Source organism: Salinarimonas sp. NSM (assembly GCF_052380005.1).
In the GTDB taxonomy this organism is placed as follows: Bacteria; Pseudomonadota; Alphaproteobacteria; order Rhizobiales; family Beijerinckiaceae; genus Salinarimonas.
Map to the genome: position 1 here is coordinate 1 of NZ_JBQTCJ010000030.1, position 54,849 is coordinate 54,849.

Below are 54,849 nucleotides of genomic sequence, written 5' to 3' on the forward strand. Positions count from 1 at the left end.
GTCGAGGCGATCCGCACCGGCCGCGAACCGAAGGTCACCGGCGAGGAGGCGCTCGACGCCGGCACGCTGGCGCGGCGGGTCGCCGTGGCGCGGGCGCGCCGCGACGGCAAGCGCGCGGGCGGCGCGGTGGGCCTGGAGCGGCGCATGCTCCCGCCGGCGCTCGCCGATTGCGTCTTCCCCACCGAGATGGACGCCGCCGAGGCGCCCCGCGGCGCCGTCGTGTTCCCCTTCTCCGGCGAGGACCGGACGGTTGGCCTCGTCCACGCCGACGGCAACCGGCTCGGCGAGACGCTGATCGCCGTGCAGTCCGCGCTCGCCGCCGTCGCGGACGCCGACGCCGGCGCCGGCTTCCTCCTCGCCCTGTCGAACGCCATCGGCACCGCCACGGCGCTGGCGGCGCAGGATGCGATAGGCGCGATGTGGGAGACCCCCGCGCCCGAGGCGCGCGTCCTGCCCGCGCGCCCGCTGGTGCTCGGCGGCGACGACCTCACCATCCTGGTGCGCGGCGACTGCGCCGTCGACTTCGCCGCCGCCTACCTGCGCGCGTTCGAGACGCGCACCCGCGATGCGCTGGCTCCGGTGCGCGAGACGGCCCGCGCGCTCGGCGGCGCGGCGCTGGAGGCGGCGGTGCCCCCGGCGCTTTCCGCCGGGGCGGGAATCGTCCTCGTCAACGCCAACCACCCGCTCGACCAAGCGGGAGACCTGTCCGAGAGCCTTACGAAGTTCGCCAAGGGGGCGGCCAAGAAGGCCGCGGCGGGGGCGCAGGCCGGCCGCCCCGGCGCCCCGCCGGCGACCCTCGCCTTCCACCGGGTGACGACGGCGCTCGCCGATGCCTACGGCGAGGCGCTGGAGGGCGAGCTGACGCTGGGCCGGGGTGCCGACGCGCGCCGGCTCACCTGCAACCCCTACGTCGTCTCGGGGGAGGCGCGGGACATGGCGTCTTTCGACGCGCTGGCCGAGCTCGCCGACGTGATCGCGACCGAGGGCTTCCCCCGCGGCCCGCTGCGCCGCTACCTCGGCGCGCTCGCCGCGACGCCGTTCCAGGCGCGGCTCGACTATCGCCGCTGGCGGGAGATCATGGAGGCGCGGGCCGGCCGCTGGCTCGACGATTTCGATCGTGCGCTCGCCGCCTTCGGCGTGCCGAAAGGCGCCGAGGAGCCCTTCGCGCCGGGGCGCGACGGCGGCCCACCCGCGACGCCGCTGCTCGACGCCTTCGCCCTCGTCCAGATCGGCCGGCGCAGCCGCCGAGGCGCATCCGGGGAGAAGGCTGCATGAGCGCCCCCGCCGCTGCGCGCGTGTCCGTCGCGCTCCATTCCTACTGGCATTGCGGCACGGGCCGCGGCGCCTCGGCGATGCTCGATGCGGTGATCGCCCGCGACGCGCTCGGCCTGCCCGTCCTGCCGGGGCGCAGCCTGCGCGGCCTGCTGCGCGAGGCGGTGGCGAGCCTCGCCGATCTCGGGGCCGAGGTCGGGGGGCACCCGCTGCCCGCGGACGCGGCGTCGATCCTGTTCGGCACGAGCGGCTTCGAGGCCGTGCCCGGCGCGGCGCGGCCGCGGGCGAACCGGGGCACGGTGCCCGGCCGGCTCGCGGTCTCCGACGCGCGGCTCGAACCCGCCGCGCTCGCGCATCTCGCCCATCTCGACGCCGAGGAGCGGGCCGTGCTCGTGCGAACGCTGGTGACCACGCTCGCCGCGACCGCGATCGACGACCACGGCTCGGCCAAGGCCGCGACGCTCCGCACCGTCGAGGCGGCGGTGCCGGTGGGGCTCGAGGCGCGCATCGACCTGCTGCCGCCGCCCCCCGGCGCCTCCGCCGCCGCGCTCGCCCTCGCCGAGCGCTGGCTCGACGTGCTCGTCGCCGCGGCGCCCTTCGTGCGGGCCGTGGGCGGCGGGCGCACCCGCGGGCTCGGCCGCTGCACGCTCGCGCTGTCGGAGGCGGCATGACGACGATCCGCCGCGCGCGCCTGCGCATCGACCTCGACGACGCCTGCGTGTTCAGCGCGAGCAGCGCGACGACCGGCGGGCATCGCTCGCTCTCGATCGTGCCGGGCGCGGCGCTCCTCGGCCTCGCCGCCTCGCGCCTTTCCGACGCGCAGGCCGATCTCGACCGCTGGACGGTGCTGCACGGCGGCGCCGTGCGCTTCGGCGTCGGCCTGCCGCTCTCGGCCGAGGGCCGGATCGGCCGCCCGACGCCGCGGGTGCTGCACGTCGCCAAGGCGGATCTCGACGCGAGCGCGCATCTCGCGGACGGCAGGCTGGTCGCGGGCAAGGTCGAGAACCTCGCCCGGGCGGCGCGGCGCGCGGGCGTCCAGCTCGAGCCGCTGAAGGACGGCTTCCTCGACGCCGCGCTCGGCGAGGTGCGCGTGCGCAAGACCTACCGGCTCAAGACCGCGATCGACCGCACCCGCGGCGTGGCCGCGGACGGCCTGCTGTTCGGGGCGGAGGCGGTGGAGGCGGGCCAGTCCTTCCTCGCCGAGATCGAGGCGGATGTCGGCGCCTTCGCCGCCGACCCGGCGGCGGACGCGGCCGCCTTCGAGGCGCTGGTCGCGCTCCTCGCGTCGCCGGACGGCCGCGCCGCCCGGCTCGGCCGCTCGCGCTCGGCCGAGTTCGGCGGCGTGACGATCACCCGGTTGCCGGCCGCCGATTCGGCCGCGCCCGGGGGAACCGCCTCGGGTCGGGTCGTCGTCTGGGTCCTTTCCGATCTCGCGTTGCCTGCGCGTCCGGACGCGGACGACACCGCCCTCGACCCTGCCGACTTCGGGCTCGACGGCGGGCGCTTCGCGCCGGAGCGGTCCACCCTCGCTACGCGCAGCTATGCGCCCTTCAACGGCCGCTGGGGCGTCACCGACGTCGAGCGCACGGTGATCGCTCCCGGCAGCGTGCTGGTCTTCGAGGACGTCCGCGGCGGCGTCCGCGGCGTGCGGCGTGTGGGCCTCCACCGCGCCGCAGGGCTCGGCCACGTCTGGATCGACCCGCCGCTGCTCGCGGGCGATCGCCCAGCCGCCTGGGACGAGCCGCGCGTTCCCGTGCGCGACGCGTCGGCCGCGCCGACCGGCGAGCCGCCGGCCCTCGTCGCCTGGATGCGCGCCCGCACCGGCGCCCGCGACCGAACCGCGGCGAGCGAGGCGGCGGTGGCCGAGACGGTCCGCGTCTTCATGCGCGCCTACCACGACGCCGAGAACTATCTCGGCGCCGGCGCGGACGGGCTCGCCGGCCCCTCGCGCGCGCAGTGGAACGCGGTGGCGGAAGCGGCCCGCGCTGCGCGCGGCCGGTCGGCCGGGGACCTTCACGGCGCCGTCTTCAGCGAGCCGACGATGAAGATGAAGAACGGGACGGTGGACGACACGATCTGGACGAAGCCCGTCGGCCCGGGCCGCACGCACGCTGACGTCCTCGCCGACGAGATCGCGCGGCTCGCGGGGCGCTCGGATCTCGACGCCCCCGACGTGCTCGCCATGGCGGCGGACCGGATGGCGCGGGAGACGGATCGCCTGCGCGTCGCCGACCCGCTCGCGGGAGGACGCAGATGACCCGGCATCGCTGGCTCGGTCGCGTGGTGCTGGAGGCCGCCTCGCCGCTCTCCATCGGCGGCGGCGAGGCGAGCGTCCACACCGACGTCTCGCTCGTGCGCGACGCCTTCGGCCTGCCGACGCTGCCCGGCTCGGCGCTCGCCGGCGTGCTGCGGCGGATCGTGCTGCGCGCGCAGAACGAGGAGACGGCCGAGCGCCTGTTCGGCCGCTCCCGCGGCGCCGCCGGGAAAGGCCCGGAGGTCTCCACCGTGACGCTGAGCTGGGGCGCGATCCACGATTGCCGAGGCGTCCCCGTCGACGGGCCGGTGGAGCGCGTCGACGCAGCGGCGATCGCCGCCGATCCGATCCTCGGCCCGGCGCTCGAGACCGCGCCGATGCGCCGCGACCACGTGCGCCTCGATCATCGCGGCGTCGCCGCCGACCGCGCCAAGTTCGACCGCGCCGCCCTGCCGCGCGGCCATCGCTTCACGGTCGACGTCTCGATCCTGCTCGACGGGCCGGACGACGACGCCGACACCATCGTCCGCGCCGCCCTGCGCGATCCATGGCTCGCCATCGGCGGCGGGGCGCGGCGCGGCTACGGGCGGCTGTGGTGTGTGCGCATCTCCGAGATCCGCCTCGACCTCGCGCGCGCCGACGACCGCGCGACCTTCGCGGCGTGGCCGGGACGGCTCGACGCGCCGCTGCCCGAGGGGGTGATCACGACCGACGCGGGTGAGCCGGAGGAGGGCGGCGTCGCGATCGCGCTGAAGCCGTTCGACTTCTGGCGGATCGGCGGCGGCAAGGAACCCGCGCGGGCCACGAGCGAGGACAAGCCGCCACACCTCTTCCCGCTCACCGAGCGGGCGGTGGTCTGGGACCAGGCCGGGCGTTCCGGCCGCATCGAGGAGACGCCGCGCTTCGTCGTGCCCGCCACGGCGATCAAGGGCGCGCTGCGCCACCGCACGGTGTTCCACTACCACCTGATCAAGCACCGCGAGGCGCTGGCCGGCGGCGCGAAGACGTCGGATCACGTCGTGACGACGCAGGCGCCCACCCTGGAGCAGATGCGCCCTCAGGATGTCGACGCGCTGTTCGGCTACGTGCACGAGACCGACGAGCGCGCGGCGAAGGGGCGGCGCGACGGAGACCCCGTCGCCGCCATCGGGCGTGTGCTGATCGACGACGTGGTGATCGAGGACGACGACATCGCGACCGGCGTGCTCTGGCACAACGGCATCGACCGCTTCACCGGCGGGGTGCTGCCGGGCATCCTCTATGGCGAGGAGCTCGCCTGGCGCGGGAAGATCCCGATCCGGCTGCACCTGGACCACGCGGGGGACGTCGACGCCGCCGCGCGCCGCGCCTTCGTCGAGGCGCTGCGGGATCTCGTCGAGGGCCGCCTCGCGCTCGGCGCCGGCGCCAACAAGGGACACGGCTTCATGACCGGCGACGCGTCCGATCTGGAGCCGCTCGCCGGCTGGGCCGAGAGCGGGGAGGCCGTGGGATGACGACGCTCGCGACGCTCGCCGCCGATCTCGACGCGCTCTTCGACACGTGCGGTCATTTCAGCCCCGTGCGCCTCGTGGTGGAGGCGTCGCACGTTCCCGCCGCCGACGGTGTGGAGGCCCTGGCGGCCGCGATCGGCGCCCACGGTCCCCGCGAAGGCTGGCTGTGGGGCGACGGCGGCCCCCGGCGGCTCTCCACCGGCGCCGCCCTCGCGCTCCCCGGCCGCCTCTTCGCCGCCGAGCTCGCGCTCGCCGACGGTGCGAGCCTCCATGTCGACCACGAGGACGAGGGCCCGGGCGCGCCCGCGGGCTGGCGCCTCGTCCGGTACGCCGAGGCCGCGGGCGAGCCGACCCATCTGGCCGAGCGCGTGGTGCACGTGTCGACGCTGAAGGACGGGACCGGCCGCTTCGCGACGGGGCTCGTCTACCGGCGCTATTGGCGGGCGGATGCGGGCGGGCCGGCCAGTGCGGTGGCGGCGCGGTTCCTGGGGTTCGAGGGGTTGGAGGGGGTGTGATGAAGCGGCGGGACCCGATCCATGCGCCCTACAATTTCGTGCCGCTGCCCGATAGGGTCTGCCTGCCGGACTGGCACGACGCCGTCTCGCAGGACGTGCCGCTCGCGGACGGCTTCAGCGGTGTCGTGAACTTCACCTTGCTCGCGTTGACACCGCTGATCGTCGGCGGCGAGCGGACGAAGCAGGACGATGGCATTACGGTGGTCGATTTCGTTCGTGCGCCGGAAGGTGAGCGGGAATACCTCCCGGGATCCACCTTGAAAGGCATGGTTCGCGCTGTCGTCGAGATCGCGTCCTTCGGCCGCTTCCATCCGGTCGCGAACCGCCGCTTCGCCATTCGCGATCTGACCCCTGCGGGTGGGAAGGAGTACCGAGATTTCGTTCGGCGCGTGAACGCCGGTTGGCTGCGGTACGATGCTGCAGACGGGTGGACGATCGAGCGCTGCAAATACGCGCGGATCGCGACGAGTAGTCTCGGCATCACGAATCTCGGTGACGAGAAATGGAAGCAAGCCCCGTCCAAACACCGTGACGTCGCGAAGCGCTGGAAACAGGATGAGCACGCCTTGACGGCCTGGGTCCGCGACAAGACCGCCAGCACGGATCCTGATCGGCATGTCGTCGAGCTTTGTGACGAAGACGATCCGAACGCCCGTGAAGTGACGATCGTCCTCACGGGTCAGCCGAGCGGCAGCAAGAAGCTCGATTTCGTCTTCTACGACGACAGCGGCAAGCGCGTTCCGGTCCGAACCGAAATCATGGAGAAGTTCCGGGACGTCCATGAAGATCGCGACAAGGCGTCCGATCCGGTCGGCAGGGGCGTTTTCCAAGACAACGAGTCGAGCTGGGAGTTCTGGCGCGGCGCGCATCGTATCCCCGTCTTCTACGTTACCGACGGGAGCGGGGTCGCTGCACTCGGCCTTGCGCGCATGTTCCGCTATCCGGGCCGTGCGACGGTCCACGAGTTGCGCCGCAACAGCGGGCAGCGCGCGCACGAGAGACGCGCGAGGCCGGACCTCGCCGAGCTGATCTTCGGCCGGATCGACGAGGAAGCACCCGCGGCTGGAGACCGCTCGGGTGCGCTGCGCGGGCGTGTCGCTTTCGGGCATGCGATGAAGATCGGAAACGCGGAAGCCGAAAGGCAGCCGCCCGGCATCCTCTCCCAGCCGAAGGCGAGCTTCTACCCGGCATACCTCGAGCAGGCCGATGCCGGTGATGGCCGCCTCGGCTCCGTCGCGTATGCGACGTACATGAACAGCGATGCTCGCTTGCGCGGCTGGAAGCGCTATCCGGTGCGACAGCCCGACACCGCGAAGGTGCAGATGCTGGAGGGCCTTGAGGACAAGGTCTCGCAGCAATCGATCCTGCGCACCTTGCCTGCCGGCACGCGATTCAGGGGACGCCTGCGCGTCCACAATCTGCACCGTATCGAGCTCGGTGCTCTCCTCTGGGCGATGACGTTCGGCGGACGCGAGAGCTGCGCCCACGCGGTAGGGATGGGAAAGCCGTTCGGCTTCGGCCAGATCCGGTTCGAGCTCGACGACAGAGCGCTCGCATCGGGGCTGCGCGCGAACGACGGACGCGCGGTTCCGAGCAGCGCCGAGCTGCGAGCCGCGTTCGAGGCGTACATGGTGCGCGAAGCCGGGCCGCGTTGGCAGGGCGGCGAAACCATCGCGATGCTCCTGAGGATGGCGACCCCTGGAGCAACGAAGGCGCATCCCGATGGGGCGCACGGACTTGCCGGCCCGCTGACCTACATGCCCCTGGATGCATTTCGGGCTCGCAGGGGGGGCGACGAAAACGAAGCCATGATCTTGCGGGCCTACAAGAAGCCGCCCGAGAACATGCCGGCGCCCGGAACACGGTTTCGGAACGGGACCGCGGTCACCGTCAGCGGTGACGAAGCGGTATTGCAGCAGGACCTGACCGACGAGCACATCGCGCAGGATCGTCCCGTCGAGGTCACGTTCTTTGGCAAGCCCGCCAAGGTGGTCCCTTCCGCGATCGCGGAGGTGCAGAAGCTCCGCCGCAAGCCGCAGCCGCCCGCGCCAAACCGGCCCCGCCCATGACCGCCCCCCGCATCCTCCTCACCTTTCTCGGCAGCGGCCTCTACGACCCCGTCACCTACCTCTTTCCCTCCGGGCGCACGCGGGCCACAGCGTTCTTCGCGACGGCTCTGGTCGAGGAGCTGCGGGCGGAGGGGATGGCGCCGGATCGGGTCGTGCTGGCGGGAACGTCGGGGAGCGGGTGGGGCGTGGCGCTGCGGGCGCTCGACGGCGAGAGCGATCTCCAGGCGCGTCTCCAGGCGGAGGCCGAGGCGAACGCGAAGTCGTACGGGAACACGTTCGACGAGGCGCTGCTCGAGGAAGCCCGGGAGCGGTTCACGGCTGCCTACGGCACCACGGTCGAGCCGGTCGTGCTGCCCTACGGGCGTACGGAGGCGGAGGCCCTGAGCCTCCTGCCGTTGCTGCACGACCGCGTCCCCCCGTACGCGCGACTCGTTCTCGACGTCACCAACGGCCTGCGCCACCTGCCGATGACCGCGCTCGCCGCCGCGCTCGCACTCGAGACGCTGGCGCCCGCGCCGATCGACGGCGTGTACTACGGCGCCATGTCCCTGAAGACGGAGGCCGGGGTTGCCCCCGTGCTGCGGCTCGATGGGCTCGTCTCGCTGATGCGCTGGGTGCGCGCGCTCGCGGTTTACGACGCGACCGGGCGGATCGGGCCGCTGGCGCGCGCGGTCGAGGGCGGCGCGGACGCCGACCTCGCCGCGAGCCTCGACCATGCGGACTTCCTGGAGCAGGCGGGCCGGCTGGACGAGGCCGTGCCGGCGCTCGACGCCCTCGTTTCGGCGCTCGCGTCGGCGCAGGGCCCCGTTGCGCCGCTCGTCGCGCCGGCCCTGTCCGCGCGTCTCGCCTGGCGCGCCAACGCGACGCACTCCGCCCGCCAGGCGGCGCTCGCCCGAACAGCGCTCGCCGCCGGCGACTACCTCCGCGCGGCGCTGCACGGCTTCGAGGCGGAAGTGTCGCGGCGGATGGAGGCGGAGGGGAAGGACCCGCGCGTCAGGAGCGCGCGAAGACAGGCACAAGACCGCTACCGCAAAGACGCTGACGCGATCGTCGAGAAGAGGGTGGCAGGTGCTCGGCACACGGAGCGCCATCAGGCGCTCGACTTCCTGACGCTCAAGGACCTTCGCAACACGCTCGCGCACGCCAGCGTTCCGAAGAAGGGCTCGGTGGTCGAGGCCGCCCTGGCGGACGAGCGTGCACTGGTGGCCCTGCTGGAACGGCTGTTGCCTGCTTGACCGCCGCATCCGCGGGCGGGGCTCATCCTGAGCCGAGCGCACGAAACGCAGCGAGGCGCGCCTGGGCGCTTCTCCATGCGCAGCCACGCGGATGATGACCGAGACGACTGCTCTGGCGATCGCTTCCAACTGCTACGGCGGATTTCAGTCCGCGTCCACGCGGAAGCGGCCTCAGAACGCACCGTGTACATGCGGCTCACGAACGGGGGGAGGTTTCAGTCCGCGTCCACGCGGAAGCGGCCTCAGAACCAGAAGCTCTATCATCACCAGCGAGCGAGGCTATCTGGTTTCAGTCCGCGTCCACGCGGAAGCGGCCTCAGAACACATCCCGTTCGTGAACGGCGGCCCGGCCGCGTTTCAGTCCGCGTCCACGCGGAAGCGGCCTCAGAACCCGCTATCCCGTTGGCGAGCCCCGCGAGATGCTCGTTTCAGTCCGCGTCCACGCGGAAGCGGCCTCAGAACCGTGCCGACAGCCGGCTGGAAGCGTTCGGGGGTTTCAGTCCGCGTCCACGCGGAAGCGGCCTCAGAACTCGAGCGTATCTCCGCTGATGTGCAGATCGCGTTTCAGTCCGCGTCCACGCGGAAGCGGCCTCAGAACGACACGCTCGGCGGCGACTACGAGCTGATCAGGTTTCAGTCCGCGTCCACGCGGAAGCGGCCTCAGAACCACCACAAGGGTTACGGCTTCGTCGACCACGGTTTCAGTCCGCGTCCACGCGGAAGCGGCCTCAGAACCTCTTCGTCGACACCGCCACCGGTGCGGTCTCGGTTTCAGTCCGCGTCCACGCGGAAGCGGCCTCAGAACGGCGAGTGCCCAACACCCGGCGTCGGACTTCTTCCGGTCGTTTCAGTCCGCGTCCACGCGGAAGCGGCCTCAGAACACCCCCTCCCGCAGGTCCTGTCAAGACTTTCCTGTCCGAGGCCCGAATCCACGATGGGTGCCACATTTTCGCATCGAAAGCCCCCGATCTTCACCCCATCGTGGAAACAGCCGTCATTTTCGCATCCCCACCGCATCCCGGGCTCCCCTATTCCCAACCCCCTCCGCCCCCGCTACGCTCCCTCCATGCACGCCCCCGCGCAACCCCCGAACACCGCCCCCAGCGTCGACCCAGACGCCCTCCTCGCGCTCTGGCAGCACGAGGAGATCCGGGTCGTCGCGGCGCGGCCGCGGGGGCTGGAGGATCATCCGGATCTGCCGGTGCGCATCCGCGGCGCCTTCGGGCGGGCGTTGGCGGATCGGCCTCCGCCCCGGCGGGCGGACCCGTTCGGGCGACCGCGCGCCTTCGACACGCTGTTCGGCGAGGGGCAGGCGCCGCGGCCCTTCGTGATCGACGTCGACGTGCGCGGCGACGTCTTGATCGTCGACCTGCGGCTGTTCGGGGCGGCGCGCATCCACGCCGACGACGCCCGCGAGGCGCTTGTCGAGGCGCTCGCCGGCGGCGTGGCGTTGAAGCCGCGGGGCATGCGCGTGCCGTTCGCCCCGCTCGACTGCCTGATGCGCCGGGCGAGCCCGCCCTGGCCGGCGCCCGCGGCGCGGGAGGCGCACGTGCGCTTCCTCACGCCCCTCGTCATCCGCTCCGGCGGGCGGCTCTCGGCCGCGCCGGACGCGCTGCTCGTCGCCTGCGTCGAGCGCGTCAACGGGCTGGCCGCCTGGTCCGGCCTCGCGCCCACCTTCGACCGCGCCGCCGCCCGCATCGCCGCCGCGCGGCTCTCCGTCGAGGCGCTGGAGACCATTCCCGTGCGCATGACACGCTGGTCCCAACGCGGCGGCGATACGCCCATCCCCGTCAGCGGCTTCCTGGGGGCGGTCCGCATCCACGGCCCGCTCGGCCCCTTCGCCCCGTACCTGCTCCTCGCCCGTGATACCCACATCGGCAGCCATGCGGCCATCGGGTTCGGGCGGGTGGAAGTCGCGTTGGGGTGAGCACTGCGAGCGCGGCTTCCGCCGTGCGACTCATGTCGACCGGCCGGTCTCCGATGTCGAACCTTCGGCTTGCCCAGGGACTGACCTCGTTCGCACTCGGTGGTTTCACGTCCCCGCGACCGAGTCGACACGACCCCGAAGCCCCGCGAGCCTCACGCCCGCGGGGCTTCGCGCGTTGAAAGCCGAACGCGAACACGAACCGCACCCGAGCCGACCAGCCGAAAGCTCCTCCCACCGATACGGCACCCCGCGACCGGAACGCGCGCGGACACCCCACCGATCTCGGCGCCTCACGAGGGCGGGCGGCGCGCCCCCGCGCCCTGGCGGCCCATCTCCACGAAGGCGTGCAGCACCGGGGTGCGTGCGTCGCGCCGCCAGGCGAGACCGACGGCGACGGGATCGAACGCCTCCTCGAAGGCGAGGAAGCGGACGTCGGGCATGTGCAGGTTCCGCGCGACCGAGGGCACGATGGCGACGCCCATGTTCGCGCTCACCAGCCCCATCACCGTGTGGATCTGCGTCGCGTTCTGCACGAGACGGGGCACGAAGCCCCCGCGCTCGCACATGGCCACGATGCGCCCGTGGAAGAGCGGGCTGTTACGCTGCGAGAACAGGATGAAGCTCTCCTGCGACAGCTCCGAGATCGACACGCGATCGCGCTCGCCGAGCGGATGCGAGCCGGGCACGGCGAGGAGGAAGTCCTGCTCCTCGAGCACCGCGTGGTCGAGGAGCGGATCGGCGATCGGCGGGCGCAGGAGGCCGACGTCGATGCGCCCCTCGGCGAGCGCCTCCAGCTGCTCCTGGATCGTCATCTCGTAGAGGTCGAGCCGCACCGAGGGGTACGCGTCACGGAAGCGCCGCAGCAGCTGGGGCGCGATGCCGTAGGTGGAGGAATGGATGAAGCCCACCACGAGCCGTCCCACCTCGCCGGCGACGACGCGCTTCACCTCGTCCGCCGCCTTCTCGATGTCGGCGAGGATGCGATAGGCGCGCTCCAGGAAGGCCGCGCCCGCGGCCGTCAGCGTCACCGCGCGCTGGGTGCGCTCGAGCAGGACGACGCCCAGGCGCTCCTCGAGCTGCGCGATCTGCCGGCTCAGCGCCGGCTGGGCGATGTGGAGGCGCTGCGCCGCGCGCCCGAAATGGAGCTCCTCCGCCACGTGGACGAAGGAGCGGATCAGCCGCGTCTCGAGCATGCCGCCCTCCTGATGATGCCGTACAGGCATCAATACGGTACCGACAATATATTGGACACAACGTAACGCCAGTTCCTACCCTCCCGCCAACGATAACCAAAGACAGGGAGGTCTTCCGTGAGCCTCGGATTCCGCGTCCTCGCAGGCCATGTCCGCGCCGATACGGCAGACGTGCGCGCGCTCGCCGATATCCCGTGCGCGGTCCTCAGCGACAATCTCGGCCGGATGGTCGCGGGCGGGGCGCGGCTGCGCCCGATGCATCGCGGCGGGCGCCTCGCCGGCACGGCGCTTACCGTGAAGACGCGCCCCGGCGACAACCTGATGATCCACAAGGCCGCGGACATGGCCGAGCCCGGCGACGTCATCGTCGTCGACGCCGGCGGGGACCTCACGAACGCGCTCATCGGCGAGCTCATCATCGCGCATGCCCGCTCGCGCGGCGTCGTCGGCTTCGTGGTCGACGGCGCGGTGCGCGACATGGACGCGATCGGCCAAGACGACTTCCCCGTCTATGCCGCTGGCGTGAGCCATCGCGGCCCCTACAAGGACGGACCCGGCGAGGTGAACGTGCCGATCGCGCTCGACGGCATGGTGATCGAGCCGGGCGACGTGATCGTCGGGGACCTCGACGGGGTGCTCGCCGTGCCGCGGGCCCTGGCGGCGGAGATCGCCGCCGCCGGGCGCGCGCAGATGGAGCGCGAGGCGAAGACGCTCGCGGCCATCGCCGGCGCGGGCTGGGACCGCGCCTGGGTCGACCAGATCCTCCGGGAGAAGGGCTGCGCGGGCGTCTGACGCACGCTCCCCACGCCGCGAGACCGGTGAACGAACGAGACGCCCGCCAAGGGCGCGCAGCGACACTGCAAACGAAAGGGAGAAAACGCATGACGCCGTCCAGGAGAACCCTGCTCTCGACCGCCGTCGGCCTCGGCCTCGCCGCAGCCTTCGGCCTGAGCGCCGCCCCCGCCTCCGCGCAGGGCTGGGAGCCCACCCGCCCGATCCAGATCGTCGTCGGCTTCGCGCCCGGCGGCGGCACGGACCAGACCGCGCGCCTCATCGCGTCGGCGGCGCAGGAGCTCTTCCCCGTACCCCTCGTCGTGGTGAACCGCCCCGGCGCCTCGGGCACGCTCGCCGCCGAGATCGTCGCCAACGCCGATCCCGACGGGCACACGCTCCTCGTGGGCGGCGGCAGCGAGAGCACCTCGGTGCCCAACCACATGGAGACGAACTACAGCCTCGACCAGTTCCGCGGCGTCGCCCGCGTGAACCGCGAGCACATGGTCATCGTCACCAAGGCGGGCAGCGGGCTCGATTCCGTCGAGGCCGTGGTCGAGCACGCCGAGGCGAACCCGGGCGATCTCGCCTACGCCTCCTCCGGTCCCGCCGGCATCCTGCACTCGGCCTTCCTCGTCTTCGAGAAGGAAGCCGGCATCGAGATGCAGCACGTGCCCTATCAGGGCGGGGCGCCCGCGCTCGCGGCGCTGCTCGGCGGCCACGTCGACCTCGCCATCATCACGCCCGGCGACGCCAGGGCACAGATGGAGGCCGGCAACGTCGTCGCCATCGCCACGACCTCCGACCGCGCGCCGCAGATCCCGGACGTGCCCGCGCTCTCCGAGCTCGGCTACGACGTGAACCTCGAGAACATGAAGGGCCTCGTCGCCCCCGCCGGGACGCCCGACGAGGCGATCGCCTACCTCCAGGAGCGCTTCGAGCGCGCCATGCAGTCGGAGACCTTCGCGACCCTGGCCGAGCGCGCGAACATCGAGCCCGGCTACCTCTCGGGCCAGGAGTTCGAGCAGGCGATGAGCGACATGTCCGCCGCCATCCGCAACGCCATCGGCGAGCGTCCGGAGGCGAACTGATGAACGCCCCCCGTCTCCTCGGGATCGTCTTCGCCGCGGCTGCGCTCGCCTTCCTGCTCGTGCTGGTGCCCGCTCTCGGCGACGACCCCTTCCTGGGAGGCGGGGGGTTCTACACGGTGGGGCCGACCGCCCTGCCCTATCTCGCGGGCGGCCTCGTCCTCCTCTTCTCGGTGGCGGTGGCGCTCGAAGCGAAGCCCGCGGGCGGCTCGGACGCGGCGACCGGCGGCGATCGGCTCGGGCTCGGCCTCCTCTTCGTCGGGCTGACGCTCGCCTACGCGCTCGGCATGCTCGTCGTCGGCTTCCTCGCGGCCTCGATCCTCTTCCTCGCCGCGGTCTTCGCGCTCTACCGGCCGCGTTCGTGGATCATCGCGGCGATCCTCGCGATCGTCGTGCCGATCGCGGTCGACGCCATCCTGCGCGAGCTCTTCCTCATCCCCCTGCCGTCGGGCCTCCTCTTCTGAGCCGGCCGGAGCCTCACGATGGATCCGCTCCTCCTCGCCCTGTGGGGCTTCACGACGCCCGCCGTCTTCCTGACGCTGCTCGGCTCCGTGGTGATCGGCCTCGTCATCGGCGCGATCCCCGGCCTGTCGGTGAACATCGCGGTGGCGCTCGCCGTGCCGCTGACGATCTTCATGCCCACCGAGCAGGCGCTCGTGATGCTCATCGGCCTCTACGGCTCGGGCATCTTCGGCGGCTCGATCTCGGCGATCCTGCTCAACGCGCCGGGAACGCCGGCGTCCGCCGCGACGATCTTCGACGGCTTTCCCATGGCCCGCGCCGGCCTCGCGACGAAGGCGCTTCGGATCTCGCTCCTCGCCTCCGTCTTCGGCTCGGTCTTCTCCATCGCGCTCCTCGTGATGCTCGCCCCGCAGCTCGCCCAGTTCGCGCTGCGCTTCGGGCCGGTGGAGATCGCCTCGCTCCTGTTCTTCACCTTCCTCATCATCGGCGTCCTCTCCGGCGGCTCGCTGATGAAGGGGCTCCTGTCCGCCTCCATCGGCATGGCGCTCGCCACCATCGGCTCGGACCCGATGCTCGGCATCCCGCGCTTCACCTTCGGCTCGACCTCGCTGATGGACGGGCTGACCTACGTGCCGCTGCTGGTGGGGCTCTTCGCGCTCGCCGAGATCATCGAGGAGGCGACGAAGGGCTTCTCGAAGACCACCCAGAAGGTCGATCTCGGGGTCGAGGACCGCTCGGCGAACCGGATCTCGAGCCGAGAGCTGCGGTCCATGGGCATGCCCATGCTGCGCGCCTCCGCCATCGGCTCGGCCATCGGCATCCTGCCGGGCATCGGCGCGACCATCGCCTCCTTCCTCGCCTATGCCGACGCCAAGCGCTCGGCCAAGGACGCCTCGCGCTTCGGCAAGGGTGACATCCGCGGCGTCGCCGTCTCGGAGAGCTCGAACAACGCCGTCGTCGGCGCGACCTTCATCCCGACGCTGGCGCTCGGCATCCCCGGCGACGCCGTCACCGCGATCCTGCTCGGCGCCCTCGTGCTCCAGGGCGTGACGCCCGGCCCGCTGATCTTCATGACGGCGCCGGGGATCGTCTACACGATCTACGTCGCGCTCCTTCTCTCGACGATCCTGATGGGCGTGATCGGCTATTTCGCCGTGCGCCCGCTGGCGATGACCCTGCGCATCCCCAAGATCTACCTGATGCCCTGCGTGGCCCTCGTCTGCGTCGCCGGCAGCTACGTGGCGCGCAACAACATCGTCGACCTCTTCGTGATGATCGGCGCGGGCGTGCTCGGCTTCGTCTTCAACCGCACCGGCGTTCCGGTGGCGCCGCTGCTCATCACCTTCATCATCACCCCGCCCTTCGAGGAGGCGCTGCGCCAGGCGCTGACGCGCTCGCAGGGCTCCTTCGCGCCGTTCCTGACGAACCCCGTCACGATCGGCCTCGCGCTCGTCGCGATCCTCCTCGTCCTCCTCTCGGCTCGGCGCGAGCGTGCGCTCGCCGCGCGGGCTCGCGAGGAGGCGGACGCCCAAGCATCGAAAGGCAGAGCATGATCGACACGGTCGGCTTCATCGGCCTCGGCGTGATGGGTGCGGGCATGGCCCGCAACATCCTCGCCGCCGGCCATCCCCTCGTCGTCACCACCTCCTCGCGGGAGAAGGCCGACGCCTTCGCCACCCTCGGCGCACGGGTGGTCGAGAACCCCGCCGCAGTGGCGCGCGCGGCGAGGATCGTCGTCACCTGCGTGCCGGAGGCGAGCGCGCTCGAGGCGGTCGTCGGGGGCGGCAGCGGCCTCGCGTCGGAGTCCTGGGAGGGCGGCCTCCTGGTCGACTGCAGCACGATCGCGCCCTTCGAGGCGCAGGCCGTGGAGAAGACGCTGGCCGGTGTCGGCGCGCGCATGATCGACGCGCCGGTCAGCGGGGGCAGGAAGGGGGCCGACGAGGGAACGCTGACCATCATGGTCGGCGGCGAGGCGGGCGACGTCGCCCGCGCCCGGCCGGTGCTCGACGCCATGGGCAAGGCGATCCACCACGTGGGCCCGCTCGGCGCGGGGCAGACGCTGAAGGCCTGCAACCAGCTCATGGTCGCGGTCAACATGATGGGCGCCTTCGAGGCGATCGCCCTCGCCCGCGCCGCCGGCATCGACCCGCACGTCATGCGCGAGGTGCTCTCGACCGGCGCGGCGCGCAGCGGCGTCCTCGAGATGCACGCCAAGCGCTACGTCGACGACGCGCTGGACGGCGGCTTCCGGGCCGAATTGATGCGCAAGGATCTCGGCATCGCCGCCGCCGTCGGCACGCATCATCGCCGCGCCCAGCCCGCCACCGCGCTCGCGCAGGAGATGATGCAGGCGACCTGCAACGCCGGCTTCGCGAAGCTCGACAGCGCGGCGATGGGGCGGCTGTACGACCTCCTCAACGGTCGCGGAGGGGGAGACGCGTGATGGCCCGCGCCTTCTCCGTCGCGCGGCTGCGCGCCTTCGCGATCTCGGTCTTCTCCGCGGCCGGCCTCGGCGAGGCCGACGCGCAGACCGTCGCCGACGTCCTCGTCCACGCGGACCTGCGCGGTCACGGCTCGCACGGGCTCACCCGCATCCCGATCTACGCCAAGCGCATCGTCGCGGGCGCCGTGAAGGCGCGCCCGCAGATCCGGATCGAGCGGCCCTCGCCGGGCTTCCTCCACGTCGACGGCGACAACGGTCCCGGTCCGGTGGTGACCCTGCATGCCCTCGAGGCCGCGATCGCGGCGGCGCGCGAGCAGGGCGTCGTCGCGACCTCGATCGCGCATTCCAACCACAACGGCGCCGGCTCCTTCTACGTCGAGAAGGCGATCGAGGCCGGCTGCCTCGCCTTCGCCATGACGAACGCGCCGCCGTCCATGGCGGTGTTCGGCGGGCGCGAGGCGGTGATCGGCACGAACCCGATCACCTTCGGCGCGCCGACGACGAGCGAGGCCCCGCTCCTCCTCGACATGGCGACCTCCGTCGTCGCGCGCGGCAAGATCGTCGAGGGCGCCAAGCGCGGCGAGACGATCCCGGCCGGCTGGGCGCTCGATCGCGACGGGCGCCCGACGACGGACGCCGCCGCCGCCGAGAAGGGCGTCGTCCTGCCCTTCGGCGGCGCCAAGGGCTCGGCGCTCGCGATCATGGTGGAGGTGCTCACCGGCGTGCTCGCCGGCGGGCGCTTCGCCGGCTCCATGGGCAACCTCTATTCCGACTACGAGCTGACGCAGGACGTCGGGCATTTCCTCCTCGTCGTCGATCTCTCGCGCACCCATCTCGGCCCCGCTTTCGCGCAGCGCACCGGCGCGCTCGTGGCCGAGCTCGAGGGCAGCGCCCCGGCCGAGGGGTTCGAGCGCATCCGCATGCCGGGCGAGGTCGAGGCGGAACGCGCCCGCGACGTCGCGGCGCGCGGCATCGCGCTGCCGAACAACGTCGTCGCCGACCTGGACGCCGTCGCCCGCGAGGTCGGCGTCGACGGCCTGAGCGCTGGGGCGGGCTCGGCATGAGCACGGATGCGGGCGCCACGCCCACCATCGTCTTCCTCGACCGCGACACGCTCCCCCCGAGCGTGCGCCTGAAGGATCTCGCCCGCCCGGCGAACCTCGTCGTCCACGCCCGTACGCGGCCCGACGAGGTCGCAGCGCGCATCGCCGAGGCGGACGTCGTCGTCACCAACAAGGTGGGCATCGACGCCGCCGCGATCGCGGGCGCGCCGCGCCTGAAGCTCGTCGCCCTCGCGGCCACGGGCTACGACCCCGTAGACATCGCGGCCTGCGCGGCGGCGGGCGTCCGCGTCTCGAACATCCGCGCCTATGCGACGCGTACGCTGCCCGAGCACACCTTCGCGCTGATCCTGGCGCTGCGCCGCTCGCTCGTACCCTATGCGCGATCGGTAACGGAAGGACGCTGGGAGGAGGCCGGGCAGTTCTGCTATTTCGACTACCCCATCGCCGATCTCGCAGGCTCGACCCTGGGCGTCGTCGGGGACGGCGCGCTCGGCAAGGCGGTGGCGCGCATCGCGGAGGCCTTCGGGATGGTGGTCCTGTTCTCGTCCTACAAGGGCGTCGACGGGATGGGGCCGCTCTACACGCCCTTCGACGAGGTGATGGCGCGCTCCGACGTGATCACGCTGCATTGCCCGCTGACGCCGCAGACGCGAAACCTGATCTCGGAGCGCGAGTTCGGGCTGATGCGCCGCGCGCCGCTGCTGATCAACACCGCCCGCGGCGGGCTGGTGGACGAGGGGGCGCTCGCGCGGGCGCTGGACGCGGGGCTCGTCTCCGGCGCCGGCCTCGACGTGACGACCCCCGAGCCGCCGGGCGCCGATCACCCGATCCACGCGCTCGCCCGGCGCGAGAACGTCATCGTCACGCCCCACGTCGCCTGGGCGAGCCGGGAGGCGACGCAGGGGCTCGCCGATCAGCTGATCGACACCATCGACGCCTTCCTCGCCGGCACGCCGCGCAACCTCGTCGTCTAGAGCATCATCCCAGCGAGTGGATGCCGGTCGCGGGAAGAATGATGCGAAAAAACAAGAAGCTAGAGTGCCCGACCTGATCCTGTCAGGTCGGATAGCGCTCTAGGCCGCGGCGGCGCGGCGTCCTGCCGCTTCAGAGGAACAGGGTCGCCGTGATCGGGAACAGGGCGACGAGGATCAGCACGAGCAGCATCACCCCGATGAAGGGCATCGTCGCCGAGAACACCTGCTCGATCGACACGTCCGGATCGTCGAGCGTGCTGTGCACCGTGAAGACGGAGAGCCCGAAGGGCGGCGTCAGGAGCCCGATCTCCACGGCGAGCACGGTGACGATGCCGAAATGGCTCAGGTCGAAGCCCATGCCGAGCGCGATCGGGGCGGCGATCGGCACCATGATCAAGAGGATCGAGGTGCTGTCGAGGATCATCCCCATGAGCAGGATGATGATCGTGTACAGAAGCAGGAAGCCGTACGGGCCGAAGCCGGACTGCGCCACGAGGTCGGCGATGGCGTTGGGCAGGCCCGCGATCGAGAGCATGCGCGAGTAGAAGCTCGCGGCGATGAGGAGAAGCAGGATCGAGACGGAGATGACGCCCGTCTGCTTCATCACCTGCCAGAGCTTGCGGCGATCGAGCGAACGCCGCGCCAGCGCGACGACGAGGGCACCGAAGGCGCCGACGCCGCCGGCCTCGGTCGGCGTGAAGTAGCCGGTATAGAGCCCGCCCAGGACCAGCACGACGAGCACGACGATCGGCACGAGCTTGGCGACCATCGTGCCGAGCGGCATGCGCTTCGTCGTCCGGTCGGCGCGCCGCTCGCGGCTCGCCTTCGGGTCGGTAAGGACGAAGCGCGGGAACAGCACCGTGACCGTCATCAGCATGGCGACGAAGCCGCCGGCCAGCATCAGGCCCGGCACGATGCCGGCGATGAACATGCCGCCGATCGAGACCTCGGCGAGGACGCCGTAGATGATGAGCAGAAGGCTCGGCGGGATCAGCATGCCGAGCACGGAGGAGCCCGCGACCGTCCCCGCCGCGAACGCCGCGCGATAGCCGTGGCGCTTCATCTCCGGGACGGCGACACGGGTGAAGACCGCGGCCGAGGCGATGGACACGCCCGTCACCGCGGCGAAGACCGTGTTCGCCGCCACCGTCGCGACGCCGAGGCCGCAGATCAGCCGGCGCAAGAGCTCCTCGGCCACCTCGAACGTGTCGCGCCCCACGTTCGACACGCTCACGAGCAGGCCCATCAGCACGAAGAGCGGGATCGTCGCGAACAGGTAGTCCGCGATGCCGCTGTAGGCGGTGAGCTCGAGCATGCGGAACGCGAGCCCGAGATTGTCGCGGATGACCCAGATGCCGACGAAGGCGACGCCGAGGAGCGCGTAGGCGATCTGCATCCCCGCGAGGACGAGGAGCACGAGGAGCCCGATGAAGGCGAAGCCGAGGGTGAGCGTCGTCATGGGGCACGCCTCGCCTTGCGGATCTCGTCGTTCGCCACGTAGAGCGCCGCGAGCGCGGCGAGGGCGGAGCCGACGACCGTGATCAGCCGGAACGGCCAGGTGGGGATCGTGAAGACGCCCTGCACGCCGAAGAACTCGGCCGTGCGCCAGGCGTCCACGAGCTTGGGATACGACGCCCACAGGACGAGCGCGAAGATCACTGCGCCGCAGAGCGCGAAGACCGTCTCGAAGATCGCGAGCGCGCGCGGCGAGGCGCCCTCGAGCCGCCGCAGCACGAAGTCGGCGCGGGTGAGCCGCCGCTGCAGGATCGCGGCCGCGACCTGGAGGAAGACGATGGCGACGACCGAGCGCGCCGCGATCTCCGAGACGCCGGTGATCGGCGCGTCGAGGAAGTTGCGGCCCACCACGTCGGCGATGATCAGCAGCATCAGCGCGCCGATCCAGGCGGTCCCGATCGACGAGAGGATCGCCGCGAGCCCGCCGAGGATCGCGCCGAAGGGCGCCTCCGAGAAGGCAGGGACGTAGGCGTCCTCGGCGTCCGTGCCGGCGCCCTCGCCCGTGGTGTTCGCGCTCATGCTCCTCCCCCGCCCTCGGCCGCTTCGTCGTCGCCGCGCTGTCCCGCGCGGGACCCGCCCGGGGAATCCCCGGGCGGGCATCGCTCGTTCGCCTTGTGCGCCGTGCGCGACGAAGCCCCTCAGAGACCCTCGTCCCAGGCCCGGCGCGGCTCGATCCCGCGCTCGCGCAGCGCGTCGAAGTAGGCCTTCAGAACCACGCGGCCGTCGTCCCCCGTCTGCTCGAGCCAGGGCTCGACGATGTTGGGCAGGCCGTTCACCCACGCCGCCTTCTCCTCCTCGGGAAGCTCGTGGACGGTGAGCCCGGCCGCCTGCATCTCGTCGAGGGCGCGCGCGGCGAGGTCCGCCACGTAGTCGCCGTGGGCGATCGAGGTCGCCTGCGCCGCCTGGCGGAAGGCCTCCTGGACGGGAGCCGGCAGGCCGTCGAAGAAGTCCTTGTTGGCGGCGATCCCGCCGAAGTACATCGAGCCGATGCCGACCCGGGTGAGCTCCGGGGCGACCTCGTAGACACGGGTGGGCAGGATGCCGGAGGCGAAGGAGAGCGTCCCCTCCGTCACGCCCGTCTGGATGTTGGTGTAGTAGGTGGTCAGCGCCCCGTCGACCGGCGTCGCGCCCGTCTCCTGGAGCCAGTTCGCCGAGGTACCCGGCGCATTGAGCTTGCGGTTCTGCAGGTCGGCGAGCGAGGTGACGGGGAACGTGGCGTAGATGTCGTAGCTGTCGGTGATCAGCGAGGACAGGTGCACCATGCCGTTCTCGGCCCAGCTCTCCTTGAGCTCCGGCAGGTTCTCCGACAGATCGTCGAAGATCTCGATGATGATGCGGTGATCCTCGGTGGCGAAGGGCGTGAAGTAGGTGACGTTCTGGAGCGGCATGTTGGCGCCCTCCCAGACGGTGCCCACCATGCCGACGTCCACGATCCCGTCCATCACCGCCTCGCGGGTGTCGGTGAACTTGTAGAGCGTGCCGCCGTAGCTCTCCATCCAGTCGATCTCGTACTCGCCCGCCTCGGCGAGGATGCGGTCCACCTCGGGCTGGAAGGTGTTCTTCATCGCGTAGACCCAGATGTTGCTCTCCGGGTGCGACGAGCCGATGTTGACGGTGATCGACTCCTGGGCGAAGGCGCCGCCGGCGCCCGCCAGAAACAGCGTGGTGGCGAGCGCTCCGGCGCCCGCGATGTGCCTGGTCCTCATGTCGGTCCTCCCTGGGTCGGGCCTCGTTCGAGGGGCCCCGTTCGGCGTCAGCCCTCGATCGTCCCGAGCGCGCGCAGGATGCGCTCGGGCGTGAAGGGCATCTCGGTGACCCGCGCGCCGAGCGGGCGCAGCGCGTCGTTGATGGCGTTCATGACGGCGGCGGGCGCGCCCGCCGTGCCGGCCTCGCCCGCGCCCTTGGCGCCGAGCAGGCTCTCCTTGGTGGGCGTCTCCACGTGGCCGACGATCATGTCGGGCATCTCGGCGGCCATGGGCACGAGGTAGTCGGCCATGGACCCGTTGATGAGCTGGCCGTCCGCGTCGTAGTGGATCTCCTCGTAGAGCGCCCCGCCGAGGCCCTGGACGATACCGCCGCGGATCTGCTCGTCGACGAGCTGCGGGTTGATGATCCGCCCGCAATCCTCGACGCACCAGTGCTTCAGGAGCGTCACGACCCCCGTCTCGACGTCGACCTCCAGGTAGGAGGCCTGCACGCCGTTGGTGAAGGCGAAGGGGTAGTCGGAGGTGATGAAGTGGCGCGTCTGCACGAGTTCGCGCGGCAGCCCCTTGGGCAGCGTGTCGCCGCGGAAGTAGACGATGCGGCCGAGCTCCTCGAGCGACAGCCGCTCCTCGCCGCTCTCGAGGTCGACGACGGCGCCCGCGCGGATGTCGAGCTTGCCCGGCTCGCTCTGGAGCATGGCGCCGGCGACCTCCAGGATCGACTCCCGCAGCGCGCGCGAGGCCTGGAGCGCCGCCTCGCCGCCGATGCCGGCGCCCCGCGACGCCCAGGTGCCGCCCCCATAGGGCGTCACCTGCGTGTCGCCGGTGACGACGCGCACCTTGTCCGGGGTGACGCCGACGCCCTCGGCGACGATCTGCGAGAGCATCGCCTCCGTGCCCTGGCCCTGCTCGGTGACGCCCGAGAGCGCCACGACCGAGCCGTCGGGGTCCATGCGCACGGTGCAGCCGTCCTGCGCGGAGATCCGCGCGCCGCCGATGCCGTACATGAAGGGCGAGGGGTTGGTCAGCTCGATGAAGCTCGCGATGCCGATGCCGCGATGCACGCCCCGCGCCCGCGCCTGCGCCTGGTCCTCGCGCAGCGCCTCGTAGTCCATCAGCGCCACGAGCTTGTCGAGCGACGCCTGGTGCGAGAGCCCCTCGAAGCGCATCTTCGCCGGCGAGGTCACGGGATAGGCGTCGTCCGGATAGACGTTGCGCCGGCGCATCTCGACGGGATCGAGGCCGAGCTCCGCCGCCGCCATGTCGACGAGGCCCTCGGTGATCGCCACGGCGATCGGATGGCCCACGGCCCGGTACTGGCAGGTGGGCGTCTTGTTCTGGAAGACGACGCTGGTGCGGGCACGGTAGTTCGCGAAGTCGTAGGGCCCGCCGCAGAGGTTGACGACCTGGTTGCCCTCGATGGCGGAGGTGCGCGGATAGACCGAGTAGGGCCCGATCCCCGTCCAGTCGTCCACATCGAGGGCGAGGATCTTCCCCGCCTCGTCGACGGCGATCCGCGCGTCGATGATATGATCGCGGGCGTGGATGTCGGTGGTGAAGCTCTCGAGCCTGTCGGCGACGAACTTGACCGGGCGCCCCATCACCTTGGCGATGGCTGCGGTCGCCACCTCGTCGGGATAGACGTGAACCTTGATGCCGTAGGACCCGCCGACGTCGCCGCAGATCACCCGCACCCGGCTCTCGGGAATGTCGAGGTGCTTGGCGAAGACCGTCTGCATCATGTGCGGGGCCTGCGTCGCGTGCCAGGCGACCATCTGGCCCTCGGCCGGGTTCCAGTCGACGAGGATGGAGCGCGGCTCGAGCGTCACGCCGGTGTGGCGCGCGGTCCGGAAGCGGGCGGAGACGACCTTGTGCGCTCCCGCGAAGGCGCCCTCGACGTCGCCCTCCTCGTGCAGGCGCCGGAAGGCGAGGTTGTCGCCGAGCTCGGGATGGATGACGGGCGTCGTCTCGTCGAGCGCGCTCATCATGTCGCCGACGACGGGGAGCGCCTCGTAGTCCACCTCGACGAGAGAAGCCCCCTCCTCCGCCGCGGCCCGCGTCGTGGCGACGACCGCCGCCACGGGCTCGCCGACCCAGCAGGCGCGCTCGATCGCGATCGCGTGCTGCGGCGGCGATTTCAGCCCCTTGAGATGGGCGAGAACCGCGACCCACGGCGTGCAGACCTCCGCGAGATCGGCGCCGGTGAAGACGCGCAGCACGCCCTTCACCGCCTTCGCGGCCCCGGCGTCGATCGTGCCGATGCGGGCGTGCGCGTAGGGCGAGCGCACGAAGGCGACATGCGCCATGCGCGGCAGGGCGACGTCGTCGACGAAGCGCCCGCGCCCCTGCACGAGCCGCGGCGCGTTGGGGCGCGGGACCGTCTTGCCGATGTAGGAATTGGGCCGGTCGGGATTGCCGAACTGGATGGTCATGCTCCCCCCTCGCCGTCTCGCGCGCCGCGGCCGGCGCGGGCCGCCGCCACCGCCGCGACGGCGTCGACGATGGCCTCGTAGCCCGTGCAGCGGCAGTAGTTTCCGGACAGATGCTCGCGGATCTCGCCGCGGGAGGGCACGCCGCCGCGGGCGAGGAGCTCGTCGGCCGCGACCAGCATGCCCGGCGTGCAGAAGCCGCATTGGAGCGCGTTGCGCGCCACGAACTCGGCCTGCAGGTCGGCGATGGCGCCCGTGTCGGTCAGGCCCTCGACGGTCCAGACCTCGGCACCGTCGGCCTGCGCGGCGAGGGTGAGGCAGCCGCGCACGGCCTCGCCGTTCAGGCGGATCGTGCAGGCGCCGCACACGCCGTGCTCGCAGCTCGCATGCGCGCCGGTGAGCCCGAGCTCGAGGCGCAGGAAGTCGATCAGGTGCTGGCCCACGGGAACGCGCGCCTCGACGGGCTCGCCGTTGACGACGAGCGCGACGTCGATCCGATCGCGGATGATCTCGGTCATCTCGTTCCTCCCTCGAGGCGGGCGATCGCGCGGCGCAGGAGCACGCCGGCGAGGTGGCGGCGATAGGCGGCGCTCGCCTGCGTGTCCGACGGCGGGTCGATCTCCCCCTTCAGCGCGGCGACGGCGCCCTCGACGTCGCCGGCGTCGAGGGCGGCCATGGCCCTCGTCGCGAGCATGGGCTTGGGCCCGGTCGAGAACAGCGCTATGCGGTGCCCGGCGGCACGGCGCACGAGGCACAGGCCCGCGAGCGCGTAGTCTCCGGAGCGGCGCGCGACCTCCTCGATCACCTGGGCCTCGCCGGCCTCGGCCTTCGGCACGGTGATCGCGGTCAGGATCTCGCCTTCGGCGAGAGCGGTCTCGAACGTGTCGCGGAAGAAGTCCGCGGCCGCGATCTCGCGGGCGCCGTCGAGGCCCTCCACATGAATGACGGCGTCGAGCGCCAGCGCGCAGGCGGGGAACTCGGCGGCGGGATCCGCGTGGGCGATCGCCCCGCCGATCGTCCCGCGGTTGCGGATCGCGGCATGGGCGATATGCGTCGTCGCCTCCGCCAGCAGCGGCGCGTGCGCGGCGATCAGGGGATCGCGGCCGATCTCGGCATGGCGCGTGAGCGCACCGATGCGCAGCGTGCCGCCCTCGTCCGCGACGCCGCGGCATTCGGGGAGCGCCGAGATGTCGACGAGGACGTCCCCCGTCGTCAGGCGCATGTTGAGCGCGGCGACCAGGCTCTGCCCGCCGGCGAGCACCCGGCCCGCCCCGTCCGTCTGCGCCAGGAGCTCGAGCGCGTGGCGCAGATCGCGTGCGCGGGCGTAGCCGCCCACAGCAGCCTTCATCCGTCTCCTCCCTCGCGGTCCCGTCTTCGCGGGCAGCTAATTGAGCGTTTGCTCAATCCCGTGATCCGGATCATGTATGGATTTCGGCGCTTTGCAAGTAGAATGTTTCCAGGGGAGGCGACCGCGTATGACGTCGAGTGAGAGTGCCGAGGCCGCCGGCGAGGGGCGGTCGCGCGCGGCAGCGCGGCGGCGGCTGCCGCCACAGGAGCGTCGTCAGCAGATCGTCGACGGAGCGGTCGCGTTCTTCGCGGAGGTGGGCCTCGACGGGAACACGCGCGACCTCGCCAAGCGGCTGGGCATCACGCAGCCTTTGCTGTTCAACTATTTCGCGACGAAGGACGATCTCGTCGAGGCGGTGTACGAGCAGGTCTATCTCGACCGTCTCTCGCCGGACTGGCCCGAGCGCCTGAGGGATCGCAGCATGCCGATCCGTGCACGGCTGCTCGCCTTCTACACCGAGTACTCCACGCTGATCTTCCAGCACGAGTGGATGCGGATCTTCATGTTCTCCGGCCTGGCGGGAGCGGAGCTCAACCGGCGCTACCTGCGCCATCTCGCCGACGTCATCCTGCGCCCGCTCCTGGCGGAGATCGCCGCGGAGGCGCGCGCGGAGGCGTCGCCGACGATGGAGGATCTCTGGAACCTCCATGGCGGCATCGTCTACATCGGCATCCGCCAGCACATCTACCGCATGCCGTGCCCCGCCGATCCGGCGGAGGCGATCACGCGCGCGGTGGACCGCTTCCTGCTCGCTTTCGGAATCGGGACGACGGCCTGAGCGCGAGCCGCCGGAACGGCCCGCCGCGAGCCCACGTCACCGCGCTCGGTCACTGCCGCGCGTCATTGCCGCGCGTCACTGCCGGACGAGGCGCGCGATCTGCTCGGCGAGCTCCACGGGTCGAAACGGCTTCGTGAGCCGCGGCAGATCGGGTGCGATCGAGTCGACCTCCGCATACCCCGAGACGATCAGGACCGGGAGCGCCGGTCGCGAGCGCCCGGCGGCGCGGGCGAGGTCGACGCCGCTCATGCCCGGCATCAGGTGATCCGTCACGAGGAGCTCGTAGCGCCCGCCCTCGTCGATGAGGCGCAACGCCTCCTCTCCAGAGGTCGCCTCGCCGACGTCGAAGCCGAGATCGACGAGCATGTCGGCGACGCTCGCGCGCACCAGATCCTCGTCGTCGACGACGAGGACGGTGCCGCGGGAGGACCTCGGCCGGGAATCGGCGCTGTGGGTCCGGTCCGCGGCCCGAGCTTCGGCGCCGCCGACGGGAAGCCAGAGATGGATGCGCGTCCCGCGCCCCGGCTCGCTCTCGATCGCGAGCGCGCCGCCGAGCTGAGCCGCCAAGCCGTGCACCATCGAGAGACCGAGGCCGGTGCCCTTGCCGATGCCCTTCGTCGAGAAGAACGGCTCGATGGCACGCGCCCGCGTCGCCTCGTCCATGCCCGTCCCCGTGTCGGCGACCGTGAGGCGGACGTAGTCTCCCGGCGCGAGGTCCGACGACGAGCCCGCCTCCCCCGCGCGCGTGGGCATCGCCGAGATGGTGAGGATCCCGCCGTCCGGCATCGCGTCGCGGGCGTTAACGCTCAGGTTGAGGAGCGCCATCTCGATCTGGTTCGCGTCCGCATGGGCGTGCGGCAGATCCGCAGCGAGCTCGACCCGCAGCTCGATGCCGGGTGTCAGGCTGGAGCCGATCAGATCCGTCATGCCGCGCACGAGACTGCGGACGTCGATGACCACGGGGCGCAGCGGCTGCCGACGTGCGAAGGCGAGGAGGCGCTGCACCAGCACCTTCGCCCGCTCGGCCGACTGCAGCGCCCCGGAGAGGATGCGCTGCTCGCGCTCGCTGCCGATCCCACGCCGCACCAGGATGTCGAGCGGGCCGATGATCGGCATGAGCAGATTGTTGAAGTCGTGCGCGACGCCGCCGGTGAGCTGGCCCATGGCCTCGAGCTTCCGGCTCTGACGCAGCGCCTCCTCGGCGCGCGAGAGCGCTTCCGCCTGGCTCTTCTCCGCCGTGACGTCGCGGCCGACCGCATGGATGCAGCCCTCTTCCGGAACCGCGGTCCAGGACAGCCAGCGCCAGGACCCGTCGCGCGCGCGGTACCGGTTCTCGAAGCGCAGGGTGGTTTCGCCCACGCCGAGGCGCTCCATCTCGGCGAGCGTCGTCGCCGTGTCGTCGGGGTGGACCAGCGCCATGAACGTCGTGCCGACGAGCTCGTCCTCGGTCCAGCCGAGCAGCGCCTCCCACGCCGGGTTCACCGCGCCCACGGTGCCGTCGTAGCGGGCGACGAGCATGACGTCGGTCGAGAGCCGCCACATCCGGTCGCGCTCCGCCGTACGCTCGGCGACCCGCGAGGCGAGCGTCTCGTTGAACTCGCGCAGCGCATCCTCCGTGCGCCGGCGCGCGGTCACGTCGCGGATCATGCCCTTCACGCAGCCCTTCGCACCACCGGCGCCGACATCCACCTTGCCTTGAGCGGAGATCCAGCGCTCGGTCCCGTCGACGCGGCGGATGCGGCATTCGAAATCCCACAGGCCGCCGTTGTCGATCGCCACCCGGAAGGCCGTGTCCACCCGCTCGCGATCCTCCGGCACGACGTGGCCGAGGAACGTGGCGTAGGTCCATTCGGGCAGCATCTCGTCGTAGCCGAAGATGCGGTCGTGCTGCGGCGACCGCCAGGCCACGAGCGTCTGGAGATCGAGCTCCCACGCGCCGAGCCCGCCGGCCTCGAGCGCCCGCTCGAGCCGCGCCTCGCTCTCCTGGAGGCGCAGCTCGGTCGCCTTGCGATCCGAGATGTCGACGGACACCGCGAGGATGGAGGGCGCGGTCCCGTTCTCCCGCACCACCGAGACGCTGTTGCGGATCCACACGATCGAGCCGTCCGGGCGCAGATAGCGCTTCTCGATGTCGAAGGCCGGGCCGCCCGTGGTCGCGGCGGCGAAGAGCGGCAGGTTCGCGGGCAGGTCGTCCGGGTGGGTGATCTCCTGCATCGTGAGGCGCGTGAGCGCCTCGCGGGAGCGCCCGACGATGGCGCAATAGCGATCGTTCACCTCGGTGAAGCGACCGGTCAGATCCGTCCGCGCCAACCCGGCGGCGGCCTGGTCGAAGACGGCGCGCAGCTGCGCTTCCCGCGCGCGCAGCTCGGCGGCCGCCGCGACGCGCTCGACATGCGCCCAGGACCGCGCGGTGACCGCGCGCAGGAGACCGATCTCCGACTCGGTCCAGGCACGAGGCTCGCGGTCGTGGATCGCCATGAGCGCCGCGAGGCGTCCGTCCTTGACGAGCGGCATGCACACGGTGGCGGCGATGCCGATGTCGCGGAAGCTCGCCGCGGCGTCGGGCTCCAGCTCGCGACGATTGTCGGCGACCACGAGCGGAAGCCCGGCGCCGAGCCGCTCCACGGCCAGGCGGCCGAAATCGGCGAGCCGGTAATGCCCGACGATGCTGCGCGCGCCGGGCGCCGCCCAGTCGCCGCGAACGGTGAATCCGTCCGCGTCCTCGTCCATGTCCGCGTAGGCGCAGACCGAAAGCCCGAGATGCTCGCCGAGCATGCGCGTCGTCGCCGCGAGGACGGCGTCGGCGTCGGCGAGACCCGCGGTGACTGCCCCCAGTCGATCGAGGAAGGCGAGACGTGCCTCGCTCGCGCGCAGCGCCGTCTCGGCCGCGTGCCGCGCGGTGTCGTCCCGGACGGTGAGGACGGCGCCGATTCGTTCGCCGTCGGGGCCGAGGACGGGCCGTGCCGACCCGATCGCAAGCACCTCGCTGCCGTCCGGCCGGCGGATGCGCCATCGCACATCCTCGACGGTCTCGCCCCGCAGCGCCGCCCGCGCGAGCGGAAGCTCGTGCGACGGATGGATTTCGCCCGCCTCGGTGAACAGGCTGTAGGCCGCGGCGTAGCCCGCCGGGGCCACGTCGAGCAGCTTCGTGCCGTGCAGGCGCTCGGCCGCCGCGTTGACGAAGGTGATCCGCCCCGAGGCGTCGGTGACGATGACGCCCTCCGCCAGCTGCCCGAGAATCGCGTCGCGCTCCGCCGTGCCGCGCGCGTCGTCGTCGTCGGCGGATGCGCTCATCGTCGTGTCCTCGCTGCGAACCGCTCCGCGCGCCCGCCTTCTCGGCATAACGCATCGGGGCCGGAGCGGTTGGCGCATCGTGTGCGGGCCCATGAAGCCGGGGCGGACGAGTGTCGTCCGCGACGCGCCGCTTCGCAAGCGCTCGGCCGGAGCGCGCGCGGTCATCCGCGCCGCGCCGCCCTCCCGCGCGCTGCGTTCGACGCGGGCGAAGGGCAGACGACCGGGATGCGCGCGCGATGCTTCAGGACATCGCGCTCGCCTGCACCGGCCGGAGCAGGACGACCCAGGCCAGCGCCGCCGCCACGGCACCGCAGGCGGCGATGGCGGCGACCATCGGCAGGGTCGTGCCGTCGAAGAACGGCCCGGAGGCGACGACGACGATCCCGCCGAGCACCATCTGCAGCGCGCCGCCGAGCGAGGAGGCGAGGCCCGCGATCTCGCCGTGGGGGTCGAGCGCCATCACCATCGTGCTCGGCAGAACCACGCCGAGGCACGCGTTCGCGACGACGAGGAGGCCGACGACGACGGCGAGGCTCGCCAGGCCCGCCCACGCGAGCCCGAGCAGAAGCCCGGAGAACAGGGCGAAGCCCGTCGTCCCCGCCAGCACCACGCGGTTCATGCCGAAGCGACGCCCGAGCCCCGCCGCGACCTGCGAGGCGGCGAAGAAGCCGGCCGCGTTCACCGCGAAGGCGATGCTGAAGCCGGTCGAGGTCAGCCCGAAGCTCTCCGTGTAGACGAAGGAGGCGCTCGCGACGAAGACGAAGAAGGAGGCGAAGCCGAAGCCTCCGATGAAGGTTAGGCCCATGAACCAGCGATCGGAGAGCAGGACCCGGCTCGCACGGGTGAGCCCCGCCACCGAGATGCGGGTGCGCGCGGCGGCCGGCAGGGTTTCGGGCAGGAGGACGCGGGTGACGACGAGGCTCGCCGCCGCCGCGGCCAGCAGGACGGCGAAGACGAGCCGCCAGCCGCCGATCGCGATGACGCCGCTCCCCACGAGCGGGGCGAGCATGGGCGAGACGCTGATCACGAGCATGACCAGCGCCATGATCCGCGCCGCGTCCGCCCCCGTCGCCGTGTCGCGGATCACCGCCCGCGGGACCACCATCAGCACGGACCCGCCGACGCCCTGGACGAATCGCGCGGCGATCAGCCAGCCGATCGAGGGCGCGAGCGCGCACATGAGGCTGCCGAGCGCGAAGACGCACAGGCCGACCACCAGCGGCGCCTTGCGGCCGACCTGGTCCGAGATCGGCCCCCAGACGAGCTGCGAGACGCCGAACGCCAGGAAATAGGCGATGAGGGTCCCCTGGACCGCGGAGATCGGCGCATCGAGCTCCGCCGCGACCGCCGGCAGCGCCGGCAGGTACATGTCGATGGCGAAGGGGCCGACGCAGGCGAGCAGGCCGAGAACGGCGGCGAGGCGCGCCGTCGAGATGGGGGCGGGAGCGGACATCGTCGTCGTCTCGTCGAAGGAGGGCAACGGACGTGCTTCTACTCCGTGGTGCCCATCGTCGTCGACAACGATTTTCGATTGCCGACTGCCGAGATGCGTCGCGTCGGGGCTCGGTACAGCTCGCGGTGCCGCCGACCGCCACCGGAGGCTACGCCGCCTGCGTGCGGCTCCCGCCGAGCCGGCGACGGATCGCGTCCGCGGCGACGGGTCGGCCGACGAGGTAGCCCTGCGCCTCCTGGCAGCCGACCTCCCGTACGAGCCGCAGCTGCTCCTCGGTCTCGACGCCCTCCGCGGTGATGGTCATCCCGAGCCGCGCGCCCAGGCTCGCGATGGCGCGCACGATCGCATCCGCCTCCGTGCTGGCGATTCGCTCCACGAACGAGCCGTCGATCTTCAGCTTGTCGAACGGGAAGCGCTCGAGATAGCCCAGCGAGGAATAGCCCGTGCCGAAATCGTCCATGGCGAGGCGCACGCCGAGGCGCCGCAGGGCGTGGAGCGTCTCCAGCACCGTCGCGCCGTCCATGAGGACGCTCTCCGTGATCTCGAGCTCCAGCCGGTCGGCGGGCAGGCGCGAGGCCTCCAGCGCCGCGACGACGACCGCCAGGAGATCGGCGCGGGCGAACTGGACCGCGGACACGTTCACCGCGATCCGGACCGGCGAGCCCCACCCCGCGGCTTCCCGGCACGCCGTTTCCAGAACGAAGGCGCCGAGGGGCGCGATGAGCCCGGTCTCCTCCGCGAGCGGGATGAACCGGGCCGGCGAGATCGTGCCGAGCCGCGGATGCGTCCAGCGGCACAGCGCCTCGACCGCCGTGACGCGGCCATCGCGCACGTCCACGATCGGCTGGTAGGCGAGCGTGATCTCGCCGCGCTGGATCGCGTGCCTCAGCTCGATCTCGAGCTCCTGGCGCTCGACGTTCGCCGCGTCCATCTCCGGCGCGAAGACGCGATGGGTGTTACGCCCATCGCCCTTCGCGCGATAGAGCGCGAGGTCGGCCGCCTTGAGCAGGTCGTCGATCGTGGCGCCGTCGGCCGGTGCGTTGGCGATGCCGATGCTGACGCCGATCTCGATCGGCTTGCCCGAGAGCGTGAAGGGCTCCGCGCACGCCGCGATGATGCGCCGCGCGAGCGCCTCCCCACCGGGGCTGCCGGCCGCCTCGGGGCACAGGAGCACGAACTCGTCGCCTCCCACACGCGCGAGGAAGTCCTCGCCGCGCACGACGCCGCGGAGGCGATCGGCCACGAGGTCCAGGAGCATGTCGCCCGCGGCGTGCCCCATCGTGTCGTTGACGACCTTGAAGCGGTCGAGGTCGAGGCACAGCACGGAGAACGGCCTGTCGTGCCGGTTCGCCTCGGCGAGCCGCTCCTTCAGCCGCTCGCGCAGACTCGCGCGGTTGGGCAGGCCCGTGAGGGAATCGTGGCGCGCCATGCGGGCCAGCTCCGCCTCGGCCTTCTTGCGGGCGGTGATGTCGGTGAAGGTCCGCACCGCGCCTCCCTCGGGCCGCGGCACGGTGCGGATCTCGAGGATCGTCCCGTTGGGGCGCTCCCTCTCGTAGAGCCGCTCCTTGAAGGCGGTGCCGCCGTAGAGCTCCTTGACGCGGTCGGCGTCCTCCGGGCGCACGAACTCGTTCTTCGAGACCTGGTAGGCGTGCAGATCGGCGACGGTCGGCCGGGACGCGACGAGCGCCTCGGGCAGCTCCAGAAGGTCGACGGCGCGGCGGTTGTAGACGGAGACCCGCCCGTCCACGTCGACCATGACGAGCCCCTGGTCCATGTGGTCGAGCGTGGTCTGGAGGAGCGTCGTCTTCTCCTGCAGCTCGTGCGTGCGGGCGGCGACCCTGGCCTCCAGCTCGTCCTTCGCCTCGCGCAGGAACGCGTCGCGGCGCGACAGGTGGACCGAGGCGCGCGCCATGACCGATGCGATCGTCCGGGCCTCGGCGATGCCGACCGCGGGGGCGCTGAGAGGCTGGCCCATGCCGAGACGCCGCGCCATGGCGGTGAGCTGGGCGAAGGTCCCGGTGATCTCCCTGCAGATCGGCAGCGCGACGGCCGCCATGATCCCGAGGGCGACAGCCGCGAGCCCGACGAGGCGCAGCCGCCACGCCGCGATCGGCGCCTCGAGCGCCGCTTCATCGACGCCGACGCCGGCGGTCCAGCCGGTGAGATCGGAACGCTCGTAGGCGCCGAACACGGTGATGTCGAGGAAGCCGGTCCCGCGCCATGTGCCCGCGGGGCCCGTCAGCTGCGCGAATCCGGGCAGGGTCCGCCCGACGTGGGCGTCGTTGTCGGCGCTGCGGGCGAGCACCCTGCCGTCGCGGTCCGAGATCGAGCCCCAGCGCGGCGTCCCGACCTCCGCGGTGACCACCGTCTCGAGCAGCTTCGAGAGCGGAATCTCCAGCGTGAGGACGCGCCCCGTCTCCGCGCCGACGTGGACGGGGACCGCGACCGCGACGAAACGCTCCCCGGTCTGCGGCGAGGTGAGCAGCCCCGAGACGAACGGCTCGTGGGTGCGTACCACGGTGGCGACGACGCCGCCCTCGTCGATGCTGGAGAGGAGCGCGCCCCAGGGAACGCGCGTGTAGGCCAGGCGCTCGCCGGTCGCCTCCGCGAGCGCGACGTACCCGCCGAGCTCGCGCCCGGCGACGAGCGCCTCCGCATAGAAGCCCGACAGGTCGTCCGAGCGGATCGCACGCGAGGCCGCCAGGATACGCAGCCCCGTGAGCGCGTCGGCGACGAGCGCGTCCGCGGCACGCCGCACGCGCTCCGCCGCCTCGAAGACGCCGTCCTCGACGGCGGCGCGCTCCCTCGTGCCGAGCTGGTACGAGACCGCGGCTCCGAAGGCGAGCAGGGGCACCGAGAGCGCGAGGCTCAAGGCGACGAGGTAGGCGGAGAAGGTCGGCAGGCCGCGCCGCACCCAGCTTCGGAACATGGATTGCTCCCTTTCGCGGGAGCTTGTGCGCGCAAAGGTGAACCAAACGCTGGAGTGAACGCGTCTCAGCGCCGGATTGGTTCTCGAAATGTAAACGCGTGGCGCCGCCGCGCGCCGACGAAAGATTCCGGAAACACGAAGATCGCCGGGCGACGTCATGGCGAAACGGGACGGGGCGAAGGTGCGCATCGTCGCGGCCGGTCGCGGGGGATCGTTCGAACCCACCGGCGCCGTCGCGCGACGAACGCATGTGACCCCGACGAGACCCACGAGAACCCGCCATGTCCTCCCTGACCGACCGCTCCTCCCTGACCGACCGTTCCCTCGCGATCCTTCCGGCCTATGCGCCGGCCGCCCTCCCCGCGAAGGAGCCCGCCCTCGCCCGCATCCGCGCCGCCCTCGCGCTCTGGCGTCGCCGTGCGGCCGACCGGCGCGCGCTCGCGGAGATGTCCGCGCACATGCTCGACGACATCGGCCTCGATCGCGCCCGCGCGACGGTCGAGGCGAGCAAGCCGTTCTGGCGCGCCTGAGGCGGAGAGCGACGATGCCCCTCTGGCAGCGGCTTCTCCTGTGCGGGCTCTCGCCCGCCATCGTCCTCGCCCCGCTCGCCCTCGGCGCGGGGCGCAGCGCGGAGGCGCTGCGGGACCCTCCCGTCGTGTCGCGCAGCGCAACCCCTCACGACCTCGCGCGTTCGTGGCCCGACCTCCCGGCGGAGCAGCGCGTGGCGTCCCCTCTCGCAGCTCCCGCCGCCCACCCGCTCGTGCCCGCCCGCGCCGTCGTGACGGCGCAGCGGTGAGGTACGCCAACACCGTTCCGGAGACTCGATCGATGTCCGCAGGTACCGTCCCCGATCGCCGCGCCCGCGCCGTCGCCGCCCCCGCCGATGCCGGTGCGCCGTCCTGGCGCGTCGCAACTCTGGGCTTCACGCTCTCGCTCGCGACGACGACCGCGCTCGCGTTCGCCCTCGCCGCCCTCTGAGCCGCCGGCCGCCCCGCCCGCGGACGGATCCGGGCGTCGCCTCAGTCGTCCTGCCCGTGGGGGTGGTAGACGTAGCCGGCGCCGCGGACCGTCTTGATGTAGCGCGGCCTCGCGGCGTCGGGCTCGATCTTGCGCCGCATGCGCGTGATCCGCACGTCGATCGAGCGATCGAAGGCGTCCGGGTCGCGGGCGTCGGCGAGGTCGAGCAGCCGGTCGCGGGAGAGCACCCGCGAGGGATGATCGTGGAAGGCCTTGAGGAGCGCGTATTCCGAGCGCGTCAGCACGAGCCGCCCGCCGTCCTCGTCGCGCAGCTGGTAGCTGTCGAGGTGGAGCCATTTCGTGCCGAAGCGCACGACGGCCTCGCCGGCCTGCGCCCCCGCCTCCCCGGCCGCGCCGGCCGGCGCGCCGCTCGCCGTGCCGCGGCGCAGCACCGAGCGGATGCGGGCGACGAGCTCGCGCAGTTCGCAGGGCTTGGCGAGGTAGTCGTCCGCGCCGAGCTCGAGCCCCACGACCCGGTCGATGGGGCTCGCCGTCGCCGTCAGCATGATCACCGGCAGCGGCCGCTCGGCCTTGAGGCGGCGCACGATGGAAAGCCCGTCCTCCTCCGGCATGTTGAGGTCGAGCACGACGAGATCGGCCGCGCCCTCCTGAAGCCGGGCGAAGAGGCTGCGCCCGCCGTCGCACAGGGCGACGTCGAAGCCGTGCATCTTGAGGTAGTCGCCGACCATCTCGCGGGCGGCGGGCTCGTCGTCGACGACGAGGACGCGGGCGCTCATGCGGTCTCTCGTCCTTCTGCGAGCGGGATGCGGATCTCGAAGGTGGAGCCCCGGCCCGGGCCCGGGCTCGCGGCGGTCGCCTCGCCGCCGTGCAGCTCGGCGATGCGACGCACGATGGACAGGCCGAGCCCCGTCGACGTCTCGCCGGCGGTCGGCTTGGCGGAGAGGCGCTGGAAGCGGCCGAACACGCGCGCGACGTCCTCGGGCATCAGGCCCGGCCCTTCGTCGCGCACCGCGACGACGGCGCTCCCCGCGCGCGCATGCACGCCGACCACGATCGGCGCGCCGACGGGGCTGTACTTCACCGCGTTGGAGACGAGGTTCTCGATCGCCTCGCGCAGGCGATCCTGGTCCGCGAGCGCAGGAACCGGCTCGGGCGCCTCGAGCGCGATCGCCTGATGCTTGCGCTCCGCGAGCGGGCGGTTCGCCTCGATCACCTCGCGCACGAGCGCGGACAGGTCCATGGGCTCGCGGCGGATCGTGATGTCGAGCGCGTCGTTCATCGCGTCGGCGACGAGGGTCGAGACCATGTCCGAGAGCTGTTCCGCGGTCTCGCGGATGTGGCGGACCTGGGTGCGCATCGTGTCGAGGGGCGGCGGGGCGACGCCGATGAGATCGTCGAGCATCTCCGCCCGGCCGAGGATCACCGCGAGCGGGTTCTTCAGGTCGTGGGCGACGGTGCCGAGGATCTCGGTCTTGAGCTGGTTCGCGCGGCGCAGGTCCGCACGCTGGCTGGCGAGGCGACGATTGGCCCGGATCAGCTCGGCGGTGCGCGCCACGACGCGCTCCTCCAGCCGGGCGTTCGTCCCCTGCAGCTCCTCGTGGAGAAGCACGTTGTCGAAAGCGACCGACAGGCGGCTCGAGAACAGCTCCACCAGCGCCCGGTCGGTCTCCGAGAGCGGGCGCGGCGATTCGATCACGACGACGACCTCTCGGCCGCTGCCCGTGCGCGAGTAGAGCACGGAGCGCGCCCCCTCGAAGGCGTGGCCGCGTCGCTCCAGCGCCTCGCGCACGCAGGTCCGCAGGTCCTCGGACAGGGCCGAGGCGAGCGCGCCTTCGTGGTCGCCGTAGCAGCCGGAGCCCGCGAGCACCGCGAGGTCCTCGCCGCGCGCGCTCTCGCGCAGGACGAGGATGCCGGCGCAGTCGACGCCGAGCAGGGTGGCGATCTGCGTCAGCACGCCCTGCGCGAGCTTGCGCACCGAGCGCAGGTCGAACAGCATCGAGGCGGCGTCGACGATGATCTCGAGCCCGCGCCGCGTCGCCTCGAGCCGCTCCAGCTGCCGGAAGCTGCGCAGAGCCGCCGTGATCGCGGTGAAGAGCTTGTCGGCGGTGAGCTCGGTCTTCGCCTTGTAGTCGTTGATGTCGTACTCGACGATCACGGCGCGCTCGGGCGCCTGGCCCGGCTGGCCGGTGCGCAGGATGATGCGCACCGTGCGATTGCCGAGCTCGCGCCGGATGTCGTCGACGAGGGCCAGCCCGGCGTCGTCGCTCTCCATCACGACGTCGAGCAGGACGACGGCGATGTCCGGGCGGGCGGCGAGGATCTCCTTGCCCTCCCGCGCCGAATAGGCGGAGAGGATCTCGAGCCCGAGGCCGTCGAGCTCGTAGTCGAAGAGCGCGAAGCGTGTGCCCTCGTGCACCGCCTCGTCGTCGTCGACGACGAGGACGGTCCAGGCGCCCGCCCGCTCGTCGCCCCGCGCGGGGGCGTCGTCGAGGATCTGGACGAACTCTTCGCTCATGACGGGTCTTCCGTCGGGCACGGCACGCCCTTCCCTCGTATCATTGAACCAGGTCCACGCCCTTGAACAGGTGCCGGCCGAGCGGATCCATCACGAAACCCGTCACCTCGGCCCGGCGCGCCATGAAGACCACGGAATGGGCGATCGGGACCCAGGGCCGCTCGCGCGCGAAGATCTGCTGCGCGCGCCGGTAGAGCGTCGCGCGCTCGCCCTGGTCGAAGGCCTCCCGCGCGCGCACGACGAGCGAGTCGTAGTCCGCGTCACACCACTTGGCGACGTTGTTGCCGCCCGGCCGCGCCGCGGTGCAGCCGAGGAGCACGTAGAGGAAGTTGTCGGGATCGCCGTTGTCCCCCGTCCAGCCGAACAGCGCCATCGGCGCCTCGCCGGACTGGAGCGCGAGGCGGTAGTCGTCCCACGCCGCGGTCCTCAGCTCGAGCCGGATGCCCACCTTGGCGAGGTCCGCCTGGATCATCTCCGCGATGCGCTTGCCGTCGGGTGCGTAGGGCCGGCTGACCGGCATGTACCAGAGCTCGGTCTCGAAGCCGTCCGGGAGGCCCGCCTGCTCGAGCAGGCGCTGCGCCGCGTCGACGTCGACGGGATCAGCCGGGACGGTGTCGTCGTAGGCCCACATCGTCGGCGGGATCGGGTTCGTGGCGACGCGCCCGGCGCCGCCGTAGGCGGCGGCGATGATCGCCTCCCTGTCGATGGCCCGGCCGATCGCGCGGCGCACGCGCGGATCGTCGAAGGGCTCCATGAGCACGTTCATCGCCATGTAGCCGACGTTGAGCCCCTCCTGGCGCATCAGCACGAGCGCGGGATCGGCCTCGATGGTGGCCACGTCGTTCGGGTCCGGGAAGGCCATGACGTGGCACTCGCCCGCGCGCAGCTTGGCGAGGCGCACCGTCGGGTTGGGAGTGATCGAGAACACGAGCTGGTCGATCGGCTGGCGCCCGTCCCAGTAGCCGTCGAAGGCGCGGTAGCGCACGGCGACGTCCTCGCGGTAGTCCACCAGCACGAAGGGCCCGGTGCCGATCGGGCGCGCGTCGAGATCCTCCGGCCGGCCGGCGGCGAGGACGTGGGCGGCGTATTGCGCGGAATGGACGGCGTTGAACGGATCGGCGAGCGTCGCCAGGAAGGGCGCGTGCGGCCGGCGCAGGCGGATGCGAACCGTCATCGGATCGAGCGCCTCGATCGACTCGAGCAGGGCGTCGAGCCCGTTGTCGCGGAAGTAGTCGTAGCGCCCGCCGGAGACCGCGTGGAAGGGGTGGTCCACCTTCCACTGCCGCTCGAGCGAGAACAGCACGTCCTGCGCGTTCATCGGGCGGCTCGGCGTGAAGTCGCCGCGCGCGTGGAAGGGCACGTCCGGCCGCAGCCGGAAGACGTAGTCGCGCCCGTCCGGCGAGACCTCCCAGCTCTGCGCCAGCCCCGGCACGAGCGCGCCGCCGCCGGGCTCGAAGGCGACGAGCGTGTCGAACATGGGGCGCGCCGCGTTCATGCCGGTCGTCGTCGTCGCGAGCTGCGGGTTGAGCGCCTCGGGGTTGCCCTCCGAGCAGAAGACCAGCGTCTTGGCCGCGGCGGGGCTCGCGGCGAGGGCGAGGAGCGCGACGGCCGCGGCGCGGGCGAGGAGCGCGACGGCCGCGGCGCGGGCGAGGCGGAGGGGAGCGGGCACGCGCACGAGAAGGGTCCTCATTGGGCGGCGAGCGCGGGGAGCTCCGCGCGCTCGGGCGAGGCGGGCAGGTCGATGACGAAGCGCGCGCCCTGCCCGGCGCGGGCGTCGAGCTCGATGCGGCCCATCAGCGTGGCGGTGACGAGGTTGTAGACGATGTGCAGGCCGAGCCCGGTGTTCCCGCGCTCGCGCGCGGTCGTGTAGAAGGGCTCGAACACCTTCGCGGCGGCCTCGGGCGGTATGCCGCGGCCGTCGTCGGAGAAGACGATCCGCACGCCCCTCCCCCGCAGGGACGAGACGACGATGCGCATCCGGCCGCTCGCGCCCTCGGCGAAGGCGTGGTCGACGGCGTTCATGATCAGGTTCGTGAACACCTGCGCGAGCGCGCCGGGATAGGTGTCGAGCACGAGGTCCGGCGGGCACTCCGTCGCGACCTCGTGGCCGCGCTTGCGCAGCGCCGGTCCGAGGCTGGTGAGGAGCTCGCGCAGCCATTGCGCCATCTCGAAGCGGCGGCGGTCCTCGCTCGTCTGGTCGGCGGCGACGCGCTTGAAGCTCTGCACCATGTCCGCGGCGCGCGCGAGGTTGACGTGGACGAGCCCCGCTCCCTCGCCGAGCCGCGCGAGGCCGCGGTCGAGGTCGGAGCGCAGCACCTTGCCGCCGTCGATACGCGCCTTCAGCCGCTCGACCTCGCCCTCGAGCGCCGTCGCGGTGGTCAGCGCCACGCCGAGCGGCGTGTTGATCTCGTGGGCGACGCCCGCGACGAGCTGGCCGAGCGAGGCGAGCTTCTCGGCCTGGATCAGGTCGGCCTGCGTGCGGCGCAGCGCGTCGAGCGTGGCGTCGACCTCGTCCTTGGCCCGCCGCAGGTCGCTCTCGCGCCGGCCGATCTCCGTGACGAAGACGTTGACCGCATGCGCCATGGAGGCGAGCTCGTCGCGGATGCGCCCGTCGTGCCCGAAGCCCCAGCCGGAGCGCGGCGGCGCGATCGCACCCGCGGCGGGATTCCTGGCGAGGACGAGCATGTCCTGGCGCAGCCGCTTCAGCGGGGTGGTGATCGAGCGCGCGACGAGGAAGGCCGCGAGCGCGCCCAGCAGGAGGCCCACCGCCGCGCCGAGGACCAGGATGCGCCGCACGGTCTCGCCGATACGCTCCGCGCGCCGGCCGAGCACGTCGTTGAGGTCCTGCGCGCCGAGCTGCATCGACCGCTCGGTCCTGGACATGTCGCGCAGGAGCGCGTTCTGCGCGGCGATGCCCTCCGCGGTGGTCGAGAGCCGCGCGCTCCAGCCCTCGAAGGCGTCGATCATCTCGGTCTGGATGAGCGGCGAGATCGGCAGCGCGGACATCTCGTCGAGCAGCGCGCGGCTCGCGGCGAGAATGCCCGCGACGGCCTCGACGTCGCGTGCGGCGAGCGCGTCGGCGGTGCGGCGGCCGAGCTTGAGGGTCTCCACCGCGACGTTCTGCGTCGCCTGCTCGGTCTCCCCCGCCTCGACCGAATAGGCGAGGAGCTGCCCCGTGCCGTCGAGGAGCGCACGCTGCTCGGTGGCGTGGATCTTGATGAGGTCGTCGACATAGGCCGTCACCTCGGCCGAGGTGCGATCGGCGCGGCGCAGCACGCGCTCGGCGCCGTTGGCCTCCACGGCGTCGACATAGGCCGCGAGCGCCGCCTGCGCCCTGTCGGCCTCCTCCGCGTGGCTCGCGGCGCGCAGCGCGGCTGCGAGGTCGAGCGCGGCGGCGCGAAGGCGCGCGAGCCCGAAGCGGACCCGCCGCGCCCGCGCCGGATCGAGGAAGGCGCTCGGCACGGTCTCCTTGGCGAGCCGCATCGCCTCCAGCGAGAGCACGGCGGCGCGCGCCTCCTGCGCGAGGTCGACCACGTCGCGGGCGAGGCGCATGCGCCGGTCGTTCCGCGTGAGCGTCTCGGCGATGTCCGCGTTCGATTCGCGCTGTCGCAGCCGCGCCGCCTCCGCGAGCGCGATGAGCTGCGCGGCGCGCAGGCCCATCTCGGCGATGCGCTCGTCCGTGCCGGTCGTGACGGCGACGAGCTCGTCCATCTGGCCACGGTACTGCGCGAGCGACTCGATCAGCCGCTCCGCCGCCGCCCGCCGGCTCGGGTCCGACTCGCTCGCGGCGAGGGCGCGCAGCGTGGCGCGCGCGCCGTCGGCGAGGATGGAGAAGCGGACGGCGTGCTCGACGCGCCGGGCCGGCAGCGCGCGGACGTAGTCGTCGCTGGCGCGGGTGAGATCGCCGAGCTCGCGGTAGGCCGCACCGGCGAGCGCCGCGCCCGAGCGGGCGCGCTCGGCCTCGCCGAGCAGCAGCCAGGCCGCCACCGCGATCGCAGCCGCGATGGCGATGGGGATGCCGCCGACCAGCGCGATCTTGCTCGTGATCCGCATTGTGCCGTCCGCTCGCAGCGACGTCGACGCCGTCCGGTCGGGGCGCTGGCCTGGCGCGGACGAGGTCGTTTCTACACCCGCCGCGCGGACGCACCAAGCGTGGCCGCGCGGGATGACCACTCTCGTACGCGGGCGCGTTTGCGGGCGGGTTTCGTCGCGCGAGGTCTCCTGTTTCGTCGCGCGCGGCGGACGAAACACGCCGCGCCTCGCGGGCCGGCGCACGCAACCATGGCGTGACCATCGGGCCGGCCGGCGCAATTCGCCCGAAACGGCGGGCTCCTAGACCGTCCCGGCCCAACGAGAGGAGGCCACGCGATGCTGTTCGCGCATCACCGCCGGACACGCCGGGACGTCCGGCGCGACGAGAGTCCCGAGGAGATCCGCGCCCGCGGCATCCGCGAGCTCGCCGCCCTGCTCGAGGAGATCAAGGCGCCGCGCTGCCCCTGCGCCGCGCCGCCCCGCCGCTGAGTGGAGGACACCACCATGATCGTCGCCCGCCACACCCTCGCCCAGGCGGAGGGGGTGCCCACCCTGCGCCGCCGCTCCCTGCTCGCGCGCATCGCCCTGCGCCTGAAGCTGAAGCTGCGCCGCGTCTCCCGCCGCCGGCTGCGCCTGTCGGACGCGCAGATGCGCGAGCGCGGCATCGCCCGCTTCGACATCCGCATGGCCACCAAGCTCTGAGCACGCCCCCGCACGCTCCGTCGAACCCACGACCACGAAAGGAAAGACCGATGTCCCCTCTTCCCAACCGCTTCTTCCGCGCCGCGCTCGTCTTCTTCGCCGTCGGCGTCGCCCTCGGCTCGATGATGTCGCTGACGCAGGACTTCACCCTGCGGCCCGTGCACGTGCACGTGAACCTGCTCGGCTGGGTCTGCTTCTTCCTCTACGGCGCGTTCTACCGCCTCTTCCCGCAGGCGGCGGCGACGAAGCTCGCCGTCGCGCACTTCTGGAGCGCGATCGTCGGCCTGCCGCCGATGCTCGTCGGGCTCGGCCTCGTCGTGTCCGGGAACCTGATCGGCCTGCCCCTCCTGCTGACGGGCGAGGCGCTGAGCGTCGTCTCCGTCGTGCTGTTCGTCGTCGTCGGCTTCCGCGCGACCGGCGCGCCGGCGGCGGACGCGACGTCGCTGGAGAGCGCCACCCCGCGCTCGACCGCACCGTGATCACCCACGCGCGAGGAGCGCCCGCCATGAGCACATCCACCACCCGGGCCCCGCTCGCGGCCATCGTCGCCGTGAGCGATGCTCTCGCCCGCGCGGCGGCCGAGCGGACGTTCCGTCCCCTCGTCCCCGGCCTGCGGATCTGCCCCGAATGCGGCGCGACGGCGCAGATCGCGTGCCCGCGGCCCGGAACGGCGCCCTGCCGCGCCTGCGCCGAGCGAACGCGGGCCGTCGCCGCCTGATTCGCAGGCACACGCGAGGTCCGCGACGTCGCGGTTCGCTCAGAGACGGAGGCGGTGCCCGCCGCCTCCGCCGCGGGTGCCGCCGGGCACCCGCATCCGGCGCTCAATCGGGCCGTGGCCGGCCGCCCTCGGCGACGCCCGCTTGCGAGGCCGTCGCGTCCGCCGGGTCCCCCCACCTGCGGAAGGAGCGCGCCTGCAGGCGCGGGGCGAGCATCCACGCGATCGGCGCCGCGAGGACGAAGCTCGCCGCGACGACGATGGGGATCAGCACGTCCGCGCGGGCGTTCAGCGCCGGCACGACGAGGATGGTCACCGCACCGATGCCGAAGAGCACCGCGTTCGTCGGCAGGTAGACGAGCAGGGCGACGATGGATCTCCTGCGCATGAAACACCTCCTTCGCAGCTCATCGAGGAACGCGGGCGATGCGTGGCCGTTCCGGCGCCGGTCATCATGGGGGATCCACCTCTCTCGAGTGCTTCGTGCGATGGAACGACTTGCGCCGGAGCGCGTAATCTGTTCGCGTACGGCCCGTGCACGGACCCTGGCCCGTGTGATCCAGCCCTTCGAGTAGGCGTCGGCGGCGGTCGATGCCGGAGTACACCATCCCATGGCCGACCCGCGATGACCGAGCCCGTGCCCGAGCGCGCGATCGAGCGGAGCGCGACCGTTCTCCTCGTGGAGGACGAGCCGCTCGTGCGGCTCGATCTCGAGGAGACGCTGCGGGACGCCGGCTACGTCGTCGTGGCCTGCACCACCGCGGAGGAAGGGCGCGACGTGCTGCGCTCCGGCCTGCCCGTCGACGCGATCGTCACGGACGTGCGCACCCCCGGCGCGATCGACGGGCTCGAGCTCGCCCGCGAGGCGCGCGCACGCGTCGCAGCGCTGCCCATCCTCGTGCTCTCCGGCCATCTCGACCCGTCGGCGGCGGCCGCCGCGCGCGTCGACGCCTTCCTGCCGAAGCCGGTCTCGAGCGATGCGGTGTGCGCGCGGCTGGAACGTCTCCTGGAGCCGGGCGGTTCAGGAACCTGATCCGTTCCATCCGGGAGATCGTCATGCAGACCGTCCTCCTCGTCGACGCCGACGTCATCGTGCGCCACAACCTGGCCGAATTCCTCCGCGAATGCGGGCTGAAGGTGGTCGAGGCCTCCAGCGCCGCGGAGGCACGCACCTTCCTCGGCGAGGCGTCGCTCGGGATCGACATCGCCTTCGTCGACGCCCGCCTGCCGGGCTCCGAGAACGCCTTCGCGCTGCGCGCCTGGATCGCCGAGATCCATCCCGACATCGACATCGTCCTCGCCGGCAGCCTGGAGACAGCCGTCGAGGAAGCCTCCGAGATCTGCGAGCAGGGCCCGACGCTGCCCAAGCCCTACGATCCGAAATCGGTGCTCGACCGGATCAAGCGGCTGCGCGCGGAGCGCGACCGCGGCTGAACGCCCCGCGGGAGGCCCGAACACGTTCTCGCGAGCGCTGCCGTCGGGGCGGCGGTATCGATTGTCGCAGGCGGTGATATCGTGCAGGGTGCGTGGAAATCGACAATTCACGTTTCGAAACGTGAATAGACGGCCGGAGGTTTCCCCATGCGTCCCATCCTGCAGCTCGCCGCGCTCGCGGTCGCCGGCCTCGCCGGCACCCTGCCCGCCTCGGCCGAGACCTTCCGCTGGTCGAGCGCCACCGATCCGCAGACCATGGACCCGCACGCGGTGAACGCAGCGCCCGTGACGTCCTTCCTCAACAACGTCTACGAGGGGCTCGTGCGTCGCGATGCCGACATGGCGATCGAGCCGTCGCTCGCCACCGCGTGGGCGCCGCTGGAGGGCGAGGACGGTTGGCGCTTCCGGCTTCGCGAGGGCGTGACGTTCCACGACGGCGCGGCCTTCACCGCCGACGACGTGCTGTTCTCCTACGAGCGCGCCGCCTCCGAGGAGAGCGACGTGCGCTCCTGGTTCGCGCCGGTCACCGAGGTGCGGGTCGTCGACGACACAACGATCGACTTCGTGACGAGCGCGCCGAACCCGCTCTTCCCCGATTCGATCGCGAACTTCCTGATCATGGACCGCGAGTGGGCGGAAGCGAACGACGCGGTGCGCCCCGCGCGCGACGCGGAGAACGCCGCCACGCGCGACGCCAACGGCACCGGCCCCTTCCGGCTCGTCTCCCGCGATCCCGGCATCGAGACGGTGCTCGAGCCCTTCGACGGCTGGTGGGGCGTGCGCGAGCACAACATCACGCGCGCGATCTTCACGCCGATCGGCAACGCCGCGACCGGGCTCGCGGCGCTGCTGTCGGGGGAGATCGACATGATCTCGCCGATCCCGCTCCAGGACGTGGCGCAGGTCGAGGGCCGCGAGGGCTTCCGGGTGCTGGAGGGGCTGGAGACGCGCGTCATCGTGCTCGGCTTCGGACACGACCGGGAGGTGCTGAAGTACGGCGCCGACGCCGGCGCGCCGAACCCCTTCCTCGACGCGCGGGTGCGCCGGGCGGTGGCGCTCGCCATCGACGTCGATACGATCGGCCGGGTGATCATGCGCGGCAAGTCGGTGCCCGCGAGCCAGCTCCTGCCGGCGGGCCTGAGCGGCTATTCCGAGGCGAACGACGCGCCGATCGGCTTCGACGAGGCCGGCGCCCGCGCGCTCCTCGCGGAGGCGGGCTACCCGGACGGCTTCTCCTTCGGCCTGATGTGCACCAACGACCGCTACATCAACGACGAGGCCGTCTGCCGCGCGATCGCCTCCATGCTCGCCCGCGTCGGCATCGACGCCGAGCTCACGGTGATGCCGGTGCGCAATTACTGGGAGGAGCTGCGGGCGGACAATTTCGACATGTACCTGCTGGGCTGGTCGCCGGGCACCTTCGACGCCGAGCACCCGATCCGCTTCCTCGCCGCGACGCCCAACGAGGAGACCCGCGTCGGCTCGTGGAACTTCGGCGGCTATTCCAGCGCGCGCGTCGACGCGCTGCTGCCGCTCGTCCAGCAGGAGCTCGACCCCGCCGCCCGCCAGGCCATGCTCGACGAGATCGCCGCCGTCCTCCAGGCGGAGGTCGCCTACGTGCCGCTCTACGTCGAGCCGCTGATCTGGGCCGCGAAGGCGAACATCGACCTGGTGCAGCGGCCGGACAACTTCTTCATGCTGCGCTGGGTGCGGGTGAATTGAGCGACGTGCCGGCCCGATCGGCGCGATCCATGATGGGCGCCCGGCATCCGCGGCGAGATCGTCCTGAACGCCCCACACCCCCGGCCCCTCTCCACGAGGGAGAGGGGAGAGCCTGCTTCGGCCGCTCTCCTTTATCGGTCGACGTCGGAAGACCTCGCTCGACGTCGATGACACGTGCAACGGGGTTCCCCTCTCCCTCGTGGAGAGGGGCTAGGGGTGCGGGGCGTTCCGGCTACGCTCCGACCGTCGCCGCGAGCGAGAAATCCGATGGAGCGCGACGAGCCCCCAGGCACGGGCGCGTCGGCCCATGATCCCCTTCCTCGCCCGCCGGCTCCTCCAGTCCCTCTTCGTCATGCTCGCCGTCGCGGCGCTGGCCTTCGCGCTGTTCCGGTTCGTCGGCGATCCCGTCTCGCAGATGACCGGCGTCGAGACCGCGCCGGAGGACATGGCGCGGCTGCGCGTCGAGCTGGGGCTGACCGACCCCGTGCCCGTGCAGTTCGCGCGCTTCGTGGCGGACCTCGCGACGCTCGACTTCGGCTATTCCTACCGCACCCGCCAGCCTGTGGGGGAGATGATTGCGCAGCGCATTCCCGCGACGCTCGAGCTCGGCCTCGTCGCGCTCCTCATCTCCCTCGTGGTGGGCGTGCCCGGGGGCGTCTACGCGGCCTTGAAGCCCCGCTCCCCGGCGACGCAGGCGCTCCTGATCGGCACGCTGATCGGCGTCTCGGTGCCGACCTTCGTCATCGGCATCCTCCTGATCTTCCTGTTCGGGGTGCAGCTCGGCTGGCTGCCCACCTTCGGGCGCGGCGGCACCGTCGACATCGGCGGCTGGCGCACGAGCCTGCTCACGATCGACGGCTGGCGCGCGCTGATCCTGCCCGCGGTGACGCTGGGCCTCTACCAGCTCACGCTGACGCTGCGGCTCGTGCGCGCCGAGATGATGGAGGTCATGCGCACCGACCACATCCGCTTCGCCATGGCGCGCGGCCTGCCGCTGCGGTCGATCCACTACCGGCACGCGCTCGGGAACACGCTGGTTCCGGTCGTCACCATCGTGGCGCTCCAGTTCGGCGGGGTCATCGCCTTCTCGATCGTCACCGAGAGCGTCTTCCAGTGGCCCGGCCTCGGGCTGCTCTTCCTCGAGTCGATCCGCTTCGTCGACATCCCCGTGATGGCCGTCTACCTGGTGCTGATCGGCTTCGTCTTCGTGGCGATCAACCTCCTCGTCGATCTCCTCTACGCGGCCATCGATCCGCGCATCCGCGTCACGGGGGCCGCCTGACATGCGCACGCTGCTCCGCGACTCCGAGGCCCTCCACCTCCTCTCCCGCAGCCCGCTCGTGATCGCCTGCGCGCTCGTCGCGCTCGCGATCATCGCCGGCGCGGCGCTGGCGCCGTGGATCGCGCCCAGCGACCCCTACGACCTCGCGAGCTTCAGCCTGATCGACGCCCTGCGCCCGCCGGCCTTCCAGGAGGGCGCCGACCCGCGCTTCCTCCTCGGCACCGACGACCAGGGCCGCGACATGGTCTCCGCCATCCTCTACGGCGCGCGTCTCTCGCTCGTCATCGGCCTCTCGGCGATGGCCTTCGCAGCCGTGCTCGGCATCGGGCTCGGCCTCGCCGCGGGGTGGATCGGCGGGCGCTTCGACGCGGTGGTGATGCGCATCGCCGACGTGCAGCTCGCGCTGCCGGCGATCCTCACCGCGCTCCTGATCGACGGCATCGCCCGCGGCGTGCTCCCGCGCGATGCACAGGAGGAGACCCGGGTCGCGGTGCTGATCGTGGCGATCGGCCTGTCGCTGTGGGTGAACTTCGCCCGCACGGCGCGTGCCTCGACGTTCCGGGCCAAGAACGAGGACTACGTCCAGGCCGCCATCGCCATGGGCGTCCACCCGGCGCGCATCCTCCTCGTGGAGATCCTGCCGAACGTCGTCGGCCCGCTCCTCGTCATCGCCACCGTCGATCTCGCGTCCGCCATCCTGCTCGAGGCGACGCTCTCGTTCCTCGGCGTGGGGCTGCCCGCCGACGCGCCCTCGCTCGGCACGCTGATCCGCATCGGCATGCAGTTCCTTCTCTCGGGCGAGTGGTGGATCCTCTGGGTGCCCACCGCCTTCCTCGTCGTGCTCGTGGTGGCCATCAACGTGCTGGGCGACTTCCTGCGCGACGTCTTCAACCCGAGGCTTCGCTGATGCTGGAGGTCGAGGGCCTGACGGTAGAATTCCCCGGCCGGCGGGGCGTGTTCACGGCCGTGGAGGACGTGAGCCTCGCGGTCGCGCCGGGGGAGATCCACGGCCTCGTGGGCGAAAGCGGGGCCGGCAAGTCGACGATCGCCGCCGCGATCACCGGCCTCCTCTCCGAGCCCGGCCGCGTCGCCGCGGGGACGATCCGGCTCGGCGGCACGGACCTGCTCGCGCTCTCCCCCGCCGCCCGCCACACGGCGCGCGGCAAGCGGATCTCGATGATCTTCCAGGACCCGCAGACGAGCCTCAACCCCTTGATGACGATCGAGGCGCAGCTCGTCGAGACGATCCTCGCCCACGAGCCCGGCCTCGGCGACGCGGCGGCACGGGCGCGGGCGGCGGCGCTCCTCGCGCAGACCGGCATCCGCGATGCCGAGCGGCGGATGAAGGCCTATCCGCACCAGTTCTCCGGGGGCATGCGCCAGCGCGTCGTGATCGCGCTCGCGCTGTGCACCAACCCCGAGCTCGTCATCGCCGACGAGCCGACGACGGCGCTCGACGTCGCCGTGCAGTCGCAGGTGCTGGCGCTGATCCGCCGGCTGGTGGACGAGCGCGGCATCGGCATGGTGCTGATCACCCACGACATCGGCGTCATCGCGCAGGTGACCGACCGGGTGACCGTCCTGCGCCACGGCCGCGTCGTGGAAGCGGGCCCGACGCGCGACGTGCTCGGCCGGCCGCAGGCGGCCTATACGAGGAGCCTGATGGCCTCGGTGCCGCGGCTCGAGCGCCGGCTCCACCGCTTCCCGCTCATCGCCGTGGACGGCGCGCCCGCGATCGTGCGCCCGGCCGCCGCCGAGAATACCGCGAAGGACGCCGAGCGCTGGCTGCAGGCGCATCGCGAGGCCGGCGCCACGCCGCCCGCCGCCGAGGCGCTCGCGGTCGAGGGTCTCGGCGTCGCCTTCCCCGGCCCGCGCCGCGGGCTCTTCCGCAAGGGAGAGCCGATCCGCGCCGTCAGCGACGTCACGCTGGCGCTGCCGCGTGGGTCTGTGCTGGGCCTCGTCGGCGAGAGCGGCTCGGGCAAGTCGACGCTGGCGAAGGCGATCATGGGGCTCGTCGAGCCCACGGCGGGCGTGATGCGCCACGACGGCGCCCCGCTGCCGCCGGGATCGTCGCGGCCACGGTCGCATCCGGCGCGCCGCGCGATCCAGATGGTGTTCCAGGATCCCCACTCGTCGCTCAATTCCCGCCGGCGCGTCGGCGCGATCCTGGCGGAGCCGCTGGCGCTCTACCGGATCGAGCCCGACGCCCCGGCGCGCGACCGGCTCGCGCGCGCCATGCTCGCCCTGGTGGGGCTGCCGGAGGACGCGGCCGAGCGCTACCCGCACCAGTTCTCCGGCGGCCAGCGCCAGCGCATCGCCATCGCGCGCGCGCTGCTGGCGCGGCCGGACGTGCTCGTGTGCGACGAGCCGACCTCGGCGCTCGACGTCTCGATCCAGGCGCAGGTGCTGAACCTCCTGAAGGACCTGCAGGAGCGCTTCGCGCTCTCGATCCTGTTCATCAGCCACGATCTCGCGGTCGTGCGGCAGATGGCCGACCGCATCGCGGTGATGAAGGACGGGCGGCTCGTCGAGGCCGGGGAGAGCGCAGCGTTCTTCGCGGGCCCGCGGACGGAATATTCCCGCACGCTGCTCTCGCTCACGCCCTCGCTGGCCCTCCTCGAGGACGCCGCCACCGCTAACGCTCTGGCCTAGAGGTCGCGAACGGGGTTTCGCGGATGGCCGACGCCCCCCTCCTCCTTTCACGTTGGAGAAGGAGAAGGCTCCGGTAAGACCGCGGCCGCTCGCGAAATGTGACGGGCCTGCCCGGAAATGGCCCAGAGCCGTCCCGGCCGCGACCGCATTCGCGCCCGGAACGAACCGCCATAGGGGCGCGCCGAACGGCACTCGACGAAGCTCCCAACGAACGGCGACGAACCAAACGATGACGCGCATCCGGCACGCGGCGGCAGCCGCCCTCCTCTCGACGGCTCTCCTCTCCACTCCCCTCCTCGCGCCCCAGGCACGGGCCCATCCGGTCGACGGGGCCGCAGGCGCGATCCACGCGGCGACCGTGCACGCGTCCTGGTACGGCCCCGGCTTCCACGGCCGGCGCACCGCGAGCGGCGAGCGCTACGACATGGACGCGCTCACCGCCGCCCACAAGACGCTGCCCTTCGGCACGAAGGTGCGTGTCACCAACGTCGCCAACGGCAAGTCCGTCGTCGTGCGCATCACCGACCGCGGCCCCTTCGTGCGCGGACGCGAGATCGACCTCTCCCGCGGCGCCGCCCGCGCGGTCGGCATGCTCGCCAGCGGCACCGCGCAGGTGCGCATGGAGGTCCTCGGCTGAGGATCGCGACCACTCGCGCAGCCTGGCCGGAACGGCCTGGGCGTCCGGAACATTGTCCGTGCGACCCTCCACGTTCCGGACCAGCATGCTCGAGATCTGGCTCAAGGCCGCCCACATCGCCTTCCTGTCGCTCTGGGCGGCGGGGCTCGTCGCGCTTCCCGCCCTGATCGGCGGCCGCACCGAGCCCGACGAGGGCGAGTACGCCCGGCGCATGCGCTTCACGCGCCTCGCCTTCGAGGTCGTGGTCTCGCCCGCCGCCGTGTTCACCGTGGCGACGGGCACGGCGCTCGTCTTCGTCGCCTCCTGGGAGACGCCCTGGCTCGCGGGAAAGCTCACCGCCGTGGGCGGCATGGGCCTGCTCCACATGCTGATCGGACGCGGGCTCGCGCGGCGCACGAAGCGCCTCGAGCCCGGCCCGAGAACGCGTGCGGCCCTGGTGACGGTGGCGATCGTCCTCGTCTCGGCCGTGCTCGTCTTCGTGCTCGGCAAGCCGGAGATCGGCGCCGAGATCTTCCCGGCCTTCCTGCGGGACGGGCGGCCGGACGGGTTTCCGGGAAACCTCCTCGACGAGCTCTTCTCACGGCTCCCCGGCGCCGGCGCCGGCACCGCCGCCGGCGCCCTCCTCGTCTTCGTCCTCGGGTGCCGCGATGCCGAAACGGTGCTCGAACACGAGCTTGCCGCCGTGCCATCCGGCGAAGCCGACCAGGACGAGCTGCAGCCCCGAGAGGGCGAGCCCCCACGGCAGCACGGCGGCGACGTGGTCGTCGATCCGATGCGCCCAGCTCAGCGCGAGAACACCCACCAGCGTCATGGCGATGACGCCGTGCGTCCATCCGGCGGGACGGCGGCGGGCGCCGGGCACGAGCATCATCTCGCCGAAGCCCGAGAGCGCGGCGGCGCAGCCCATCACGAAGGCCGCGCCCGCGCCCCACAGGCCGGCGCGGGCGAAGAACGGATCGAGCGTCCACCAATAGGCGGCGTCCGATCCCGCGACCCAGAACACCCCCGCGATCGGGAAGGCGACGAGCATCGCGTGGACGGGGTGGCCGAACAGCGCCACGCGGCTGTCGAGATCGCCGAGCGCGTCGGGCTTGCCGAGCGTCGTGGCGATGGCGTTGGACCGGTGGGCACGCATGGGGGCTCCTCGCTCGTTCGGGGTGGCGCGATCGCGGCCGCGGCCGCGCTCGCCGGGTGCGCCGGCCCGCTCTCGACGCTCGACCCGGCGGGGCCGGCGGCGGAGCGGGTCGCGACCCTGTGGTGGATCATGCTCGCCGGCGCGACGCTCATCCTGGTGGGCGTGTGCCTGCTCGCGGTGATCCCCTTCCTTCAAGCGCGAAGAGGCTCGGCGGTTTCATCGCGGCCGCCCGGCGACGGCGTCTGGCTGTGGGGCGGCGGGCTCGCCTTCCCCTTCGTGACGCTGCTCGCGCTCCTCGTCTACGCCTTCGCCATCGACCCGATCGACGACGCCGCGCGCACCGGCGAGGCGCCGGTACGCGTCCAGGCGCTGGCGCGGCAATGGACCTGGACCTTCACGCACGAGGACGCGCCCGAAGGCCCGCTCACGCTGGAGGGACGCCTGCACGTCCCGGCCGGCCGCCCCGTCGAGGTCGCGATCGCGAGCGCCGACGTCATCCATTCCTTCTGGGTGCCGCGGCTCGCGGGCAAGCGCGACGCCATCCCCGGACGCGTCAACACGATCACGATCCTCGCCGAGGAGCCCGGCACCTACGGCGCCGTCTGCGCCGAGTATTGCGGCGTCGGGCACGCGGGCATGACCTTCGAGGTCGTGGCCCACGCACCCACCGCCTACGCGGACGCGCTCGCGCGCCTCGCCGAGCAGGACGCCCGGGAGGCGCGCCGATGACGGATCCGATCCTCGCCACCCGCCGCGCGCGGGCGATCCGCCTCCACCGTGCCCTCTGGGCCGTCTGGGACACGCCCCCGGGGCTGGCGCGTCTCGCGGCGGTGAACCACACCATCGTGGGGCGCCGCTTCATGCTCACCGCGCTCGCGTTCTTCGTGGCCGCCGGCATCCTGGGGATGCTGGTGCGCACGCAGCTCGCGCTGCCGGGCAACGACGTGCTCGGGCCCGACGCCTACGCCCAGGTCGTCACCACCCACGGCACGGTGATGATGTTCCTGTTTGCCATCCCCTTCATCGAGGGCATGGCGCTCTACATCCTGCCGAAGCTGCTCGGCGCGCGCGACCTGGCATTCCCGCGCCTCTCCGCCTTCGGCTACTGGTGCTACCTCCTCGGCGGCACGACCGTGCTCGGCTCGATCGCCTTCGGCGTGGCGCCCGACGGCGGCTGGTTCATGTACACGCCGCTGTCGACGAAGCCCTACTCGCCGGGCATCGGCGCCGACATCTGGCTTCTCGGCATCACCTTCGTCGAGGTCTCGGCCATCGCCGCGGCGGTCGAGATCGTGGTGACGATCCTCAAGGTCCGCGCGCCGGGCATGTCGCTCGGGCGCATGCCCTTGATGGCGTGGTACCTCCTCGTCACGGCCTTCATGATCCTCGGCGGCTTCCCGCCCCTCATCCTCGGCTCGATCCTGCTCGAGGTCGAGCGCGCCTTCGGCTGGCCGTTCTTCGACCCAGAGCTCGGCGGCGACCCGCTCCTGTGGCAGCACCTGTTCTGGCTGTTCGGCCACCCGGAGGTCTACATCATCTTCATCCCCGCCGCGGGGGTGATCTCGACCGTGCTCCCGGTCTTCGCCCGGCGCCCGATCGTCGGCTATTCCTGGGTCGTGGCGGCGGTGGTGGCGGTCGGCTTCCTCTCCTTCGGGCTTTGGGTGCACCACATGTTCGCGACGGGCCTGCCGCGGCTCTCGCTCGCGTTCTTCTCCGCCGCCTCGCTGCTCGTCACCGTGCCCCAGGCGGTGCAGATCTTCGCCTGGCTCGCGACGCTGGCGAAGGGCCGCCCGGTGCTGACCCTGCCGATGCTCTACATCCTCGGCTTCTTCTTCGTCTTCGTCGCGGGCGGGCTCACCGGGGTGATGGTGGCGGTCGTGCCGTTCGACGAGCAGGTGCACGACACCCACTTCGTCGTCGCCCACCTGCACTACGTCCTCATCGGCGGCTTCGTGCTGCCGGCGATCGCGGGCATGTACTACTGGCTGCCGCAGATCAGCGGGCGCCTGCCGGTCTTCGGCGTGGGCAAGACCGCCTTCTGGCTGATCTTCGCGGGCTTCAACCTCACCTTCCTGGTCATGCACTGGACGGGGCTCCTGGGCATGCCGCGGCGGGTCTTCACCTACGCGCCGGGGCTCGGCTGGGACGTGCCGAACCTGATCTCGTCGATCGGCTCCTTCGTGCTGACCGCGGGCTTCGCCCTCGTCGCCCTCGACATCTTCCTGCAGCTGCGCCACGGCCGGTCGTTCCGACGCAACCCGTGGAAGGCCGGCACCCTCGAATGGGCGATGCCGACGCCGCCCGCACCCTACAATTTCGCGAGCCTGCCGCACGTCGGCGGCCGCGACCCGCTCCACGAGGAGCCCGCGCTCCCGCAGGCCCTCGCCGCCGGAGAGGGCTATCTCGGGCGCGTGCGCGAGGGGCGCATGGAGACGCTGTGCGTGTCCATGGTGGAGGCGGAACCCGAGCAGATCCTCGTCCTGCCGAACCAGGACTACACGCCCCTGTGGACGGCGCTCGCGCTGGCGGTCTTCTTCGGGGCGATGCTGGCGGGGCTCTACTGGCTCGCGCCCGCGGGCCTCGTGCTGACGCTCGTCCTCGCCTGGCGGTGGGCGGCGAGCGACGCCGCGCCCGCGGATCCGCCGCCCGAGGACGCGGGGCGCGGGGTGCGGCTGCCGCTCCACCTCGCCCACCCGCGGCCGCCCGCCTGGTGGGGCCTCGTCTTCCTGCTGCTGGCCGACGCGATCCTGTTCGGGTCGCTCGCCTTCGGCGCGATCTTCCTCGCCGCCTTCGCCCCCGCCTGGCCGGTGGCGAGCCCGCCGCTCCTGCCGGACGTGGC

48 protein-coding genes, 1 pseudogene and 1 CRISPR repeat array are annotated in these 54,849 nt (G+C 72.2%); of the genes and pseudogenes, 33 read left to right on the top strand and 16 right to left on the bottom strand.

What is annotated here, in order from left to right:
• The 8 genes from ACTZWW_RS12225 to cas6 form a co-directional block, all read left to right on the top strand.
• Positions 1-1,275 (top strand): hypothetical protein (locus tag ACTZWW_RS12225; RefSeq protein WP_444781231.1); only part of this gene is annotated, 1,275 nt, incomplete at its 5' end.
• Positions 1,272-1,943, top strand: coding sequence for an RAMP superfamily CRISPR-associated protein (locus ACTZWW_RS12230; protein WP_444781232.1), 672 nt, complete (start codon positions 1,272-1,274; stop codon positions 1,941-1,943). The genes ACTZWW_RS12225 and ACTZWW_RS12230, both read left to right, overlap by 4 nt.
• Entirely contained in the window at positions 1,940-3,529 is a 1,590-nt protein-coding gene (locus tag ACTZWW_RS12235; RefSeq protein WP_444781233.1) for a hypothetical protein, read from the top strand. Before ACTZWW_RS12230 ends, ACTZWW_RS12235 begins: the two co-directional genes overlap by 4 nt.
• Positions 3,526-5,019 carry an RAMP superfamily CRISPR-associated protein gene (locus ACTZWW_RS12240; protein ID WP_444781234.1) on the top strand — a complete coding sequence of 498 codons (1,494 nt, stop codon included), beginning with the start codon at positions 3,526-3,528 and terminating at the stop codon, positions 5,017-5,019. The genes ACTZWW_RS12235 and ACTZWW_RS12240 overlap by 4 nt, the downstream gene beginning before the upstream one ends.
• Positions 5,016-5,531, top strand: a complete 516-nt coding sequence (locus ACTZWW_RS12245; RefSeq protein ID WP_444781235.1) for a hypothetical protein — start codon at positions 5,016-5,018, stop codon at positions 5,529-5,531. The genes ACTZWW_RS12240 and ACTZWW_RS12245 overlap by 4 nt, the downstream gene beginning before the upstream one ends.
• Entirely contained in the window at positions 5,531-7,600 is a 2,070-nt protein-coding gene (locus ACTZWW_RS12250) for a TIGR03986 family type III CRISPR-associated RAMP protein (protein WP_444781236.1), read from the top strand. Before ACTZWW_RS12245 ends, ACTZWW_RS12250 begins: the two co-directional genes overlap by 1 nt.
• On the top strand, positions 7,597-8,835 hold the full coding sequence (csx2, locus tag ACTZWW_RS12255; protein WP_444781237.1) for a TIGR02221 family CRISPR-associated protein: 1,239 nt from the start codon (positions 7,597-7,599) through the stop codon (positions 8,833-8,835). The genes ACTZWW_RS12250 and csx2 overlap by 4 nt, the downstream gene beginning before the upstream one ends.
• A 141-nt stretch (positions 8,836-8,976) precedes the next feature.
• Positions 8,977-9,716: direct repeats of the CRISPR family, unit length 37 nt; unit sequence GTTTCAGTCCGCGTCCACGCGGAAGCGGCCTCAGAAC.
• Between the two features lie 185 nt (positions 9,717-9,901).
• Positions 9,902-10,762: a CRISPR system precrRNA processing endoribonuclease RAMP protein Cas6 gene (gene cas6, locus ACTZWW_RS12260; protein ID WP_444781238.1), complete on the top strand. Its 861-nt coding sequence runs from the start codon at positions 9,902-9,904 to the stop codon at positions 10,760-10,762.
• A gap of 290 nt (positions 10,763-11,052) precedes the next feature.
• On the opposite strand, the gene ACTZWW_RS12265 is transcribed toward cas6, so the two are convergent.
• Entirely contained in the window at positions 11,053-11,955 is a 903-nt protein-coding gene (locus tag ACTZWW_RS12265; protein WP_444781239.1) for a LysR family transcriptional regulator, read from the bottom strand.
• A gap of 117 nt (positions 11,956-12,072) precedes the next feature.
• Between ACTZWW_RS12265 and ACTZWW_RS12270 the strand changes: the two genes are divergently transcribed.
• From ACTZWW_RS12270 to ACTZWW_RS12300, 7 genes are all read left to right on the top strand, one after another.
• Positions 12,073-12,747, top strand: coding sequence for an RraA family protein (locus ACTZWW_RS12270; RefSeq protein WP_444781240.1), 675 nt, complete (start codon positions 12,073-12,075; stop codon positions 12,745-12,747).
• Between the two features lie 89 nt (positions 12,748-12,836).
• Positions 12,837-13,817: a Bug family tripartite tricarboxylate transporter substrate binding protein gene (locus ACTZWW_RS12275; protein WP_444781241.1), complete on the top strand. Its 981-nt coding sequence runs from the start codon at positions 12,837-12,839 to the stop codon at positions 13,815-13,817.
• Entirely contained in the window at positions 13,817-14,278 is a 462-nt protein-coding gene (locus ACTZWW_RS12280) for a tripartite tricarboxylate transporter TctB family protein (RefSeq protein ID WP_444781242.1), read from the top strand. The genes ACTZWW_RS12275 and ACTZWW_RS12280 overlap by 1 nt, the downstream gene beginning before the upstream one ends.
• 18 nt (positions 14,279-14,296) lie before the next feature.
• Positions 14,297-15,829, top strand: a complete 1,533-nt coding sequence (locus ACTZWW_RS12285) for a tripartite tricarboxylate transporter permease (protein ID WP_444781243.1) — start codon at positions 14,297-14,299, stop codon at positions 15,827-15,829.
• Positions 15,826-16,719, top strand: a complete 894-nt coding sequence (locus tag ACTZWW_RS12290; RefSeq protein ID WP_444781244.1) for an NAD(P)-dependent oxidoreductase — start codon at positions 15,826-15,828, stop codon at positions 16,717-16,719. Before ACTZWW_RS12285 ends, ACTZWW_RS12290 begins: the two co-directional genes overlap by 4 nt.
• The gene (locus ACTZWW_RS12295) at positions 16,719-17,783 is read left to right on the top strand and encodes an Ldh family oxidoreductase (protein WP_444781245.1); all 1,065 of its coding nucleotides are present in this window, start codon (positions 16,719-16,721) and stop codon (positions 17,781-17,783) included. The genes ACTZWW_RS12290 and ACTZWW_RS12295 overlap by 1 nt, the downstream gene beginning before the upstream one ends.
• Positions 17,780-18,757 (top strand): D-2-hydroxyacid dehydrogenase, encoded by a 978-nt coding sequence (locus ACTZWW_RS12300; RefSeq protein ID WP_444781246.1) that lies wholly within the window; start codon positions 17,780-17,782, stop codon positions 18,755-18,757. The genes ACTZWW_RS12295 and ACTZWW_RS12300 overlap by 4 nt, the downstream gene beginning before the upstream one ends.
• 130 nt (positions 18,758-18,887) lie before the next feature.
• Here ACTZWW_RS12300 and ACTZWW_RS12305 read toward each other — a convergent pair whose 3' ends face one another.
• The 6 genes from ACTZWW_RS12305 to ACTZWW_RS12330 all read right to left on the bottom strand — a co-directional run bounded on the left by ACTZWW_RS12305 (position 18,888) and on the right by ACTZWW_RS12330 (position 25,752).
• Positions 18,888-20,216 (bottom strand): TRAP transporter large permease, encoded by a 1,329-nt coding sequence (locus ACTZWW_RS12305; protein ID WP_444781247.1) that lies wholly within the window; start codon positions 20,214-20,216, stop codon positions 18,888-18,890.
• The gene (locus tag ACTZWW_RS12310) at positions 20,213-20,791 is read right to left on the bottom strand and encodes a TRAP transporter small permease subunit (RefSeq protein ID WP_444781248.1); all 579 of its coding nucleotides are present in this window, start codon (positions 20,789-20,791) and stop codon (positions 20,213-20,215) included. The genes ACTZWW_RS12305 and ACTZWW_RS12310 overlap by 4 nt, the downstream gene beginning before the upstream one ends.
• 119 nt (positions 20,792-20,910) lie before the next feature.
• Positions 20,911-21,978, bottom strand: coding sequence for a C4-dicarboxylate TRAP transporter substrate-binding protein (locus ACTZWW_RS12315; protein ID WP_444781249.1), 1,068 nt, complete (start codon positions 21,976-21,978; stop codon positions 20,911-20,913).
• A gap of 47 nt (positions 21,979-22,025) precedes the next feature.
• Positions 22,026-24,407 (bottom strand): xanthine dehydrogenase family protein molybdopterin-binding subunit, encoded by a 2,382-nt coding sequence (locus ACTZWW_RS12320; RefSeq protein ID WP_444781250.1) that lies wholly within the window; start codon positions 24,405-24,407, stop codon positions 22,026-22,028.
• Positions 24,404-24,922, bottom strand: a complete 519-nt coding sequence (locus ACTZWW_RS12325; RefSeq protein WP_444781251.1) for a (2Fe-2S)-binding protein — start codon at positions 24,920-24,922, stop codon at positions 24,404-24,406. The genes ACTZWW_RS12320 and ACTZWW_RS12325 overlap by 4 nt, the downstream gene beginning before the upstream one ends.
• Complete coding sequence (locus ACTZWW_RS12330) at positions 24,919-25,752, bottom strand: FAD binding domain-containing protein (RefSeq protein ID WP_444781252.1); 834 nt, start codon at positions 25,750-25,752, stop codon at positions 24,919-24,921. The genes ACTZWW_RS12325 and ACTZWW_RS12330 overlap by 4 nt, the downstream gene beginning before the upstream one ends.
• A 127-nt stretch (positions 25,753-25,879) precedes the next feature.
• Between ACTZWW_RS12330 and ACTZWW_RS12335 the strand changes: the two genes are divergently transcribed.
• Positions 25,880-26,530, top strand: coding sequence for a TetR/AcrR family transcriptional regulator (locus ACTZWW_RS12335; protein WP_444781253.1), 651 nt, complete (start codon positions 25,880-25,882; stop codon positions 26,528-26,530).
• A 75-nt stretch (positions 26,531-26,605) separates the two neighbouring features.
• Here ACTZWW_RS12335 and ACTZWW_RS12340 read toward each other — a convergent pair whose 3' ends face one another.
• The 3 genes from ACTZWW_RS12340 to ACTZWW_RS12350 form a co-directional block, all read right to left on the bottom strand.
• The gene (locus tag ACTZWW_RS12340) at positions 26,606-29,824 is read right to left on the bottom strand and encodes a PAS domain S-box protein (protein ID WP_444781254.1); all 3,219 of its coding nucleotides are present in this window, start codon (positions 29,822-29,824) and stop codon (positions 26,606-26,608) included.
• 241 nt (positions 29,825-30,065) lie between these two features.
• On the bottom strand, positions 30,066-31,277 hold the full coding sequence (locus tag ACTZWW_RS12345) for a multidrug effflux MFS transporter (RefSeq protein WP_444781255.1): 1,212 nt from the start codon (positions 31,275-31,277) through the stop codon (positions 30,066-30,068).
• Positions 31,278-31,425: 148 nt separating this feature from the next.
• Entirely contained in the window at positions 31,426-34,206 is a 2,781-nt protein-coding gene (locus ACTZWW_RS12350) for a bifunctional diguanylate cyclase/phosphodiesterase (RefSeq protein ID WP_444781256.1), read from the bottom strand.
• A 281-nt stretch (positions 34,207-34,487) separates the two neighbouring features.
• On the opposite strand from ACTZWW_RS12350, the gene ACTZWW_RS12355 reads away from it, so the two are divergent.
• The 3 genes from ACTZWW_RS12355 to ACTZWW_RS12365 are packed head-to-tail and all read left to right on the top strand — an operon-like array spanning position 34,488 to position 35,184.
• Complete coding sequence (locus ACTZWW_RS12355; RefSeq protein ID WP_444781257.1) at positions 34,488-34,736, top strand: DUF1127 domain-containing protein; 249 nt, start codon at positions 34,488-34,490, stop codon at positions 34,734-34,736.
• 14 nt (positions 34,737-34,750) lie between these two features.
• The gene (locus tag ACTZWW_RS12360; RefSeq protein ID WP_444781258.1) at positions 34,751-35,002 is read left to right on the top strand and encodes a hypothetical protein; all 252 of its coding nucleotides are present in this window, start codon (positions 34,751-34,753) and stop codon (positions 35,000-35,002) included.
• Positions 35,003-35,034: 32 nt separating this feature from the next.
• Positions 35,035-35,184, top strand: a complete 150-nt coding sequence (locus tag ACTZWW_RS12365; protein WP_444781259.1) for a hypothetical protein — start codon at positions 35,035-35,037, stop codon at positions 35,182-35,184.
• A 41-nt stretch (positions 35,185-35,225) separates the two neighbouring features.
• Here the strand turns inward: ACTZWW_RS12365 and ACTZWW_RS12370 are convergent, their stop codons facing one another.
• The 4 genes from ACTZWW_RS12370 to ACTZWW_RS12385 are packed head-to-tail and all read right to left on the bottom strand — an operon-like array spanning position 35,226 to position 41,752.
• Positions 35,226-35,960 carry a response regulator gene (locus ACTZWW_RS12370; protein ID WP_444781260.1) on the bottom strand — a complete coding sequence of 245 codons (735 nt, stop codon included), beginning with the start codon at positions 35,958-35,960 and terminating at the stop codon, positions 35,226-35,228.
• Positions 35,957-37,699 (bottom strand): ATP-binding response regulator, encoded by a 1,743-nt coding sequence (locus ACTZWW_RS12375; protein WP_444781261.1) that lies wholly within the window; start codon positions 37,697-37,699, stop codon positions 35,957-35,959. The genes ACTZWW_RS12370 and ACTZWW_RS12375 overlap by 4 nt, the downstream gene beginning before the upstream one ends.
• Before the next feature lie 40 nt (positions 37,700-37,739).
• Positions 37,740-39,368, bottom strand: a complete 1,629-nt coding sequence (locus ACTZWW_RS12380; RefSeq protein WP_444781262.1) for an ABC transporter substrate-binding protein — start codon at positions 39,366-39,368, stop codon at positions 37,740-37,742.
• 17 nt (positions 39,369-39,385) lie between these two features.
• Positions 39,386-41,752 carry a sensor histidine kinase gene (locus ACTZWW_RS12385; RefSeq protein WP_444781263.1) on the bottom strand — a complete coding sequence of 789 codons (2,367 nt, stop codon included), beginning with the start codon at positions 41,750-41,752 and terminating at the stop codon, positions 39,386-39,388.
• 315 nt (positions 41,753-42,067) lie between these two features.
• Between ACTZWW_RS12385 and ACTZWW_RS12390 the strand changes: the two genes are divergently transcribed.
• Genes ACTZWW_RS12390 through ACTZWW_RS12405 form a run of 4 tightly spaced genes read left to right on the top strand, consistent with a single transcriptional unit; the run spans position 42,068 to position 43,151 of the window.
• Complete coding sequence (locus tag ACTZWW_RS12390; protein ID WP_444781264.1) at positions 42,068-42,220, top strand: hypothetical protein; 153 nt, start codon at positions 42,068-42,070, stop codon at positions 42,218-42,220.
• 15 nt (positions 42,221-42,235) lie between these two features.
• Complete coding sequence (locus ACTZWW_RS12395) at positions 42,236-42,433, top strand: hypothetical protein (RefSeq protein ID WP_444781265.1); 198 nt, start codon at positions 42,236-42,238, stop codon at positions 42,431-42,433.
• Between the two features lie 50 nt (positions 42,434-42,483).
• Entirely contained in the window at positions 42,484-42,912 is a 429-nt protein-coding gene (locus ACTZWW_RS12400) for a hypothetical protein (protein WP_444781266.1), read from the top strand.
• Positions 42,913-42,938: 26 nt separating this feature from the next.
• On the top strand, positions 42,939-43,151 hold the full coding sequence (locus ACTZWW_RS12405; protein WP_444781267.1) for a hypothetical protein: 213 nt from the start codon (positions 42,939-42,941) through the stop codon (positions 43,149-43,151).
• A 103-nt stretch (positions 43,152-43,254) separates the two neighbouring features.
• On the opposite strand, the gene ACTZWW_RS12410 is transcribed toward ACTZWW_RS12405, so the two are convergent.
• Positions 43,255-43,536 (bottom strand): hypothetical protein, encoded by a 282-nt coding sequence (locus ACTZWW_RS12410; RefSeq protein WP_444781268.1) that lies wholly within the window; start codon positions 43,534-43,536, stop codon positions 43,255-43,257.
• Positions 43,537-43,773: 237 nt separating this feature from the next.
• Between ACTZWW_RS12410 and ACTZWW_RS12415 the strand changes: the two genes are divergently transcribed.
• The 8 genes and pseudogenes from ACTZWW_RS12415 to ACTZWW_RS12450 all read left to right on the top strand — a co-directional run.
• Positions 43,774-44,181 (top strand): response regulator, encoded by a 408-nt coding sequence (locus ACTZWW_RS12415; RefSeq protein ID WP_444781269.1) that lies wholly within the window; start codon positions 43,774-43,776, stop codon positions 44,179-44,181.
• Positions 44,182-44,204: 23 nt separating this feature from the next.
• Entirely contained in the window at positions 44,205-44,582 is a 378-nt protein-coding gene (locus ACTZWW_RS12420; RefSeq protein ID WP_444781270.1) for a response regulator, read from the top strand.
• A gap of 147 nt (positions 44,583-44,729) precedes the next feature.
• Positions 44,730-46,304, top strand: coding sequence for an ABC transporter substrate-binding protein (locus ACTZWW_RS12425; protein WP_444781271.1), 1,575 nt, complete (start codon positions 44,730-44,732; stop codon positions 46,302-46,304).
• Between the two features lie 307 nt (positions 46,305-46,611).
• The gene (locus ACTZWW_RS12430; protein WP_444781272.1) at positions 46,612-47,586 is read left to right on the top strand and encodes an ABC transporter permease; all 975 of its coding nucleotides are present in this window, start codon (positions 46,612-46,614) and stop codon (positions 47,584-47,586) included.
• Between the two features lies 1 nt (position 47,587).
• Entirely contained in the window at positions 47,588-48,493 is a 906-nt protein-coding gene (locus ACTZWW_RS12435; RefSeq protein ID WP_444781273.1) for an ABC transporter permease, read from the top strand.
• Positions 48,493-50,238: a dipeptide ABC transporter ATP-binding protein gene (locus tag ACTZWW_RS12440; RefSeq protein WP_444781274.1), complete on the top strand. Its 1,746-nt coding sequence runs from the start codon at positions 48,493-48,495 to the stop codon at positions 50,236-50,238. The genes ACTZWW_RS12435 and ACTZWW_RS12440 overlap by 1 nt, the downstream gene beginning before the upstream one ends.
• A gap of 229 nt (positions 50,239-50,467) precedes the next feature.
• Positions 50,468-50,875, top strand: a complete 408-nt coding sequence (locus ACTZWW_RS12445; protein ID WP_444781275.1) for a septal ring lytic transglycosylase RlpA family protein — start codon at positions 50,468-50,470, stop codon at positions 50,873-50,875.
• An 85-nt stretch (positions 50,876-50,960) separates the two neighbouring features.
• A pseudogene (locus tag ACTZWW_RS12450) lies at positions 50,961-51,254 on the top strand (CopD family protein); the annotation flags it as partial.
• Positions 51,255-51,452: 198 nt separating this feature from the next.
• On the opposite strand, the gene ACTZWW_RS12455 reads toward ACTZWW_RS12450, so the two are convergent.
• A complete protein-coding gene (locus ACTZWW_RS12455) occupies positions 51,453-52,010 on the bottom strand; it encodes a DUF2231 domain-containing protein (protein WP_444781277.1) in 558 nt (185 codons plus the stop codon).
• Between ACTZWW_RS12455 and coxB the strand changes: the two genes are divergently transcribed.
• Positions 51,999-52,739 (top strand): cytochrome c oxidase subunit II, encoded by a 741-nt coding sequence (coxB, locus tag ACTZWW_RS12460; RefSeq protein WP_444781278.1) that lies wholly within the window; start codon positions 51,999-52,001, stop codon positions 52,737-52,739. The two genes, ACTZWW_RS12455 and coxB, sit on opposite strands and share 12 nt — an antisense overlap.
• Positions 52,736-54,849, top strand: a 2,114-nt coding sequence (gene ctaD, locus ACTZWW_RS12465; RefSeq protein WP_444781276.1) for a cytochrome c oxidase subunit I, incomplete at its 3' end; no start/stop codon positions are given. The genes coxB and ctaD, both read left to right, overlap by 4 nt.

Excerpts from the sequence above, each read along its gene's own strand:
- ACTZWW_RS12230 (WP_444781232.1), top strand. The coding sequence starts at position 1,272 with ATGAGCGCCCCCGCCGCTGCGCGCGTGTCCGTCGCGCTCCATTCCTAC.
- ACTZWW_RS12235 (WP_444781233.1), top strand. The coding sequence starts at position 1,940 with ATGACGACGATCCGCCGCGCGCGCCTGCGCATCGACCTCGACGACGCC.
- ACTZWW_RS12240 (WP_444781234.1), top strand. The coding sequence starts at position 3,526 with ATGACCCGGCATCGCTGGCTCGGTCGCGTGGTGCTGGAGGCCGCCTCG.
- ACTZWW_RS12245 (WP_444781235.1), top strand. The coding sequence starts at position 5,016 with ATGACGACGCTCGCGACGCTCGCCGCCGATCTCGACGCGCTCTTCGAC.
- ACTZWW_RS12250 (WP_444781236.1), top strand. The coding sequence starts at position 5,531 with ATGAAGCGGCGGGACCCGATCCATGCGCCCTACAATTTCGTGCCGCTG.
- csx2 (WP_444781237.1), top strand. The coding sequence starts at position 7,597 with ATGACCGCCCCCCGCATCCTCCTCACCTTTCTCGGCAGCGGCCTCTAC.
- cas6 (WP_444781238.1), top strand. The coding sequence starts at position 9,902 with ATGCACGCCCCCGCGCAACCCCCGAACACCGCCCCCAGCGTCGACCCA.
- ACTZWW_RS12265 (WP_444781239.1), bottom strand. The coding sequence starts at position 11,955 with ATGCTCGAGACGCGGCTGATCCGCTCCTTCGTCCACGTGGCGGAGGAG.
- ACTZWW_RS12275 (WP_444781241.1), top strand. The coding sequence starts at position 12,837 with ATGACGCCGTCCAGGAGAACCCTGCTCTCGACCGCCGTCGGCCTCGGC.
- ACTZWW_RS12280 (WP_444781242.1), top strand. The coding sequence starts at position 13,817 with ATGAACGCCCCCCGTCTCCTCGGGATCGTCTTCGCCGCGGCTGCGCTC.
- ACTZWW_RS12285 (WP_444781243.1), top strand. The coding sequence starts at position 14,297 with ATGGATCCGCTCCTCCTCGCCCTGTGGGGCTTCACGACGCCCGCCGTC.
- ACTZWW_RS12290 (WP_444781244.1), top strand. The coding sequence starts at position 15,826 with ATGATCGACACGGTCGGCTTCATCGGCCTCGGCGTGATGGGTGCGGGC.
- ACTZWW_RS12295 (WP_444781245.1), top strand. The coding sequence starts at position 16,719 with ATGGCCCGCGCCTTCTCCGTCGCGCGGCTGCGCGCCTTCGCGATCTCG.
- ACTZWW_RS12300 (WP_444781246.1), top strand. The coding sequence starts at position 17,780 with ATGAGCACGGATGCGGGCGCCACGCCCACCATCGTCTTCCTCGACCGC.
- ACTZWW_RS12305 (WP_444781247.1), bottom strand. The coding sequence starts at position 20,216 with ATGACGACGCTCACCCTCGGCTTCGCCTTCATCGGGCTCCTCGTGCTC.
- ACTZWW_RS12310 (WP_444781248.1), bottom strand. The coding sequence starts at position 20,791 with ATGAGCGCGAACACCACGGGCGAGGGCGCCGGCACGGACGCCGAGGAC.
- ACTZWW_RS12315 (WP_444781249.1), bottom strand. The coding sequence starts at position 21,978 with ATGAGGACCAGGCACATCGCGGGCGCCGGAGCGCTCGCCACCACGCTG.
- ACTZWW_RS12320 (WP_444781250.1), bottom strand. The coding sequence starts at position 24,407 with ATGACCATCCAGTTCGGCAATCCCGACCGGCCCAATTCCTACATCGGC.
- ACTZWW_RS12325 (WP_444781251.1), bottom strand. The coding sequence starts at position 24,922 with ATGACCGAGATCATCCGCGATCGGATCGACGTCGCGCTCGTCGTCAAC.
- ACTZWW_RS12330 (WP_444781252.1), bottom strand. The coding sequence starts at position 25,752 with ATGAAGGCTGCTGTGGGCGGCTACGCCCGCGCACGCGATCTGCGCCAC.
- ACTZWW_RS12335 (WP_444781253.1), top strand. The coding sequence starts at position 25,880 with ATGACGTCGAGTGAGAGTGCCGAGGCCGCCGGCGAGGGGCGGTCGCGC.
- ACTZWW_RS12340 (WP_444781254.1), bottom strand. The coding sequence starts at position 29,824 with ATGAGCGCATCCGCCGACGACGACGACGCGCGCGGCACGGCGGAGCGC.
- ACTZWW_RS12345 (WP_444781255.1), bottom strand. The coding sequence starts at position 31,277 with ATGTCCGCTCCCGCCCCCATCTCGACGGCGCGCCTCGCCGCCGTTCTC.
- ACTZWW_RS12350 (WP_444781256.1), bottom strand. The coding sequence starts at position 34,206 with ATGTTCCGAAGCTGGGTGCGGCGCGGCCTGCCGACCTTCTCCGCCTAC.
- ACTZWW_RS12355 (WP_444781257.1), top strand. The coding sequence starts at position 34,488 with ATGTCCTCCCTGACCGACCGCTCCTCCCTGACCGACCGTTCCCTCGCG.
- ACTZWW_RS12360 (WP_444781258.1), top strand. The coding sequence starts at position 34,751 with ATGCCCCTCTGGCAGCGGCTTCTCCTGTGCGGGCTCTCGCCCGCCATC.
- ACTZWW_RS12365 (WP_444781259.1), top strand. The coding sequence starts at position 35,035 with ATGTCCGCAGGTACCGTCCCCGATCGCCGCGCCCGCGCCGTCGCCGCC.
- ACTZWW_RS12370 (WP_444781260.1), bottom strand. The coding sequence starts at position 35,960 with ATGAGCGCCCGCGTCCTCGTCGTCGACGACGAGCCCGCCGCCCGCGAG.
- ACTZWW_RS12375 (WP_444781261.1), bottom strand. The coding sequence starts at position 37,699 with ATGAGCGAAGAGTTCGTCCAGATCCTCGACGACGCCCCCGCGCGGGGC.
- ACTZWW_RS12385 (WP_444781263.1), bottom strand. The coding sequence starts at position 41,752 with ATGCGGATCACGAGCAAGATCGCGCTGGTCGGCGGCATCCCCATCGCC.
- ACTZWW_RS12390 (WP_444781264.1), top strand. The coding sequence starts at position 42,068 with ATGCTGTTCGCGCATCACCGCCGGACACGCCGGGACGTCCGGCGCGAC.
- ACTZWW_RS12395 (WP_444781265.1), top strand. The coding sequence starts at position 42,236 with ATGATCGTCGCCCGCCACACCCTCGCCCAGGCGGAGGGGGTGCCCACC.
- ACTZWW_RS12400 (WP_444781266.1), top strand. The coding sequence starts at position 42,484 with ATGTCCCCTCTTCCCAACCGCTTCTTCCGCGCCGCGCTCGTCTTCTTC.
- ACTZWW_RS12405 (WP_444781267.1), top strand. The coding sequence starts at position 42,939 with ATGAGCACATCCACCACCCGGGCCCCGCTCGCGGCCATCGTCGCCGTG.
- ACTZWW_RS12410 (WP_444781268.1), bottom strand. The coding sequence starts at position 43,536 with ATGCGCAGGAGATCCATCGTCGCCCTGCTCGTCTACCTGCCGACGAAC.
- ACTZWW_RS12415 (WP_444781269.1), top strand. The coding sequence starts at position 43,774 with ATGACCGAGCCCGTGCCCGAGCGCGCGATCGAGCGGAGCGCGACCGTT.
- ACTZWW_RS12420 (WP_444781270.1), top strand. The coding sequence starts at position 44,205 with ATGCAGACCGTCCTCCTCGTCGACGCCGACGTCATCGTGCGCCACAAC.
- ACTZWW_RS12425 (WP_444781271.1), top strand. The coding sequence starts at position 44,730 with ATGCGTCCCATCCTGCAGCTCGCCGCGCTCGCGGTCGCCGGCCTCGCC.
- ACTZWW_RS12430 (WP_444781272.1), top strand. The coding sequence starts at position 46,612 with ATGATCCCCTTCCTCGCCCGCCGGCTCCTCCAGTCCCTCTTCGTCATG.
- ACTZWW_RS12435 (WP_444781273.1), top strand. The coding sequence starts at position 47,588 with ATGCGCACGCTGCTCCGCGACTCCGAGGCCCTCCACCTCCTCTCCCGC.
- ACTZWW_RS12440 (WP_444781274.1), top strand. The coding sequence starts at position 48,493 with ATGCTGGAGGTCGAGGGCCTGACGGTAGAATTCCCCGGCCGGCGGGGC.
- ACTZWW_RS12445 (WP_444781275.1), top strand. The coding sequence starts at position 50,468 with ATGACGCGCATCCGGCACGCGGCGGCAGCCGCCCTCCTCTCGACGGCT.
- ACTZWW_RS12455 (WP_444781277.1), bottom strand. The coding sequence starts at position 52,010 with ATGCGTGCCCACCGGTCCAACGCCATCGCCACGACGCTCGGCAAGCCC.